The organism is uncultured Litoreibacter sp., assembly GCF_947487515.1.
Classification (GTDB): domain Bacteria; phylum Pseudomonadota; class Alphaproteobacteria; order Rhodobacterales; family Rhodobacteraceae; genus Litoreibacter.
In genome coordinates, this window is the sequence record NZ_CANKWO010000001.1 from 1,021,998 (window position 1) to 1,077,349 (window position 55,352).

61 protein-coding genes (2 of these 61 cut by a window edge) are annotated in these 55,352 nt (G+C 56.7%); 27 read left to right on the forward strand and 34 right to left on the reverse strand.

Going from position 1 to position 55,352, the window contains the following annotated elements; genetic code table 11:
• The 4 genes from Q0746_RS05035 to Q0746_RS05050 form a co-directional block, all read right to left on the reverse strand.
• Positions 1-406 carry the beginning of an extensin family protein gene (locus Q0746_RS05035; protein ID WP_298257811.1) on the reverse strand. The gene continues 434 nt to the left of window position 1, outside the view, so only the first 406 of its 840 coding nucleotides appear in the window; it begins with the start codon at positions 404-406; its stop codon lies beyond the left edge, outside the window.
• Positions 403-1,317, reverse strand: coding sequence for a prephenate/arogenate dehydrogenase family protein (locus Q0746_RS05040; RefSeq protein ID WP_298257812.1), 915 nt, complete (start codon positions 1,315-1,317; stop codon positions 403-405). The genes Q0746_RS05035 and Q0746_RS05040 overlap by 4 nt, the downstream gene beginning before the upstream one ends.
• Complete coding sequence (hisC, locus tag Q0746_RS05045) at positions 1,318-2,388, reverse strand: histidinol-phosphate transaminase (protein WP_298257813.1); 1,071 nt, start codon at positions 2,386-2,388, stop codon at positions 1,318-1,320.
• 62 nt (positions 2,389-2,450) lie between these two features.
• The gene (locus tag Q0746_RS05050) at positions 2,451-4,628 is read right to left on the reverse strand and encodes a primosomal protein N' (protein WP_298257814.1); all 2,178 of its coding nucleotides are present in this window, start codon (positions 4,626-4,628) and stop codon (positions 2,451-2,453) included.
• 88 nt (positions 4,629-4,716) lie between these two features.
• On the opposite strand from Q0746_RS05050, the gene fsa reads away from it, so the two are divergent.
• On the forward strand, positions 4,717-5,370 hold the full coding sequence (gene fsa / locus Q0746_RS05055) for a fructose-6-phosphate aldolase (RefSeq protein ID WP_298257816.1): 654 nt from the start codon (positions 4,717-4,719) through the stop codon (positions 5,368-5,370).
• 102 nt (positions 5,371-5,472) lie between these two features.
• Here the strand turns inward: fsa and Q0746_RS05060 are convergent, their stop codons facing one another.
• Together Q0746_RS05060 and Q0746_RS05065 are read right to left on the reverse strand one after the other, a co-directional pair.
• Positions 5,473-5,628 (reverse strand): hypothetical protein, encoded by a 156-nt coding sequence (locus Q0746_RS05060; protein WP_298257817.1) that lies wholly within the window; start codon positions 5,626-5,628, stop codon positions 5,473-5,475.
• On the reverse strand, positions 5,628-6,737 hold the full coding sequence (locus Q0746_RS05065; protein ID WP_298257819.1) for a porin: 1,110 nt from the start codon (positions 6,735-6,737) through the stop codon (positions 5,628-5,630). Before Q0746_RS05065 ends, Q0746_RS05060 begins: the two co-directional genes overlap by 1 nt.
• Positions 6,738-7,330: 593 nt before the next feature.
• On the opposite strand from Q0746_RS05065, the gene Q0746_RS05070 reads away from it, so the two are divergent.
• The gene (locus tag Q0746_RS05070; protein WP_298257821.1) at positions 7,331-8,278 is read left to right on the forward strand and encodes a DMT family transporter; all 948 of its coding nucleotides are present in this window, start codon (positions 7,331-7,333) and stop codon (positions 8,276-8,278) included.
• A gap of 57 nt (positions 8,279-8,335) precedes the next feature.
• On the opposite strand, the gene Q0746_RS05075 is transcribed toward Q0746_RS05070, so the two are convergent.
• A complete protein-coding gene (locus tag Q0746_RS05075; protein WP_298257823.1) occupies positions 8,336-10,216 on the reverse strand; it encodes a PhoX family phosphatase in 1,881 nt (626 codons plus the stop codon).
• A gap of 186 nt (positions 10,217-10,402) precedes the next feature.
• On the opposite strand from Q0746_RS05075, the gene Q0746_RS05080 reads away from it, so the two are divergent.
• From Q0746_RS05080 to Q0746_RS05095, 4 genes are all read left to right on the forward strand, one after another.
• Entirely contained in the window at positions 10,403-11,104 is a 702-nt protein-coding gene (locus tag Q0746_RS05080; RefSeq protein WP_298257825.1) for a DUF484 family protein, read from the forward strand.
• Positions 11,104-12,033, forward strand: a complete 930-nt coding sequence (locus Q0746_RS05085) for a tyrosine recombinase XerC (protein ID WP_298257827.1) — start codon at positions 11,104-11,106, stop codon at positions 12,031-12,033. The genes Q0746_RS05080 and Q0746_RS05085 overlap by 1 nt, the downstream gene beginning before the upstream one ends.
• Positions 12,034-12,144: 111 nt before the next feature.
• Positions 12,145-12,732 carry a cytochrome P460 family protein gene (locus Q0746_RS05090; protein ID WP_298257829.1) on the forward strand — a complete coding sequence of 196 codons (588 nt, stop codon included), beginning with the start codon at positions 12,145-12,147 and terminating at the stop codon, positions 12,730-12,732.
• A gap of 115 nt (positions 12,733-12,847) precedes the next feature.
• The gene (locus Q0746_RS05095) at positions 12,848-13,543 is read left to right on the forward strand and encodes a CDP-alcohol phosphatidyltransferase family protein (protein ID WP_298257831.1); all 696 of its coding nucleotides are present in this window, start codon (positions 12,848-12,850) and stop codon (positions 13,541-13,543) included.
• Here Q0746_RS05095 and Q0746_RS05100 read toward each other — a convergent pair.
• The 3 genes from Q0746_RS05100 to Q0746_RS05110 form a co-directional block, all read right to left on the reverse strand.
• Positions 13,540-14,004 carry a methylated-DNA--[protein]-cysteine S-methyltransferase gene (locus Q0746_RS05100; RefSeq protein WP_298257833.1) on the reverse strand — a complete coding sequence of 155 codons (465 nt, stop codon included), beginning with the start codon at positions 14,002-14,004 and terminating at the stop codon, positions 13,540-13,542. The two genes, Q0746_RS05095 and Q0746_RS05100, sit on opposite strands and share 4 nt — an antisense overlap.
• A 3-nt stretch (positions 14,005-14,007) precedes the next feature.
• The gene (gene ileS / locus Q0746_RS05105) at positions 14,008-16,986 is read right to left on the reverse strand and encodes an isoleucine--tRNA ligase (protein ID WP_298257835.1); all 2,979 of its coding nucleotides are present in this window, start codon (positions 16,984-16,986) and stop codon (positions 14,008-14,010) included.
• A gap of 154 nt (positions 16,987-17,140) precedes the next feature.
• Positions 17,141-17,599 (reverse strand): Rrf2 family transcriptional regulator, encoded by a 459-nt coding sequence (locus Q0746_RS05110; protein ID WP_298257837.1) that lies wholly within the window; start codon positions 17,597-17,599, stop codon positions 17,141-17,143.
• A gap of 81 nt (positions 17,600-17,680) precedes the next feature.
• Here Q0746_RS05110 and Q0746_RS05115 point away from each other — a divergent pair, with 81 nt between their 5' ends.
• Genes Q0746_RS05115 through Q0746_RS05125 form a run of 3 tightly spaced genes read left to right on the forward strand, consistent with a single transcriptional unit; the run spans position 17,681 to position 19,496 of the window.
• Positions 17,681-17,854 carry a hypothetical protein gene (locus tag Q0746_RS05115; RefSeq protein ID WP_298257839.1) on the forward strand — a complete coding sequence of 58 codons (174 nt, stop codon included), beginning with the start codon at positions 17,681-17,683 and terminating at the stop codon, positions 17,852-17,854.
• Entirely contained in the window at positions 17,851-18,261 is a 411-nt protein-coding gene (locus tag Q0746_RS05120) for a group III truncated hemoglobin (RefSeq protein ID WP_298257841.1), read from the forward strand. The genes Q0746_RS05115 and Q0746_RS05120 overlap by 4 nt, the downstream gene beginning before the upstream one ends.
• Before the next feature lie 53 nt (positions 18,262-18,314).
• Entirely contained in the window at positions 18,315-19,496 is a 1,182-nt protein-coding gene (locus Q0746_RS05125) for an NAD(P)/FAD-dependent oxidoreductase (protein ID WP_298257843.1), read from the forward strand.
• Here the strand turns inward: Q0746_RS05125 and Q0746_RS05130 are convergent.
• Both Q0746_RS05130 and Q0746_RS05135 read right to left on the reverse strand, forming a co-directional pair.
• Complete coding sequence (locus Q0746_RS05130; RefSeq protein WP_298257845.1) at positions 19,493-20,476, reverse strand: TIGR01620 family protein; 984 nt, start codon at positions 20,474-20,476, stop codon at positions 19,493-19,495. The genes Q0746_RS05125 and Q0746_RS05130 overlap by 4 nt on opposite strands.
• The gene (locus Q0746_RS05135; protein WP_298257847.1) at positions 20,473-21,876 is read right to left on the reverse strand and encodes a YcjX family protein; all 1,404 of its coding nucleotides are present in this window, start codon (positions 21,874-21,876) and stop codon (positions 20,473-20,475) included. Before Q0746_RS05135 ends, Q0746_RS05130 begins: the two co-directional genes overlap by 4 nt.
• A 94-nt stretch (positions 21,877-21,970) precedes the next feature.
• Between Q0746_RS05135 and truA the strand changes: the two genes are divergently transcribed.
• Positions 21,971-22,771 carry a tRNA pseudouridine(38-40) synthase TruA gene (gene truA, locus Q0746_RS05140; protein ID WP_298257849.1) on the forward strand — a complete coding sequence of 267 codons (801 nt, stop codon included), beginning with the start codon at positions 21,971-21,973 and terminating at the stop codon, positions 22,769-22,771.
• Positions 22,772-22,783: 12 nt separating this feature from the next.
• Here the strand turns inward: truA and Q0746_RS05145 are convergent, their stop codons facing one another.
• The 3 genes from Q0746_RS05145 to Q0746_RS05155 all read right to left on the reverse strand — a co-directional run bounded on the left by Q0746_RS05145 (position 22,784) and on the right by Q0746_RS05155 (position 25,456).
• On the reverse strand, positions 22,784-23,464 hold the full coding sequence (locus tag Q0746_RS05145; protein ID WP_298257851.1) for a hypothetical protein: 681 nt from the start codon (positions 23,462-23,464) through the stop codon (positions 22,784-22,786).
• 307 nt (positions 23,465-23,771) lie between these two features.
• Complete coding sequence (locus tag Q0746_RS05150; protein ID WP_298257853.1) at positions 23,772-24,533, reverse strand: ABC transporter permease; 762 nt, start codon at positions 24,531-24,533, stop codon at positions 23,772-23,774.
• On the reverse strand, positions 24,530-25,456 hold the full coding sequence (locus Q0746_RS05155) for an ABC transporter ATP-binding protein (RefSeq protein WP_298257855.1): 927 nt from the start codon (positions 25,454-25,456) through the stop codon (positions 24,530-24,532). The genes Q0746_RS05150 and Q0746_RS05155 overlap by 4 nt, the downstream gene beginning before the upstream one ends.
• 246 nt (positions 25,457-25,702) lie before the next feature.
• On the opposite strand from Q0746_RS05155, the gene Q0746_RS05160 reads away from it, so the two are divergent.
• A complete protein-coding gene (locus Q0746_RS05160; protein ID WP_298257857.1) occupies positions 25,703-26,041 on the forward strand; it encodes a hypothetical protein in 339 nt (112 codons plus the stop codon).
• On the opposite strand, the gene rpe is transcribed toward Q0746_RS05160, so the two are convergent.
• Positions 26,038-26,715 carry a ribulose-phosphate 3-epimerase gene (gene rpe, locus Q0746_RS05165; RefSeq protein WP_298257859.1) on the reverse strand — a complete coding sequence of 226 codons (678 nt, stop codon included), beginning with the start codon at positions 26,713-26,715 and terminating at the stop codon, positions 26,038-26,040. The genes Q0746_RS05160 and rpe overlap by 4 nt on opposite strands.
• Positions 26,716-26,871: 156 nt before the next feature.
• Between rpe and deoC the strand changes: the two genes are divergently transcribed.
• The gene (gene deoC, locus Q0746_RS05170; protein ID WP_298258069.1) at positions 26,872-27,834 is read left to right on the forward strand and encodes a deoxyribose-phosphate aldolase; all 963 of its coding nucleotides are present in this window, start codon (positions 26,872-26,874) and stop codon (positions 27,832-27,834) included.
• 4 nt (positions 27,835-27,838) lie between these two features.
• Positions 27,839-30,139 (forward strand): aldehyde dehydrogenase family protein, encoded by a 2,301-nt coding sequence (locus Q0746_RS05175; protein ID WP_298257861.1) that lies wholly within the window; start codon positions 27,839-27,841, stop codon positions 30,137-30,139.
• 60 nt (positions 30,140-30,199) lie between these two features.
• On the opposite strand, the gene Q0746_RS05180 is transcribed toward Q0746_RS05175, so the two are convergent.
• The 11 genes from Q0746_RS05180 to Q0746_RS05230 all read right to left on the reverse strand — a co-directional run bounded on the left by Q0746_RS05180 (position 30,200) and on the right by Q0746_RS05230 (position 41,479).
• On the reverse strand, positions 30,200-30,880 hold the full coding sequence (locus Q0746_RS05180; protein WP_298257863.1) for an MIP family channel protein: 681 nt from the start codon (positions 30,878-30,880) through the stop codon (positions 30,200-30,202).
• Between the two features lie 107 nt (positions 30,881-30,987).
• Entirely contained in the window at positions 30,988-31,641 is a 654-nt protein-coding gene (locus Q0746_RS05185) for a DUF1523 family protein (protein WP_298258071.1), read from the reverse strand.
• A gap of 15 nt (positions 31,642-31,656) precedes the next feature.
• Positions 31,657-31,926, reverse strand: a complete 270-nt coding sequence (locus Q0746_RS05190; protein ID WP_363322735.1) for a hypothetical protein — start codon at positions 31,924-31,926, stop codon at positions 31,657-31,659.
• Positions 31,923-33,281: a DUF6638 family protein gene (locus Q0746_RS05195; protein ID WP_298257865.1), complete on the reverse strand. Its 1,359-nt coding sequence runs from the start codon at positions 33,279-33,281 to the stop codon at positions 31,923-31,925. The genes Q0746_RS05190 and Q0746_RS05195 overlap by 4 nt, the downstream gene beginning before the upstream one ends.
• A 3-nt stretch (positions 33,282-33,284) precedes the next feature.
• On the reverse strand, positions 33,285-33,596 hold the full coding sequence (locus Q0746_RS05200) for a hypothetical protein (protein WP_298257867.1): 312 nt from the start codon (positions 33,594-33,596) through the stop codon (positions 33,285-33,287).
• 16 nt (positions 33,597-33,612) lie between these two features.
• A complete protein-coding gene (locus tag Q0746_RS05205) occupies positions 33,613-35,544 on the reverse strand; it encodes an ATP-binding protein (RefSeq protein ID WP_298257869.1) in 1,932 nt (643 codons plus the stop codon).
• Between the two features lie 37 nt (positions 35,545-35,581).
• Complete coding sequence (locus Q0746_RS05210; protein WP_298257871.1) at positions 35,582-36,715, reverse strand: hypothetical protein; 1,134 nt, start codon at positions 36,713-36,715, stop codon at positions 35,582-35,584.
• A complete protein-coding gene (locus tag Q0746_RS05215) occupies positions 36,705-36,980 on the reverse strand; it encodes a hypothetical protein (protein WP_298257873.1) in 276 nt (91 codons plus the stop codon). Before Q0746_RS05215 ends, Q0746_RS05210 begins: the two co-directional genes overlap by 11 nt.
• Before the next feature lie 198 nt (positions 36,981-37,178).
• A complete protein-coding gene (locus Q0746_RS05220; RefSeq protein WP_298257875.1) occupies positions 37,179-38,255 on the reverse strand; it encodes a hypothetical protein in 1,077 nt (358 codons plus the stop codon).
• A 155-nt stretch (positions 38,256-38,410) separates the two neighbouring features.
• Positions 38,411-40,612, reverse strand: coding sequence for an esterase-like activity of phytase family protein (locus Q0746_RS05225; RefSeq protein ID WP_298257877.1), 2,202 nt, complete (start codon positions 40,610-40,612; stop codon positions 38,411-38,413).
• Positions 40,613-40,681: 69 nt separating this feature from the next.
• Positions 40,682-41,479 carry an alpha/beta hydrolase gene (locus tag Q0746_RS05230; protein WP_298257879.1) on the reverse strand — a complete coding sequence of 266 codons (798 nt, stop codon included), beginning with the start codon at positions 41,477-41,479 and terminating at the stop codon, positions 40,682-40,684.
• A 59-nt stretch (positions 41,480-41,538) separates the two neighbouring features.
• Here Q0746_RS05230 and Q0746_RS05235 point away from each other — a divergent pair, with 59 nt between their 5' ends.
• Both Q0746_RS05235 and Q0746_RS05240 read left to right on the forward strand, forming a co-directional pair.
• Positions 41,539-42,075 carry an RNA polymerase sigma factor gene (locus tag Q0746_RS05235; RefSeq protein WP_298258075.1) on the forward strand — a complete coding sequence of 179 codons (537 nt, stop codon included), beginning with the start codon at positions 41,539-41,541 and terminating at the stop codon, positions 42,073-42,075.
• Positions 42,076-44,142 carry a VWA domain-containing protein gene (locus tag Q0746_RS05240; RefSeq protein WP_298257881.1) on the forward strand — a complete coding sequence of 689 codons (2,067 nt, stop codon included), beginning with the start codon at positions 42,076-42,078 and terminating at the stop codon, positions 44,140-44,142.
• A 70-nt stretch (positions 44,143-44,212) separates the two neighbouring features.
• Here Q0746_RS05240 and Q0746_RS05245 read toward each other — a convergent pair whose 3' ends face one another.
• From Q0746_RS05245 to Q0746_RS05265, 5 genes are all read right to left on the reverse strand, one after another.
• Positions 44,213-44,767, reverse strand: coding sequence for a F0F1 ATP synthase subunit B (locus tag Q0746_RS05245; RefSeq protein ID WP_298257883.1), 555 nt, complete (start codon positions 44,765-44,767; stop codon positions 44,213-44,215).
• Positions 44,768-44,770: 3 nt separating this feature from the next.
• Positions 44,771-45,301: a F0F1 ATP synthase subunit B' gene (locus tag Q0746_RS05250; RefSeq protein ID WP_298257885.1), complete on the reverse strand. Its 531-nt coding sequence runs from the start codon at positions 45,299-45,301 to the stop codon at positions 44,771-44,773.
• A 92-nt stretch (positions 45,302-45,393) separates the two neighbouring features.
• Positions 45,394-45,630: a F0F1 ATP synthase subunit C gene (locus Q0746_RS05255; RefSeq protein WP_073142444.1), complete on the reverse strand. Its 237-nt coding sequence runs from the start codon at positions 45,628-45,630 to the stop codon at positions 45,394-45,396.
• 46 nt (positions 45,631-45,676) lie between these two features.
• The gene (locus Q0746_RS05260) at positions 45,677-46,435 is read right to left on the reverse strand and encodes a F0F1 ATP synthase subunit A (protein WP_298257891.1); all 759 of its coding nucleotides are present in this window, start codon (positions 46,433-46,435) and stop codon (positions 45,677-45,679) included.
• A 4-nt stretch (positions 46,436-46,439) separates the two neighbouring features.
• A complete protein-coding gene (locus Q0746_RS05265; RefSeq protein ID WP_298257893.1) occupies positions 46,440-46,766 on the reverse strand; it encodes an AtpZ/AtpI family protein in 327 nt (108 codons plus the stop codon).
• Positions 46,767-46,985: 219 nt separating this feature from the next.
• Between Q0746_RS05265 and Q0746_RS05270 the strand changes: the two genes are divergently transcribed.
• Positions 46,986-47,309 carry a metalloregulator ArsR/SmtB family transcription factor gene (locus Q0746_RS05270; protein WP_298257895.1) on the forward strand — a complete coding sequence of 108 codons (324 nt, stop codon included), beginning with the start codon at positions 46,986-46,988 and terminating at the stop codon, positions 47,307-47,309.
• A gap of 4 nt (positions 47,310-47,313) precedes the next feature.
• On the opposite strand, the gene Q0746_RS05275 is transcribed toward Q0746_RS05270, so the two are convergent.
• Entirely contained in the window at positions 47,314-48,189 is an 876-nt protein-coding gene (locus tag Q0746_RS05275) for a DMT family transporter (protein ID WP_298257898.1), read from the reverse strand.
• Between the two features lie 28 nt (positions 48,190-48,217).
• A complete protein-coding gene (locus Q0746_RS05280; RefSeq protein WP_363322736.1) occupies positions 48,218-49,105 on the reverse strand; it encodes a LysR family transcriptional regulator in 888 nt (295 codons plus the stop codon).
• A 120-nt stretch (positions 49,106-49,225) separates the two neighbouring features.
• On the opposite strand from Q0746_RS05280, the gene Q0746_RS05285 reads away from it, so the two are divergent.
• The 11 genes from Q0746_RS05285 to rimM form a co-directional block, all read left to right on the forward strand.
• Positions 49,226-49,798, forward strand: coding sequence for an NAD(P)H-dependent oxidoreductase (locus Q0746_RS05285; RefSeq protein ID WP_298257900.1), 573 nt, complete (start codon positions 49,226-49,228; stop codon positions 49,796-49,798).
• 40 nt (positions 49,799-49,838) lie between these two features.
• Positions 49,839-50,312, forward strand: a complete 474-nt coding sequence (locus Q0746_RS05290) for a hypothetical protein (RefSeq protein WP_298257902.1) — start codon at positions 49,839-49,841, stop codon at positions 50,310-50,312.
• Positions 50,291-50,770 (forward strand): hypothetical protein, encoded by a 480-nt coding sequence (locus Q0746_RS05295; protein WP_298257904.1) that lies wholly within the window; start codon positions 50,291-50,293, stop codon positions 50,768-50,770. The genes Q0746_RS05290 and Q0746_RS05295 overlap by 22 nt, the downstream gene beginning before the upstream one ends.
• A gap of 198 nt (positions 50,771-50,968) precedes the next feature.
• Positions 50,969-52,474 (forward strand): signal recognition particle protein, encoded by a 1,506-nt coding sequence (ffh, locus tag Q0746_RS05300; protein WP_298257906.1) that lies wholly within the window; start codon positions 50,969-50,971, stop codon positions 52,472-52,474.
• Entirely contained in the window at positions 52,471-52,983 is a 513-nt protein-coding gene (locus Q0746_RS05305; RefSeq protein ID WP_298257908.1) for a GNAT family N-acetyltransferase, read from the forward strand. Before ffh ends, Q0746_RS05305 begins: the two co-directional genes overlap by 4 nt.
• Entirely contained in the window at positions 52,983-53,276 is a 294-nt protein-coding gene (locus Q0746_RS05310; protein ID WP_298257910.1) for a chorismate mutase, read from the forward strand. Before Q0746_RS05305 ends, Q0746_RS05310 begins: the two co-directional genes overlap by 1 nt.
• Positions 53,277-53,321: 45 nt before the next feature.
• Positions 53,322-53,735, forward strand: a complete 414-nt coding sequence (rpsP, locus tag Q0746_RS05315) for a 30S ribosomal protein S16 (protein ID WP_298257912.1) — start codon at positions 53,322-53,324, stop codon at positions 53,733-53,735.
• Between the two features lie 8 nt (positions 53,736-53,743).
• Entirely contained in the window at positions 53,744-54,373 is a 630-nt protein-coding gene (gene bluB, locus Q0746_RS05320; protein WP_298257914.1) for a 5,6-dimethylbenzimidazole synthase, read from the forward strand.
• Positions 54,370-54,792 (forward strand): EVE domain-containing protein, encoded by a 423-nt coding sequence (locus tag Q0746_RS05325; RefSeq protein ID WP_298257916.1) that lies wholly within the window; start codon positions 54,370-54,372, stop codon positions 54,790-54,792. The genes bluB and Q0746_RS05325 overlap by 4 nt, the downstream gene beginning before the upstream one ends.
• Complete coding sequence (locus tag Q0746_RS05330) at positions 54,789-54,935, forward strand: hypothetical protein (RefSeq protein WP_298257918.1); 147 nt, start codon at positions 54,789-54,791, stop codon at positions 54,933-54,935. Before Q0746_RS05325 ends, Q0746_RS05330 begins: the two co-directional genes overlap by 4 nt.
• Positions 54,932-55,352, forward strand: partial view of a ribosome maturation factor RimM gene (rimM, locus tag Q0746_RS05335; RefSeq protein WP_298257920.1) — the 5' portion only. Its footprint extends 86 nt past the window's final position; the window shows 421 of its 507 coding nt (coding positions 1-421); the start codon lies at positions 54,932-54,934; its stop codon lies beyond the right edge, outside the window. The genes Q0746_RS05330 and rimM overlap by 4 nt, the downstream gene beginning before the upstream one ends.

Sequence of the window (55,352 nt, forward strand, 5' to 3'; positions counted from 1 at the left end):
CCCCATTGTCCAAGCCGCACCCTTTGATCTTGGCCGGAATTCGGCTGATCTTTTCGCCGCGAATACTAGGGTCACCGCAGACGGACCCTTTCAGGCTTTTGGATACTTTCTTGGAGGGTTTCGCCGCAGGTCGCGATTTTGGCTTCTTCTTGAAGGCGTTTTTCAGCTGCGTTCCAAAGGTATTCGGGCGCACCGCATCTTGGCGTTCTGCCACCACTGTTTCCCCTCGCGCAAACGGGCGCAAGGAGCGGCGCGGTGCCAACGCAGACGCTGAAACTTCGACGATCACCGCCCGTTCTGGTGCGGGTGTTGCTGCCCCCTGACGGGGCAAGGGGCGCAGCGAGGTCGCAGTATTGGCCTGCGCCACCCCCGTCAGCAATACACTGGCCAACAACAGCCACTTCATTTCGCGTTACGCCCAAAGTTCGGTGCGTCGGTATCTTGACCCGCCTCAATAATGCCGCGTCGGATCGCACGGGTGCGGGTGAAGTAATCGTGCAAATGTTCTCCGTCGCCGGTGCGAATGGCCCGTTGCAGGGCAAACAGCTCTTCGGTGAACCGGCCAAGAATTTCCAAGGTTGCATCCTTATTCGACAAAAACACATCGCGCCACATTGTCGGGTCGGACGCCGCAATCCGCGTGAAGTCGCGAAAACCGGCAGCCGAATATTTGACCACTTCACTGTCAGTTACCCGCCCCAGATCATCAGCCACCCCAACCATCGTGTAGGCGATCAGATGCGGCGTATGAGAGGTAACGGCCAGAACCAAATCATGATGCGCAGGGTCCATCTCGTCCACGTTGGACCCCATCTGCTCCCAAAGTGTCTTGTAGCGGCTCAATACATCCGCGTCCGTGCCTTCAAGCGGGGTGAGCAAACACCAGCGGTTGTCAAACAGCTCTGCAAATCCAGAGGTTGGGCCAGACTGCTCGGTGCCCGCCAACGGGTGTGCGGGGATGAAGTCCACACCTTCGGGAAGATGCGGGGCGACCGCATCAATCACCGCGCCTTTGGTGGACCCAACGTCAGACACCAAGGCGCCGTGCTTCAATCCCGGCGCGATTTCGGCGGCGACAGCCCCCATGGCACCAACCGGCACGCAAAGAATTACCAGATCAGCATCTTTCACCGCCTCAACGGCGCTAGAAGCGATGCGGTCACACAAGCCAATGTCACGCGCCACCTTGCGGGTCTCGGCCGAGCGCGCATAGCCCACGACTTCCCCCGCCAGATCGGCTCGTTTCATCGCATGAAACAGGGAGCCGGCAATCAGCCCAAGGCCAATTACAGCCACACGATCATAGAGTTGGGCCATTTACAGCGCCTCCTTGATGGCCGCGACAACCTGCTTGCAGGCCTCTTCGGTCCCGACGGTAATTCGAATGCAGTCCGGCAGATTATACCCAGCCACCAAGCGCACAATCAGCCCCTTGGTTTTCAAATGCGCATCTATCGCTTCGGCCTGCGCCTGATCGTCAAATCGGGCCAAGATGAAATTCGCCTCTGACGGGTCAACTTTGACGCCAATGGCGTGCAGCTGCGCCGTCATCCAGTCGCGCATTCTGACGTTTTCCGCACGGCACCAATCCAGATAACCGGTGTCCCGCATGGCCATTTCCGCCGCCTTCAAGGCAGGGACGCTTAGATTGAACGGGCCGCGCACACGGTTCAATGTGTCAATGATCTCCTTGGGGCCGTAGCCGTAGCCAATCCGCAGCCCACCCAGCCCATAGGCTTTGGAGAAGGTGCGGGTCATGAAGACGTTGTCGCGCGCATCTATCACCGCCTGACCTGCGTCAAACCCTTCAACGAACTCTGCGTAGGCCCCGTCCAACACCAACAAGCACCCTTCGGGCAACCCGTCGGCCAAACGGGCGACTTCGGTTTCGTCAATCATTGTTCCGGTTGGGTTGTTGGGGTTTGCAACAAACACCAGTTTTGTACGCTCCGTCACTGCCGCAAGCAGTTTGTCGACATCCGTCCGGCGCTCCGTTTCGGGGGCCGCTACGGGGGAAGCCCCTGCGGCCAACGCAGAAATCCGGTACATGGAAAACCCGTGTTCGGTATGAAGCACCTCGTCCCCCGGCCCTGCGTAGGCGTAGCACAAAAAGGAGATAATTTCGTCAGAGCCAACCCCGCATGTGATGCGCTCGGGGTCCAAACCTTGCACATCGCCAATGGCGTGGCGTAGCGCGCTGTGATCGGTAGAAGGATACAAATGCAATTCGCCCGCAGCTTGCCGAAACGCATCCAAAGCCCGTTTGGACGGCCCATGTGGGTTTTCATTGGAAGAGAGTTTGATGACCTCCGAGACGCCCTCGATTTTCGAGGCTCCCGACTGGTAAAGATTGATATCCATGATACCTGGTTGTGGCGTCATCGTCATGTCAGTTGTCCCCAAAGTTCTGCTCGTTTTAACCAGCCAGATCGGGGTTGGAAAGGTCGGCTTTAAAAGAAGCTTTGCGGATCGATATCAACCTGCAAGCGCAAATCCCCCCTGAGACGGATTGGTCTGATCCATTCCGCGATGGCCCGTTGCAGCGGAGCGCCTTTCGGGGCTTTCACCAACAGGCGCACACGGTGGCGCCCACGGATACGCGCAATCGGGGCCGGAGCAGGCCCGTACACTTGTGCCCCGACCTGCTTGAGCGCCCTGTCATTGCGAGCCAACGTGTTGCCCAGATCGAAAACCGGTGCCGCTTCAGGACCGGACAGGATCACGCCGGCCATTCGCCCGTAGGGGGGCATACCTGCTTGCTCTCGCTCTGCGGCCTCGGCCCGCCAGAAGGCCTCCTCATCCCCGTTCAGGATCGAGGTGATCACCGGATGCTCGGGCTGAAACGTTTGCAGCAATGCCGTGCCCCGCTTGGTTGACCGCCCTGCCCTGCCTGCAACCTGACGCATCAGCTGAAAGGTCTTTTCCGCGGCGCGAAGGTCCGACCCCTGCAGCCCCAAATCCGCGTCAATCACGCCGACCAAGGTCAGTTGCGGAAAATTATGCCCCTTGGCAACCAATTGGGTCCCGATGATGATATCCGCCCCGCCCTGAGCAATTGCCTCAATATGCGCCTTCAGCTCCCGAGACGTCCCATAAAGATCGGAGGAGAGAACGACCACACGGGCGTCGGGAAACAACTCGGCCAATTCCTCGCCCATGCGCTCCACTCCTGGGCCGATGGGGGCCAAACGGTCTTCGGCCTTGCAAGAAGGGCAGGCTGTGGGCATGGGTTCGGTTTCGCCGCATTGGTGGCACATCAAACGTTTGAGAAACCGGTGCTCCACCATCCGCGCGTCGCAATCCTTGCACACGATCTGATGCCCGCAAGCCCGACATAGCGTCGTTGGCGCGTAGCCACGACGGTTGAGGAAGACCAACGATTGTTCGCCTTTTTCGATCCGTTTCGCGATTTCGCGCTGCAAGGTCGGTGACACCCAGCGTGCGCTTGGCAAATCTTCACGGCGCATATCAATGGCGCGCATCTCGGGGAGGACCGCATCCCCAAAGCGCGACGTCAGCTCAACCCGCGAATACTTCCCCGCCTCGGCATTGGCCCAAGTTTCCAGCGACGGCGTGGCCGAGGCCAGAACCACCTGCGCCCCACAAAGTGAGGCCCGCAAAACGGTCATGTCACGGGCGTTATACAGTACGCCCTCTTCTTGTTTGTACGAATTGTCGTGCTCTTCATCGACCACGATCAGCCCCAAATCACGGTAAGGCAGGAACAACGCAGACCGTGCCCCGACCACCAGCTCCGCACCGCCATCTGCAACCATCCGCCAAACGCGACGGCGTTCCGTCATGGTCACCCCCGAATGCCACTCGGCGGGGCGTGCGCCGAAACGTTCTTCTACTCGGGTAAGGAATTCTGAGGTTAAAGCGATCTCCGGCAACAGCACCAAAGCCTGCCGCCCACGGCGCAAACAGGCTGCAACGGCCTCAAGATACACTTCCGTTTTGCCTGATCCGGTCACGCCTTTTAGCAATGTTGTCGAATAGCCGACGCGGTCCAGCGCGGCGACGGCTGAGGCCTGATCCTCTGTTAGCTCTTTTCCTGGTCTTGATGGGTCCAACGCGGCAAAGGGCAAATCTCGCGGGCTGTCCTCTTCGCGCACGGCCCCAAGTGTGGCCAAGCCTTTGACGACCGATGTGCCAACACCTGCTTGCTCAGCCAGTTCCTTCAAGGTGAATGACAGCCCGCCGAATTCTTCGAGCACCGCCAGCACTTTTTCGCGCGCGGGGGTCATGCGGTCGACCTCGCCAGTTCCCATGCGGAAGATTTTGCGCATGGCCGGCGGATCACCCAACCCCGGCGACCGCGTCGCCAAACGCACCATCGCAGTGAGAGGCGTCAGCGTATAAGCCCCCGCCCGTGTCAGGAAATCACGCATCTCTTCGCGCATCGGCGGCACATCCAGCACCCGAATAACTGAACGTGTTTTTGAGTAGTCGTAATCGCCTTTTCCTGCGCCCCATATGACGCCCAGCACCTTGCGCGGCCCCAGCGGCACTTCGACAAATGCCCCCAAATGGCAACCACCTTCTGGGGCTTTATAGTCCAGCATGCGGTCCAATGGCTGGGTGGTGACAACCCCCACCAAATCGCCTTCATGGAAAAACCCGCTCACGACTGCCCTTTCACCGTTTGCCCTCACCTACGCAATTGAGGTAAAGCCACACTTAACCAGCCCCAACGCCCACCGAAAGGCATAGCCCATGAAATTCTTCGTAGACACCGCAGAAATTGACGACATCAAGGACCTGAACGCCTTGGGTATCGTGGACGGGGTAACGACCAACCCGTCGCTGATTGCAAAATCCGGCCGTGACATTCTGGAAGTGACCAAAGAGATTTGCTCAATTGTTGATGGGCCTGTGTCCGCTGAAGTCGTCGCCCTGAACGCCGACGACATGATCGCGGAAGGCCGCAAACTGGCAAAAATCGCAGACAACATCGCCGTGAAAGTGCCTTTGACATGGGACGGGTTGAAAGCCTGTAACGTGCTGACCAACGAAGGCCATATGGTCAATGTGACGCTTTGCTTCTCGGCCAACCAAGCGCTGCTGGCGGCCAAAGTGGGCGCGACGTTCATTTCTCCGTTCATCGGCCGTTTGGATGACTTGAACCTAGACGGCATGGAGCTGATCGCGGACATTCGCAATATGTACGACAACTACGGCTTCGAGACGCAGATCCTCGCGGCCTCCATCCGGTCGGCCAACCACATGTCCGATTGCGCGGCCATCGGTGCAGATGTGGCGACCGCGCCACCTGCGGTTATCAAGAAGATGGCCGATCACGTTTTGACCGACAAAGGCCTTGATGGCTTTATGAAAGACGTCGCCAAAGCCAACATCAAGATCGTCTAAGCCCTTTGGCCTGAACGCACCAAATGCCCCAACCCAGAGGAAATGAAAAAAACTCTGGGTTGGGGTCTGCAAAGCCTCTCGAGGGATAAGCTTTACAATTTCTTAGAACTTGCGGGAAAACTCCCCGCTCGCACCGGACAACAGCCCACGACCTTCGGGGATGTCATCAATTGCGCGCAAAGCCTCGCGGTCAAGACCGCTGGAGCCTGAGCAGGCCGACACGGCCAACAGCAAAGCAACTGCAAACACCGCTCGCATTAGAACTTCAACCGTGCACCGGCGAGAACTGCCGTGACATCTTGGAACTGCGATCCCGGGCGATCCAGCTCGTAATTGCGCACGCCAAGGTAAAGATCGGTTCCGATTGCGTCGATATGTTGAACGGCGGCAATCCCGTAGCTTGTGGCCTCGTCGCCAACGGCAGCCACATCATCGCTGACCGAGTAGTCGATGGAGAATGCCGTCGCCCCTAGGTTTGAGATTGCAGTCGTTTGATACCCGACTTTGACATAGCCGAACTTGGTGTCCCGCAGGTCCGTCGCCAGTTCGCGATCCCGCGAACCGCCCGCCAGCGTCAGGCTCAGGCCAGTGTCTTGGTGCAGCAATGACACCGAGCCGTTGACCGTTTCGTCGTCTGCGGCATCAACCGAGTAAGCCAAGGCCGCGCCAACTTTGAACGCACCCAAAGTGCTGTTGTAGCGGGCAGCCACATCGTAGATCCCGTCAGACCCAACAGAGCCGGACAAAGTCACACCGCCAAAGGAGGGCGCGTCATACCGCACACGGTCCTGACGGCTCAGCCCGTCCAGATTGGTCACAACACTGCCGACACTGACCGTCGTCAAGGCATTGGCGCTGTCGCGGAACAAAATGCCGCCTGCGAAGTCTGCAACACCGGAATATGCAACGATGGATGTGCCGGACAGATCAACCTCTGACGTAGAATTCGACGCGGTATCGCCTTGGCCGACGGTCAACCGCCCGAATTTGTCGTTCTCGAAGAACAGCTCCAGCTTTCTCTCGGACAAGAACGAAGACCCGCCGCCGGTGTTCTGTGTGATCTGGTTTACACTCGCTGTGGAATTGCTTTCGGCTTGGATTTCGATGTTTACCCCAGCCGTCCAACCATCGCCAAAGTCACCTTCGCCGGTAAAGCGAAAGCGCGTGGAGGAGTTGTCGTTATCAACAAAGAACGTCTCGCTGCTGACGCCATCATCTGCAAACAAGACGCCGCGGTTTACCTGCCCCGAGAAGCTCAGGCGGATGCCGGTATTGGCGCTGCCGACAGTTTTCCCGCTTTCTTCAGCGAAACTGGGTAGGCTGCTCACGGCCAAAGCACTGGCCGTCACTAATAGTAATGATCTCATATCGTCCTCGATTTTCAAGTTGTCCGTGACTGGAACGAGGAGAATTTAGACCGCCAGCAATCGCCTTGGATGTAGCGGCAAGGCAACCACACAAACGTATAGGTCAAGCAATTGAAAAATATAAAGAACACAAAGGAATTAGATGTAAGTTTCTTGCCAAATGAACTCACATCTCGGAGGCTCGATCAGTCGTGAATCCTAGCCCAAAACATGTGAACTTTTCGGGTCCATTCGGGGCCCCAAATTTCGCCTGTTTTTCGTCAGGTCTTTCCTTGTATGACGCAAAATTTTGGCGGGCAGCTTCACAAGCATTTACGAACACGTCAGTGAAGCGTGATTTCAATCACAGAAACCCAGATGCAAGCGAATTTTCTGCGCTATAGCGCACCGATTAATCAGCTACAACGCACAGAAACTATTAGAATCAACTTCGATATACCAATCAAGGAACGCTTCTTGTCTCTGAAAGGCGTCGGTTAAAACTCGGGCGCCAATCGGGGGCCAATCGGGGACCAATAGGGATTGCGGGTCCCTCCGCTACGTCAAAACAATTGCCTATGGACCGCGCCGCACCCCTCCCCTAGCGTTCCCAAATGAGACTTTCCTCCACCACGCTTGGCCCGCTTTTCGCCTCCATCGCCGTCACGCTTTTTGCGTTGAACGACGTGACGATGAAATTTTTGTCGGGCGGCTATGCGTTGCACGAATTGGTTCTGATCCGCTCCGTCGTTGGCCTGGCGGTGGTGTTGCTTTTCATGGCCCCCTTTGAAGGAGGTTTGCCCGCATTGAAAACCAAGCGGCTGGGGGCACAAATGTTGCGGGCTGGCTTAGTGTTTTTCGCCAATATGACCTTTTTCCTTGGGCTCTCGGTGTTGCCCTTGGCAGATGCCGTGGCTTTGTTCTTCGTGTCGCCCTTTTTGATCACCATTTTTTCGGTGCTTTTCTTGGGAGAAACGGTCGGGCCACGTCGCTGGGCTGCCGTAGGGGTAGGGTTGATGGGTGTCTTGATTATTTTGCGACCGGGGGCGGCCAGCTTCCAGTTGGCGTCGCTCCTACCCGTTTTCGCGGCATTCGGATATGCGGGGCTTCACATCATGACACGGTATCTACGCGACACCGAGACCACGGTGTCTATGGTGTTCTACATTCAACTGACCTTCATCCTCGCCAGCCTTGCCTTCGGGCTTGTCCTCGGGGACGGGAAGTTTTACGCGAGCAGTCCAGCCTCACTAGAATTTCTCATGCGTCCTTGGGTTTGGCCCAGCGCGCCTGACCTCCCCTATATTTTGACGCTTGGGCTATTTGCAGCGGTCGGGGGCTACTTCATTTCATTGGCGTATCGCACCGGAGAGGCCGCGCTGGTCGCCCCCTTTGAGTATCTGGCTTTGCCCTTATCGATCGTGTTGGGAATTCTCATGTTCGATGAATGGCCCGATGTCGTGGCATGGATCGGCATCGCCTTGATCCTTGGCTCCGGCCTGTACACCGTTTGGCGCGAACACCAATTGGCCAAGCGGCAACGCCCGAAACGCGAAAGCTAACATAAAATGGGGCCGCCCCGAGAAGGAGCGGCCCACTGTTTGGTCATTGGAAATTTCTTAGCCGATCACTGCGTTGTCGTCGCGTTTGACCGCAATAACCGTAGAGCGCGCCAGCTTCCCTTCCCCATCTGGGAAAGGCGCAGAGGGGTGTTGGATGCCCACGAACATTGTGCGTTTGTCGGCAGACCATGTCAGTCCCGTCACTTCGGACCCGTTTGGCCCTGTCAGGAACCGCTCAATCTGGCCAGTAACCGGATCGCCCGCTAGCATCTGGTTGTTGCCCATGCCCTCAAACGCGCCCTCGTTGTCGTCATCCCCATCCGTCTGGATCCACAAGATACCGGTGCTGTCGAACTGCATCCCATCTGGCGAGTTGAACAAGTTGCCCTCATTGACGTTTTCAGAGCCCTTGTTCAGCCCTTCGCCAACCTTCGGGTTGCCCGCCATGACATAAAGATCCCAAGTGAAGCCGTCGCTCGCGTGGTTCTCATCTTCGGGGTACCAACGCACGATCTGGCCGTATTTGTTGGCTTCGCGCGGGTTCGGGCCACCGACCGGCGTGTCATCCCCACCGGCGTTGGTCTTCAAGCCGCGGTTTTTGTTGTTGGTCAGGGCGCAATAGGCTTCGACCGAAACAGGGTTCACTGCGACCCATTCAGGACGGTCCATCGTGGTCGCCCCTACTTTCGACGCAGCAACGCGAGTCATAATGCTGATCTCGGGTTTTCCCATGCCGGTGGTTTCAGGGGTCAAAGCAATCCACTGGCCTTTGCCGTCTTCGTTGAACTTGGCCACATAGAGCTGGCCTTCAACAAGCAAGTCTGAAGTGTCGCCGCCCGGAGTGTACACGCCATCAGAGACATATTTGTACAAGAACTCCCCGCGCTCATCATCCCCAAGATACACGACAACGCGACCGTCGGGGGCCAATACACAGGCTGCGTTCTCATGCTTGAAACGGCCCAACGCAGTGTGCTTGATCGGGGTCGATGTCGGGTCGGCAGGGTCAATTTCAACGATATAGCCAAACCGGTACGGCTCGTTTGGAGTCTTCGCCAAATCGTAGCGCGCATCGAACTTTTCGTAGGCGTAGCGGCTTTCGGTTTTAATGCCATAGCGGCCGAAGTCTTCAGGCAATGTCACGTCTTGGTCCGTGGACCCGAAGTAGCCGTTAAAGTTCTCTTCGCAGGTCAGATAAGTGCCCCAAGGCGTCTTGCCGCCGCCACAGTTGTTCATGGTGCCCAGAACTTCAATGCCTGCGGGGTCCGCGTCCGTTTTCAACAAATCATGCCCTGCCGCTGGGCCGGAAATCTTCATCGGAGTGTTCTGGTGAATACGGCGGGTGAACGGGCTGTCTTTGACGATGTCCCATCCGTTGTCCCCTTCTGACACTTCCATGACGGTCACGCCTTGCAGATTTTGCAACTTGCGCACGTCTTGTGCTGACGTCGGCACGCCGCCCTCATTGTTAGGCAGGTTGATCTTCGGGTTCACATACTCATGGTTCACCGCAATCAGCTGGTGGCCACCAACAAAGAAGGCCTCCATGCCATCGGTGTTCTCGCCAAAGACTTTGTCGGATGTCTCAAACGAGCCCCCCGTGGCGTGATCCAGATCATCCAGACCAGAGAACAACGGCTGTCCCCATTTGGCCACTGGCTTCCAGCTATACCCCTCTGGCACATGCACTGTGAAATCTGTCTGGATTGGGAGCGGTTTAAACGCGATCCGCGACGTGGCGGCTTCGGCGGTGCTGCCCAGCAAGGAGGCGGTCCCCATGACGGCCGCCCCAGACCCAAAGGCCAATGCGCCAGACAGAAACCCGCGACGTGAAAGTGCGCCTTCCACAACCGCGTCGAAGCCAGTTTCTTCGGCGGTTGGGCGTTGCAGTTCGTCCCATTCGTCCCAAGACAGTTCGGATGTATCAATATCGTTCATGGCGGCTTCCCTCTAGGTGGCTCAGATTGTTTCCGAGGGGGACCATAGGCGCGGCGATTATCGGCTTTGTGACAGGGGTGATTCAGATTTGTGACACAGACAATTGCAGGTAATCAGAGCGTGGAAAAAGCAGAACACATGGGTTATAGTCATTCAAAACAAAGCCCAAAACATAAGGCATTGAGCATGATTGAGCAGGTCGAAGTGCTGGACGCGCTGCGCAACAAAATTCTATCAGATCCAGAAGTTATTCTGGAAGATCAAGACCTTATGCGGGCGCTGATCGACGCAAACGAACGCACCCTCGGGGGCAATATCGTTGATCTTCGTGGAATCGCGATGGAACGGTTGGAAAGCCGTCTCGACCGGCTGGAGGACACCCATCGCTCCGTCATCGCAGCGGCCTATGAAAACTTGGCGGGTACGAACCTTATCCAAAACGCTATTTTGAAGGTGCTGGAGCCGACCGACTTCCCCGCCTTCCTAACCACCCTGTCGGGTGACCTTCTGGAATCACTGCGCGTGTCACGTCTGCGGCTGATCTTGGAATCCAAAGAACACCAAAGCCCGTCAATCGGGTTTGAAGATGTCTTGTCAATTGTCGAGCCGGGCGTCGTCGATCACTACATCACGGCTGGGCGCGACATTCACGTCCGCCCTGTAAGCCTGCGGCAGGTGTCGCCCGCATCCGAAGACGTCTATGGCGACAATGCCGCCTACATCAAATCCGAAGCTTTGCTGCGACTGGATTTGGGCGAAGGACGCCTTCCCGGATTGCTGGTCATGGGGTCCGAAGATCCACATCAGTTCCGCCCCAACCAAGGCACCGATCTGCTGACCTTCTTTGGTGCCGCGTTTGAGCGGGCGATCAAACGCTGGCTGGCATAATGCTTATTTCTCCAGCCTGCCGCGATGCGTTGGAAGGCTGGCTGACCCATCGCAGGGCGCTTGATGGCGTGGCCGAAAACACCATCGAGGCCTATCGCAGCGATGTATTGGGCTACCTCAATTTCATCACCGCCCATTTCGGAGATAGCACAGGTCTGAAACCGCTGGCGAAGGTCAAACCCACCGACATGCGCGCGTGGATGGCCCACGAACGCAAGCGTGGGGTTGCCGCAAGATCGTTGGCCCGCGAGCTATCCTCGGTCAAAAGCTTCTATCGCTGGCTGGCCGAACGCGAAGGCTTCGAGCCCACCGCCGTTCTTGCGACCCGATCCCCAAAATTTCAAAAGAAGCTCCCGCGCCCCTTGGCCATTGATGCAGCCCGCGCCATGATTGACACTGTCGAGACGCAAGCCAGCAAGGATTGGGTCGCCAGCCGAGACGCCGCAGTTCTGACCTTGCTTTATGGTTGCGGGTTGCGGATTTCGGAGGCCCTTGGCCTAACCTTCAAGGACGCCCCCCTGCCAGATGTCATCCGCATTGTCGGCAAAGGCGGCAAGGAACGCGTCGTGCCAGTGATCGACCCCGCACGCAGGGCCGTGGATCGCTACTTGGGCATGCAGCCCTTTCCCATGCAGCCTGATGATCCGCTGTTTCGTGGCGTGCGTGGCGGGGCTCTTAGCCCTCGGTTGATCGCCAAGGCCATGGAAACTGCGCGCATGCAGCTGGGTCTTCCTGCAACTGCCACGCCGCATGCTATGCGCCATTCTTTCGCGACCCATTTGCTGGAGGCCGGCGGTGATCTGCGATCGATCCAAGAATTGCTAGGTCACGCCTCCCTTGCTACCACCCAAGCCTATACCGCCGTCGACACCGCGCGACTGATGGAAGTCTATGACAACGCCCACCCCAAAGGGCGTAAACACGGGTAATTGAACCAATACCTCACGCCTTTGTGTCCAATCGTTTGGAAACTTTTATTGGCAAACACCCCCTACTCCTGCGACAAACTGTCAACGCTAGTATCTCGGGAGAAAGACCACATGACCATTCGCACCTTCATCGCCGCGGCGACCACTGCAACGGCCCTCATGGCCACCGCCGCAAGTGCAGCCGATTGCGCCATCGACGTAGAAGACGCGTTTGACCTTGAAGCGGCACAGATTGACGAAATCTATGCCTGCCTGAATGACGCGATGGTCGAAGGCTACGCCAAGGAAGGCGATGAGATCGGTTCAAACTTCCGCTCTTGGACCGCAACAGCGACCCGCCCTGCCGTCGCAGGCCCACACGGCAACCGTCTGCTCAACACATTCGCCAATGATATCGCCGCAGAGCAATATCTGAAGTTCGAAGAAGAAGGCGTGAAAATGCCGGTCGGCTCGATCTTGGCAAAAGAATCAATCAGCCTTTCCATCAAGAAGAAGAAGGCCCGCGTAGGTCCTTTGTTCCTCATGACAAAAATGGAAGAAGGCTCGATCCCAGAAACAGCTGACTGGCTGTATGCCGGCATTCAGCCGAACGGCAAGGTTATGAAGGTAAAGCAAAGCTTCTGCCATGATTGTCACTCCAGCTATTCGGATCAGGACATGCTGGGGTACCCGCTCGAGGAAGTGCGCGTCAGCAACTAAATCGATCCTATCAGTCTACACCAAAAGGCGCGTCCACATGGGCGCGCCTTTCTGCTGTGCGGGACTTCCTGCTCAAAGACTTTACAAGATGCGTCATTTTGGGCCATGAGGGGCCATGACACCTCAAATCAAAGCCCTCTCTGTCCACCTTCTAACTGCAACCGGCGCCGTTTTTGCGATGCTGGCAATGTTGGCAGCCGTGGACGAGAAATGGTCGCTTATGTTCTTATGGCTGGTCGTGGCCTTCGGCGTGGATGGCATTGATGGGCCTTTGGCGCGGAAATATAATGTAAAACAACACGCCCCACAGTTTGACGGCGTTTTGCTGGACATGATTATCGACTACCTGACCTATGTCTTTATTCCCGCCTTTGCCTTGTTCAAGTCGGGGATATTCGAGGGCTGGACCGGATGGTTCGTGATCATCGTCATCACCTTTGCCTCTGCGATGTATTTTGCTGATACACGCATGAAAACAAAAGACTATTCCTTCTCTGGATTTCCGGGGTGCTGGAACATGGTGGCCATCGTTGTGTTCGCCCTGCAGCCAAACTTTTGGATTATTCTGGCGCTGGTCACTGTGTTGGCCGTTGCGATGTTCATCCCGTTCAAATTCGTCCATCCCGTGCGCACCCAGCGCTGGCGGACCGTTACCTTGCCGATGGCCTTGGCGTGGACATTCTTTGCCGGTTGGGCTGCATGGGTAAACTTCGACTCTCAAAGCTGGGCGCACTGGGGGTTGATCGTTACCTCTGTCTACTTGCTGTTTGCGGGCGTGGCTCAACAAGCGCTGTACGGAAAAGACGGCTAGATCAGCAGTGAGGCCGCGCCCTCAAGCTTTAGCAACTCAACCTTTGCATCCACCCCGCCTGCGCCTGAAAACCCGCCCAATCCATTCGCCCCCAAAACGCGGTGACATGGAATAAGAATAGCGATCGGATTTGCCCCACAGGCCTGCCCGATGGCTTGCGCAGACACCGCAAGCTCGCCTGCCAAATCGCCGTAGGTGCGTGTCTCGCCGTAGGGAATGGCGCACAGGGCTCGGTAAAACCTTTGCTGAAACTCGGAGCCGCGCGGGCTCAACGGCAGATCAAACGCCTGCAGGTCACCGGCGAAATAGGCCTTCATCTGGGAAACGGCCTCCCCCAAGACACCGTCACGTATGATCTGGCCGGAGTCGTTCCACTCCAGCTCGATGATTGCGCCGTCCCGCTCTATCAAAGTCAGCGGTCCGACGGGGCTATCAAGCCGTGCTTTCGCCCCGTCGCTCATTGTTTACTCCAACGCCGTGTCGCAGCGCTGGCAAACACCATCGTGGCTGTGCTTGCCAACATCTGGCAAAATTTTCCAGCAACGTTGGCATTTGTCGCCTTCTGCTTTGCCAAACACAACGCCCACGTCCGCGGTGTCTTCCAGCGTGAACGCATCTGCCGGAGGTGTGTCGGTGGACACCGTGATGACAGAGGTGATGCACATGTCATCAAATGCGATGGTGTCCAGAACCTTTGCCACCTCGGCCGTCACAAAGACCGTAGGCCCTGCTTCTAGAGAAGACCCGATGACTTTCGCAGTCCGCTCTACCTCCAAAGCCCCAGTCACCACGCGTCGCACTTTGCGCACGGTGGCCCATTTGGCCGCCAGTTCCGCGTCCCGCCAGTCGCTTGGAGTCTCGGGGATATCGGTCAGGTGAATGGAAGAATCCTCGCCTGAGAAGCGCTCAAGCCAGATTTCTTCACAAGTGAACACCAAGATCGGTGCCAGCCACGTGGTCAGGCGGTGGAACAAGATGTCCAGAACCGTACGCGCTGCGCGGCGGCGTTCTGTGTCGCCGTCACAATACAAGGCGTCCTTGCGGATATCGAAGTAGAACGCCGACAAATCGACCGTCGCGAAGGTAAAGATCGCTTGGAATACGCCTTGGAAGTCGAATTTCGCGTAGCCGTCACGCACCACCTCGTCCAGCTCCGACAGGCGGTGCAAAATCCAGCGTTCCAGTTCCGGCATGTCTGCAGGATCCATGCGGTCGGCTTCGGTGAAGTCGTTCAGAGAGCCAAGCATGAAACGCATCGTGTTGCGCAGACGACGGTAGCTATCGGCCACACCTTTGAGGATTTCGTCCCCGATGCGCTGATCCTGCGTGAAGTCAGTTTGTGCAACCCAAAGGCGCAAAATGTCGGCGCCATATTGCTGCACGATCTTCTCTGGCACGATGGTGTTGCCGATGGACTTGGACATCTTCATGCCCTTCTCATCCAACGTAAACCCATGGGTCACAACATTGCGGTACGGCGCGCGCCCAGTGGTTCCGACCGATTGCAACAGCGACGAGTGGAACCAGCCACGGTGCTGGTCGGTGCCTTCCATGTAGACATCTGCGATGCCGTCCTCGGAGCCGTCTTCGCGGTCGCGCAGGGTAAAGGCATGGGTACAGCCGGAATCGAACCATACGTCCAGAATGTCCATGACTTGAACGTAATCATCTGGGTTAACGATGCCGCTCAAGAAGCGCTCTTTCGCACCATCTTTGTACCAAGCATCCGCGCCCTCGACCTCAAATGCCTCTAGGACACGAGCGTTCACCTCTTCGTTGCGCAGCAAGAAGTCATCCGCGTCAGGCAAAGCCCCTACTTTGGTGAAACATGTCAGCGGCACGCCCCATGCCCGTTGGCGTGACAACACCCAGTCCGGGCGCGCCTCCATCATCGAGTGCAAACGGTTGCGGCCGGACTGCGGCGTCCATTTCACGTTGTCGATCTCGGTCAACGCGCGTTCCCGAATGGTCTTGCCAAACTGATCTTGCTTATCGCCGACTTCGCGGTCAATCGCGGCAAACCATTGCGGCGTGTTGCGGTAGATGACAGGTGCCTTGGAGCGCCACGAATGCGGGTAGCTATGCGTCAAACGCCCGCGCGCCATCAGAAGATTACCCGAGGCCAGCACCTCGATCACGGCCTTATTCGCATCACCCTCTTTGCCATTGGGTTTGAGAATGCGCTTGCCGCCAAACAGCGGCAGGTCAGCGCGGTAAGACCCGTCTTCCATGATGTTGTAAGTCATAGGCAGGCCAAATTTTACGCCAATTTGGTAATCGTCGTCACCGTGGCTTGGAGCCGTGTGCACAAAGCCGGTACCCGCGTCTTCAGTGACGTGATCGCCTGGAAGAAGGGGGACGTCATAGTCCCATTCACCTGCCCCATTCGGCACGCCGCGCAGCGGATGCTTCAGGGTCAAGGCTTCCAAAACGGCCGGTGATGCGTCGCGCATGCGCTCAAATCCGTCTACGCGCGCTTGGCCAAAGATGGCCTCTGCCAAGGTATCTGCCACGAGGTATTTTTCGCCGACCTTCGCCCAGTTGTCTTCGGCAGCTTCCGTCACCTTATACAAGCCGTAGCTGATCTTTGGCCCGAAACACACCGCGCGGTTTTGCGGGATGGTCCAAGGTGTCGTGGTCCAGATCACAACATTGGTGTTGGCAAACTCGGCGCCAATTTCTTGTGCGGCTGCGGATGTTTTGCTGTCGTCCCCGCCGGTGATCTCGGTCACCAAAGCCTCTGTCCCCGCGAGGCCCACAACAGGGAATTTCACCCAAATCATATCGGACTTGTGATCGTGGTATTCGACCTCAGCCTCAGCCAATGCGGTTTTCTCAACAGGTGACCACATCACCGGCTTTGAGCCTTGATATAATGTGCCGTTCATCAAGAACTTTTGGAACTCTTCCGCAATCACGCGCTCGGCGTGGAAATTCATCGTCAGATATGGGTCATCCCAGTTGCCCGTGATGCCAAGCCGCTTGAATTCATCGCGCTGGATATCCACCCAGCCCGCAGCAAACTCGCGACATTCTTGGCGAAACTCGACCACGTCAATGGCGTCTTTGTCTTTGCCCTTGTTGCGGTATTTCTCTTCGATCTTCCATTCGATCGGCAGGCCGTGACAGTCCCAACCCGGAATATAACGTGCGTCAAAACCCATCATTTGATGCGACCGCACGATCATGTCTTTGATCGTCTTGTTCAACGCGTGGCCGATATGCAGGTGGCCATTGGCATAGGGCGGGCCGTCGTGCAGGGTAAACGGCTTACGGGTTTCGGTTTTCGCCTTCTCGCGCAATTGGTCATAGACGCCAATCTTCGCCCAACGCTCCAGCCAACCGGGCTCCCGCTTGGGCAGGCCCGCACGCATTGGGAAATCGGTTTTTGGCAGGTTCAACGTGTCTTTGTAGGAAATGGTCTCAGGGGTATCGGCGCACATGTGAGGCGTCCTTTGTCGTCGGAATTGCAATTCGGAGTGGGGTCGGTGCGAGAAACTCAAACACCTTTGCCCGGCGTCTCATTTTGATCAGAGCGCCGGGGATATAATTCGAATAATGACGATGCTTTGTGTCATGAGGCGCTTATAACCTTGGCTACACCGGTTCGTCCAGTGCGCTTGCGTCGCTTAGTCCAAGCAACTGCGCAAGGGCACCGCTTTCCTGACTGACCTGCGCAAGGCTATAGCTATCCAGCACTTTGAAGAAGGCTTCTTGCGCTTCGATCAGTGGTCCGCGCAACCCGCACGCAGGGGTAATAACGCATGCCCCGTTTCCTGCGAAGCACTCCACAACAGACAAGTTACGCGTAAGGCTTCGCACCACGGACCCAATAAGAATTTCTTCCGCTGGCTTTGCCAAACTCAAACCACCGGCCCGCCCGCGTGTGGAAACCACGAACCCCTCGCCCGCCAAGGCTGTCGCGACTTTGGACAGATGGTGCTCTGATAGCGAAAACTTCGACGCTATTTCGGCAACCGAGGCCTTCGGATCATCATTGACGCGAAGGTACATCAGTATTCGGAGGCCGTAGTCTGTGAACTTGTCCAACTGCATCGCAAATATTTAGCATTTACAATGCGCAATTAAAAGCGCTAGATAATACGCATCTAAAATACCCATTAAAGGGGACATGCGATGGCGACGCCCACCACCTCCGAAAAACTTGCTGACGTCCTTTTGTGGCCTGGCACCAAGATTTGCCAATTCTTCGGGATACAACCCACAGATGACGCGGGCCTGATCCGCTCTATGTTCAACATGCTGGTGTATCTTTGCGTTTTGCTCCCGATCCTTTGGATCCTCCTATGAGAGCCCAGCCTCCTCGGTTCCCGATCACCGCCGCCCAAATTGAGAGCGTGGTCACGAAGTTCTATGCGCAAGTACGATCCGATACCATTTTGGGGCCGGTGTTTGCGGCTCATATCCCCAAAGACGGTTGGCCCGCACATGAAGCCAAGATCGCGAGTTTCTGGCGGAACGCCATTCTGTCAGAGCGCAGCTATGACGGAAACCCGATGCAAAAGCACATGAATGCGCGCGATGTGCACGCGGAACATTTTCCGCTTTGGCTGGCCTTGTTTGACAAAGTTCTGGCGGATGAACTCCCGCAGGACACTGCCTCCGCCTTTTCCAATTTGGCCCATCGCATTGCGCGCGGATTGCGCATGGGGGTTGAGGATTTACGCGCCCCTCTCGACGCCCCGCCAATTTTATAGCCACATCCATTTTGCCCATGACGTCAGCGACTTAACTGCCTATGTTGCACCTCATGACATATAACATCGCAATCGCGGGCGCCGGCATTGGCGGCCTGACCGCCGCTGCCCTTTTGGCCAAACAAGGGCACCGCATCACTGTGTTCGACCAGTTCGACAAGCCACGTCCCGTCGGATCAGGCCTTGTCATTCAGCCAGTGGGGCAAGCTGTCTTGGACGAAATTGGGGCAGGAAATGCTGCCCGCGCCAAGGGCAACGCGGTGTTGCGAATGCTGGGACATGATGCAAGCAACGGGCGGCGCGTGTTGGACGTCACCTATGATCATGACCCTGAGGGCACGAACTACGGCCTCGCCATTCATCGCGCGGCTCTTTTCGATGTAATCATGAAGGCCGCCGTTACCGCTGGCGCTGAAATTCAGCCATCCCACACTGTGACGGCCTATGAGAACGGGGTACTCACCTTCGAAAACTGCGCGCCCCGTGGCCCGTTTGATTTGGTCATAGACAGCTCCGGAGTGTCTTCCCCCTTGTCTCCCATTACCGCCAGCCCGCTGCCCTACGGCGCGATTTGGGGCACGGTTCCGTGGAAGGAATGTGGCTTGCCACGCAATCAACTTACCCAAGTCTACCGGCGCGCAGATCGAATGATCGGCATCATGCCCTCCGGCAGCTTACCTGGGTCGGACGAACAACAAGCCGCCGTTTTTTGGTCCATGCCCCGCGACGGATATGACGCGTGGCGCGCGGCGCCCCTGACGGATTGGCTTGCAGAGGTCGCGTCGCTCTGGCCGCAAGCCGCCCCGATATTCGAGCAGATCACCAGCCACGATCAAATGACTATGGCCCGCTATTCACACGGCACTTTGCGCAAACCTTACGGCGACCGGCTGGCCATTATCGGGGATGCTGCGCACAAGGCCTCTCCGCAGCTGGGGCAAGGAGCGAATATGGCGATGCTGGATGCTTCGGCCTTGGCCAAAGCGATTGCGCAGCACCCGCTACAACAGGCCTTGCCCGCCTACGCAATGGCGCGTCGGTGGCATGTGCGCATCTACCAAGCGATGTCGCGGAGCTTTACGCCACAGTATCAGTCCGACAGTCGCATTCTACCAGTGCTGCGCGATCGTATTCTGTTTCCGGTCAGCCAGCTTCCACCGATCCCACGCCTTCTGACGCGCTTGGTTCGGGGGGATATGATTCCGCCGATGGCGTCGCTGACGTCGCGTGGCTAACCGGTTGGGAACAACCCCGTCAAAGCGCGGCGCAGCAATCCTGTAACGGTGGGACTTTTCTGCGCGCTGTAGGGCAGCGGGCGGCACACATCCATCGCCGCAACCCCTACGCGCGCCGTCAACGCCCCGTTGATAACCCCCTCGCCGAACCGTCGAGATACCTTCGACAGCACACCGCCACCGGCAATGGAGCCGATCAAATCGTCACCCACAGCGACCGCTCCGGTGGCCACCAAATGTGTCAGCACGGCCTTGGTCAAACGCCAGCTGCCCAGCGTCCCAGAACGCCCGCCATATATCTGAGCAATCCGCCGGATCATCCGCAGGTTCGAGGTCAGCGCGGTGACCAAATCCGCCAAGGCAAGCGGCACAATCGCGGTAACTGTTGCCACTTGCCGCGCGGCGGCCTCCACCTCAGCGCGCGCCATGGCGTCCAATGGCGCAAGCAAATGTGTTTCCGCCGCCCCCAGTATGCCGTCTGCATCAAAGCCGTCGGCTTCACGGGCCTTCAGCGCAACGCGCCCTGCCTCTAGCTCGGGGCGGTTGGCATAAAGCGCCATCAGCTGACCTGTTGTCCTGCGCGCAGCCTTCAAATCACCCGTGGCCAAGGCCCCATCAGCGTCCTTTCGAAGCCCGTCGATTTTCCTCAAACGTCCAATCGCCAACCATTCCTTGCCCGCAATCAGCAACAGAACAAATACAAACAGCCCCGTCAGCCCCACCGCGACAGCCCCCAAAATCGGGCTACGCAGGAGCAAAGCAGTGACGAAATCCCAAGTGGCAACGCTGATGACAAAGCCGACAAGGGCCAGCAAGGCTCCCCAGAAAAGTCGCGCCAATCTTGACGGTTTGCGCGCAGCGAATGCCGCCGCCGCCCGCATGGCATGGCCTTGTGGCACATCGTCGGCAATTGCGGGAGCCGTTGCAGGGGTCAGCTCCGCCGCCTCGTCTAACTCGATCAATACGGGGCGTTTGGTCATCTCAAGCGGTCTCCGATCAGGAACTCAGCCGCGCGGTCCAGCCGAATATGAGGCGGCCCCTCATTTGGGGCTAAGTTCAGTTTGGCAGGGGCGAAATTCATCACAGAGTACTCCGCGTCCAGCCAAGTATCAGCACCGTTTCGCGCCGCCCCAATGATCTTAGCCGGATCAGTCGGTAAATCACCCGGGTAAAATGCGGCTTGCTTGCCAGTGTCTTGCAAACGCCCGCGCACCACATCCAGCCCTTGCAAGTGATCCTCTGTTGTCGCGCGCAATGCGGCAATTGACATGGCTTGAGTTTGGGCTCCGGCGAAATCCGCGCGGTCGCGGGCCTCCCGTAGCAATGCCTCCATGATCGACGTCAGCTGCGGATGCTGAGAATGGTGCAAATGGTCGGCTTTGGTCGCGGCGAACAGGATTTTCTCGACCCGCTTGCCAAACAACATTTTCGACAACCACGCATTCGCCCCCGGACGAAACGCGCCCAAGATGTCGGCCATTGCCGTGCGTAGGTCGTCCACAGCCTGCGGGCCAGAATGAATTGCACCCAATGCATCGACCAGCACAACCTGACGGTCAATGCGCGAAAAATGGTCGCGAAAAAACGGCTTCACCACTTTGGATTTATACGCCTCAAATCGCCGCTCGAACTCGCGGTAAAGCGAGCCGCGTCGCGCCTTCTGCGCCAAAGGCAATGGTGCAAAGGTCAAAACAGGAGAGCCCGCCAAATCTCCGGGCAACAAGAACCGTCCCGGCGTATAATCAGAGAACCCTGCGTCACGGATCGCCTGCAAATAGGCGGTATAGGCCTCGGCAAAGCGCTTTGCTTGTGGTTCATCCAGCTTTGCACTGGCGTCGGTGGATTTCGCCAAAGATACGAAAGCCGCCCCCACATCGCGGGTATCCGCACGGCGCAAGGCCTCTTGCGACCACTCGGCAAAGGATTTGTCCATTAGCCCCAGGTCCAACAGCCATTCCCCTGGGTAGTCCACAATATCCAAATGCACTGTGCGCGGTCCGGACATCATGCCGATCAACCCCGTAGGTTGCACACGCATCGACAGGCGCAGCTCGGAAATTGAGCGCGTTGACGTGGGCCAATGCGGCTCGGAACCGGTGAGTGCTGCCAGATGCGCCTCAAAATCAAACCGCGGAACTGTGTCATCCGGTTGGGGATGCAAATATGCAGTTTGGATACCGCCATCCGCCGCCGCCCGAAGCTGCCCCATACGAGCGCGATCCATCAGATTGGCAATCAGCGAGGTGATGAAGACGGTCTTGCCCGCACGACTTAACCCCGTCACCCCAAGCCGGATCGACGGCTCAAATACGCCCGACACAGATTGTGTGGCACCTTCAACCGTGCGGCCAATGCCGTCGACAATATCGTATAGTATCAAATCCGCCCCTCAGGTTGTTGCACAATACATAGGGGGTCTGTGCTTCCGTGTGTAGGGCCTTGGCATCCCTTCCCCGCCACGCTACCTGTCGGGCATGCCAAGATATGCGCTCAAAATCGAATACAACGGTCAGCCCTTCAATGGCTGGCAACGTCAAGACGGCCAACCTACGGTGCAAGGGACCATTGAGGACGCCTTGCGCAAGCTGCAGCCCGATTTCGAAAAAATTGCAGCCGCAGGGCGGACGGATACCGGCGTGCATGGACTGGCCCAAGTGGCGCATGCGGATATGACCCGCAACTGGGAGGTGTTTCGCCTGAACGAGGCGTTGAACTACCACCTGAAGCCGCACCCGATATCCATTCTCGAAGTCGCCAAGGTTCATGACGACTGGCACGCCCGCTTTGATGCAAAAGAGCGGCGCTACTGGTTTCGACTATTGCATCGGCGCGCGCCCGCAACTCACGAGAAGGGGTTGGTGTGGCAGGTGAATTACCCACTGGATGCTGAATTAATGCGGGAAGCCGCACAATATCTGATCGGGAAGCATGACTTCACGACCTTTCGGTCCTCGACCTGTCAGGCACTGTCACCGGTGAAAACGCTAGACGCCTTGGAGATCGAGCAAATCAATGTGCCTTATGGCACGGAATACCGCTTTTCCATTCGCGCGCGCAGCTTTCTGCACAATCAAGTGCGCAGCTTTGTCGGGTCATTAGAAAGAGTTGGCTGCGGCTCTTGGGAGCCCATCCAGATGAAGCACGCCCTAGAAGCCTGCGACCGTGCTGCCTGTGGTCCGGTGTGCCCTGCCAGCGGCTTGTATCTTGCGGGTGTCGGGTATGAAAACGATCCCTTCACGGGGCTTGCACAAATGGGCACAGCTGCGACAGCCTAACCCCTTGAGCCATCAACTACGACTGGTGCCCATCACGTATTTTTCTTCGTCGTCCTTCTTACGCGCCCCTTCTGCGGCATCCTCTTTGCATCCAGATACATAGCGTTTCAACAGGCCGGTGTAGAATTCAATTTCCTCTTGCTGCTCGGTCAAACGGTTTAACCGCGCCTGCAAGGAGCGACTGTGCTGATGCACTATCTTGTCCGAACTCCCCGCCGCAAAAGAAAGCATATCGAAGATCGGCGACACGATGTCTTGCAAAACCTCAACCGCGATCCGCTCTCGTACGGTCGCAGAAGGCACCTCGACAGATCGTTCGTAATCAAGCACGCGCGTAACATCACCAACGATACGGCGAAATTGCAATCGAAGCGCCCCGTCCGGCAAATCTTCGGGTCGAAAATCAATGCGCAGCCCGCTTATGCCGATGCCCGGCAAAGAGAACGAGAAATCAGGTTTCTCAAAAATCTGCTGTTCCGCGTCCTCCGCCGCCAGCAAAGCCAACACGCTTCGCCCAAACTCTGGCACAAAGGCGCTTTGGATCGATCGCCCAGAGGTGAAGCAATGACTGTTGCGCATGTCCCCTGACACCATCTGCACCGAACGCACAAGAAAGCGGCTTGATGCCTCACGAGACAAAATTAAAATGAGGCTATCGTTAGATACTGGGCCAAGGGAAAGTGCCGTGGACATTGAGTTCCTCGATTGAAAAGAAAGAGTAAACACACGCAAATGGAGTAGGTATCAATCCATCAATATCTAGATATTGCGTCAAATTGATTAACAAAACCTTTACGACACACCATTGACGACCTTCCATCTACCACGAAAACAAGCGCTTTCAAACGGCTTCACTTTCAAACACCAAGAACGGCAACTTTTGGCCAGAAGATACGGCATCCAATCTCCCGTTCGACCGTTCCAAAGTCTTGAGCGCCCGTCCAAAAGACCAACAGCACCCCAGTCAGACGCCCCCTGTCCAACGCCCCCGCCCATGAAGTTAGCTTTTCAGCCGATATCCAGTTTTGAAAATCCAACCGATGATCGCGATGCAAACACCTGTAAACAGCGCGATGGCAAACAGGCTTAGCCCGATGGACACCTCGGCGCTGTCGAAAAAGGCCCAACGGAACCCAGATATCAGATAGACGACCGGATTGAACATCGTGATGGACTGCCAAATCGGTGGCAACATAGACACCGAGTAAAACGAACCGCCAAGGAACACGAGCGGGGTGATCACCAGCAGCGGGATCAATTGCAGTTGTTCAAAACTTCTGGCCCATATTCCTATGATGAACCCCAGCAAGGAAAAGCTGAAACATGTCATCACCAAGAAGGCCATCATCGCAATTGGATGCGCGATTTGCAGATCTACAAACAGAAAGGCGGTTCCCAGAATGATCAACCCGACCAGCAACGCTTTGGTTGCGGCGGCCCCCACGTATCCGATCAAGATCTCAACATAGGACACAGGCGCCGAGAGAAGTTCATAAACTGTGCCGATAAATTTGGGGAAATATATCCCGAAACTTGCATTGGCAGTGCTTTGGGTCATCACCGACAACATAATCAAACCCGGAACGATGAAGGCCCCATAACTGATGCCCTCCACGGTTTCGATGCGAGACCCGATCGCCCCTCCGAAAACAACGAAATACAAGGAGGTAGAGATCACCGGAGAGATAAAGCTTTGCAAAAGAGTGCGGAAAAAACGTGTCATTTCATACACGTAGATTGCCTTGATCGCGATCAGGTTCATGCCGCGCCCTCCACCAGTCCAACGAATATATCTTCCAAGGACGACTGCGACGTCGACACATCTTTCAGCATCAACCCCTGCGCAGCCAAATCACTTAACAACGATGTAATCCCCGTTCTATCGCCGCGCGTGTCATAGGAATACTCCAGACAATAGCCGTCATTCCCGATGGAAAGATTGTACCCCGAAAGCGCTTCGGGCATCTGTGTGACGGGCTGGTGCAGCTCAATGGTCAACTGTTTTTGACCCATTTGGGACATCAGTTCAGCCTTATCCTTCACCAACAGGATTTCCCCGCCATTTATAACGCCCACCCGATCCGCAATGGCTTCGGCTTCCTCAATGTAGTGCGTTGTCAAAATGATCGTCACCCCGTCTTCACGCAGGCCACGAACGATCTCCCACATGTCTTTGCGCAGCTCGACATCCACACCGGCCGAGGGCTCGTCCAAAAACAACACGCGCGGCTCGTGGCTCAGTGCTTTCGCAATCAACACCCGCCGCTTCATGCCCCCAGACAATTCCTTCACGCGCGCATCCTTTTTGTCCCACAAGGACAATTGGCGCAGCGTGCGTTCAATGTAATCGTCGTCGCGCGGCTTCCCGAATAACCCGCGCGAAAATTTCACTGAGTTCAGGACCGTCTCGAATGGCTCCAAGGACAGCTCCTGCGGCACTAGGCCAATCAAGCTGCGCGCGCCCCGAAACTTCTCCACGATGTCGTAGCCGCCAACTTCGACTGTTCCAGATGTGGCATTCACCATCCCACAAATCACTGAAATCAGAGTGGTTTTTCCGGCGCCATTCGGCCCAAGCAAGGCCAGTATCTCACCTTGTTCAATATCGAGAGAGACGCCCTTTAAAGCCGTAAATCCCCCATCATAGGTTTTCGTAACGTCTTTCACAGATACAATCGCAGACATACGTTCCCCAGACATAAATTTATAGAAACCTTTTAGGCATCTCCGGCACTAAGGAAAACCCAGTTTTCTGTGCATGAGACGAAGGTCATTGTGCAATTTCGCCAATCACATTGATTTTCATAAATTTTTGAATAAGTTAACGGCATTCGCCTCGGGGAGGGGCAAGGAAATCATAACACATTGCTGCCAAATGTTTATTCCGCGGAAATATGTTATGTGCTTCTTAACAATTGGGACGAGTAGCGAGTGAGCCTGCAACAAATCGATACCATGATCGACTTCGTGATCGCGCGTATTTCCGACACGCCGAACGGGTACCGCGCGGTGGTCAGAGATATGGCCACCCAATGGCCGGATGTCACGGGGGCGCAAATCGTTTTTGTCCTCGTCAGCGCTGCCCACGCCTTTGAACGGGTCTTCGAAGTCCCGAGCGAGCCGCGAACCGAAGTTCAGCAAACCTTCCGCATCGCCGCCCTTTTAGCCAGTGATCTTTTTGCCCTTCAGCAACGCAGCAACTTTGCGCCAACAGGTCGGGATTTGCTGTCCTATTGGCAGGAAAGCGATCCGTATTTTTTGACCCTCTAGGCGTAAGACGCCCGAATTGCGCGGATGTTGTCGCCATAAGGTTCAGGCGTGCTGACCGATCCCCCCTTAAAGACCGCGGACCCTGCCACCAGCACATCGGCACCGGCCTTCACCAACCCTGGCGCAGTGGCAGGGGTGACGCCACCGTCAATCTCAAGATGGATCGGACGATCACCAATCATCGCACGCAGCTCGGCCACTTTACTCTCCAGCGGGATAAAGCTTTGACCGCCAAACCCAGGGTTCACCGTCATAACGCAAACCAAATCAACCACATCAAGCAAATGTGCTACCGCAGAGGCAGGTGTCCCGGGGTTCAAGGCAACCCCCGCTTTCGCACCTGCGCCGCGGATCGCCTGCATGGTGCGATGGCAATGTGGCCCCGCCTCGACATGTGCGGTGATAAAATCGGCCCCTGCCTTGGCGAACTCCTCAATGTAGAGATCAACGGGCGCGATCATCAAATGCACATCCATCACCGTTTTGATATGCGGGCGGATCGCAGCACAGGTGGTTGGGCCAAAGCTAATGTTCGGGACAAAATGCCCATCCATCACATCGACGTGGATCCAGTCAGCGCCCTGCGCCTCCACCGCGTCGATCTCGGCACCAAAGTTGGCGAAATCGGCAGCCAGAATAGACGGTGCAATCTTTACGGAACGGTCGATGGTCATGGCAGAATCCCCTGATACGTTTTCTGCCCCCTCCCTAACCCGCAGGTTCTTGCAAGGGAAGGCATGCGATGCCTTGCAACGCTGGCGCGCTCGTGTCAGGTTCCTCGCTTCTCTACCCGAAGGACGCGTGACGTGAGCACCTTAACACAGACCAATATGCAGCTGCCGCAAGTGCATTTACCCAGAAACCCCGGCATGGCGCTAGACCTTGACTGGGTTGCGCGGGTGCAGGCGAACACCTCTGCGATCGAACGTCGCGCTGCGACCCTTTCTGGGCGCCGAAGCGTGAAGAAGGACTACCAAGCTGCATGGCTGGTGAAGGCCGTGACTTGCATCGACCTGACAACATTATCCGGCGATGACACCAAAGGCCGCGTGCAGCGGTTGTGCGCCAAAGCCCGCCAACCTATTCGCGCTGACCTTCAAGACGCGCTTGGGCTGAGCGGTATCCAAACTGGCGCGATCTGTGTCTACCATGACATGATCGAAACTGCGGTCAGCGCGTTGGAAGGATCGGGCATTCCTGTGGCCGCCGTCTCCACAGGCTTTCCCGCGGGCTTGTCGCCGTTTCACCTGCGGGTGGCCGAAATCGAGGAAAGCGTCAAAGCAGGTGCGCGCGAGATCGACATCGTCATTTCACGTCGCCATGTGCTGACCCAAAACTGGCAGGCCCTCTATGACGAGATGAAAGCCTTCCGCGCGGCTTGCGGGGATGCCCATGTGAAGGCGATTCTGGCGACTGGAGAATTGGGGTCCTTGCGCAATGTCGCGCGGGCCTCGCTGATTTGCATGATGGCCGGCGCGGATTTCATCAAGACCTCCACCGGCAAAGAAAGCGTCAATGCAACCCTGCCCGTGAGCCTTGTGATGATCCGAGCCATTCGCGACTACTTTGATGCCACGGGCTACCATGTGGGCTACAAACCCGCAGGCGGGATCTCCAAAGCCAAGGACGCGATCACCTATCTGGCGTTGATGAAGGACGAGTTGGGCCACCGTTGGCTACAACCTGATCTGTTTCGCTTTGGAGCCTCGTCACTTTTGAACGACATCGAACGCCAGCTCGAGCATCACATCACCGGCGCCTACTCCGCCTCTTACAGACATCCAATGGGCTAATCACATGACCGTAAAAGACATTCTAGAGACCATGGACTATGGCCCCGCCCCCGAAAGCGCCAACGACGCGCAAGCTTGGCTGGACGCCAAGAACCGCCAGTTCGGGCATTTCATTGGCGGGGAATTCACCACGCCTACACAGGATTTCACCTCAAAGAACCCCGCTACCGGCGAGGTACTGGCAGGTTTGTCGCAAGCGCGCCAAAGCGATGTGGATGCAGCTGTTGAGGCCGCAAGAAAGGCCCAAAAGGCATGGGCCAAGTCCGGCCACACCCGTGCAAAATACCTCTATGCCTTAGCGCGTGCGCTGCAAAAACACGCACGTTTGTTTGCGGTGCTGGAAACCCTCGACAACGGAAAACCCATCCGCGAAAGCCGCGACATCGACATCCCTTTGGCACAGCGCCATTTCTACCACCACGCGGGCTTTGCCCAACTGATGGAAAGCGAGCTGCCCGACCGCAAGGCTTTGGGCGTCTGTGGGCAAATCATCCCGTGGAATTTCCCGTTGTTGATGTTGGCATGGAAAATCGCCCCTGCCTTGGCCATGGGCAACACGGTGGTGTTGAAACCTGCGGAATACACCTCCCTGACCGCCTTGCTGTTTGCCGAGATATGCACCCAGATCGGCTTGCCGAAGGGGGTCGTCAACATCGTGACCGGCGATGGGGCGGTTGGTGAAATGATCACCGCCGCGGATGTCGACAAACTGGCGTTCACCGGCTCCACCGACGTAGGGCGCATCATCCGCAAGAAAACGGCGGGTTCGGGAAAAGCGCTGAGCCTCGAGTTGGGAGGAAAGTCCCCCTACATCGTCTTTGATGACGCGGACATCGACAGCGCCGTTGAAGGATTGGTTGACGCCATCTGGTTCAATCAAGGACAGGTGTGTTGCGCAGGATCGCGGTTGTTGGTGCAAGAGGGTATCGCGGATACATTTTACCGCAAGCTCAAGTCGCGCATGGGCGGGCTGCGTATTGGCGACCCGCTGGATAAATGCATCGACGTGGGGGCCATCGTGGACCCCGTTCAACGCGCGACAATCGCGGAAATGGTTGCCGCGAATACAGAAGGTGACACCTATCAGACCACCGCTCCAGAGGGCTGCTTCTACCCCCCGACCCTGATCACAGGGCTCACGACATCCTCTAGGCTGATGCAGGAAGAGATTTTCGGGCCTGTGTTGGTCTCTACCACATTCCGCACCCCAGCCGAGGTCGTGGCCATGGCCAATGACACTCGCTACGGGCTCGCCGCGACAGTTTGGACCGAGAACGTCAATCTGGCACTTGAGATCGCGCCGAAACTGGTTGCGGGCATCGTTTGGGTGAACGCCACCAACCTGATGGACGCTGCCGCGGGCTTTGGTGGTGTGCGCGAAAGCGGGCATGGCCGCGAAGGGGGCTGGGAAGGCCTGTCGAGCTACACCAAAGCCAAAGACGCGCCGAAACCCGCTAAACCCGTCACCGCCTTCACCGGCAAGGGCGGATTGTCAGACCCCATTGACCGGACCGCGAAGCTCTACATCGGTGGTAAGCAAACCCGCCCAGATGGCGGGTATTCGCGGGGTGTCTACGGGCCGAAAGGCGATGCATTGGGCGAAGTCTCATTGGCCAACCGCAAAGACCTACGCAACGCGGTCGAGGCGGCGCATAAGGCCAAAGGATGGGGCTCCACCACCGGACACCTGCGCGCGCAAATCTTGTATTACCTTGCTGAGAACCTCTCTGCGCGGGCTGGCGAATTTGCAGACCGTATCAAGGCGATGACAGGAAAGCAGGGCAAAGACGAGGTAGAAGCCGCGATAGAGACGCTGTTTACCTACGCAGCTTGGGCCGACAAATTCGATGGCCAAGTCCACGGCGTGCCGATCAGAGGTGTCGCCTTGGCAATGAAGGAACCTGTCGGCGTAATTGCCGCCCTGTGCGACCCGCGCCCCTTGGCTGGTTTAATCGAAGTCGTGGCGCCCGCCATCGCAATGGGCAACCGCGTGATCGCTGCGGCCTCCGAGCCGTTCCCCTTGGCAGCAACTGATTTTATTCAGGTGATGGAAACCTCTGATCTGCCCGCCGGCGTGATCAACCTGCTGACCGGAGACCACAGCGCGTTGGCGTCCCATATGGGCGCGCATATGGATGTGGATGCCGTCTGGAGTTTCGCCGACGCAAGCCATGCAACGGCCATTGAAACCGGTGCAGCCCTCAACATCAAACGCACGTTGATCGCCCCTGCACCATTGGCGCCCAAAGCCATGCTAGAGGCCGCCACAGAGGTGAAAAACATCTGGGTCCCTTACGGCGAATAACCACAAAAAACGCCCCGACACTTTCATGTCGGGGCGCAAAAGCTTTCTACGGCACTAAACTTATGGCGAGGTTATGCGCGCTTTGTGAAGGAAACCGCCCAATGCGCCACCCAGAAGCGGTGCGACGATGAACAGCCAAAGTTGAGACAATGCGGTAGGGCCCGCGAACAATGCAGGTCCGATAGACCGAGCAGGGTTAACGGACGTCCCTGTGACAGGAATGCCGATCAGGTGGATCATCACCAATGTCAGACCAATCACAAGACCTGCCATCGCCGAGTTTCCGGTCTCTGCCGTGACACCGAGGATCACGACCAAGAAGACAGCTGTTGCAATCACCTCAAATACGAAGGCCGCGGTCATGCCAAAGCCACCAATGTAGTCTGGGCCCCAGCCATTTTGACCTAGGCCGTTTGCGGCAACATCGTAGCCTGCGGTTTTCCCTGTTGCGATCACATAAATCGCACCGGCCGCAATGATCGCCCCAATGGTTTGGGACACACAATAGCCGATGAAGTCCTTCATATCGATGCGCCCGGCAACCAATGCCCCCATCGAAACCGCAGGGTTAAGATGCGCACCGGAAATCTGACCAATCGAATAGGCCATTGCGATAACCGAAATACCAAAGGCGAAACTGATACCGGTGAAGCCGATGTCGCCCCCCGCCAGTACCGCGGCCCCTACCCCGAAGAAGACAAGGACAAACGTCCCAAATGCTTCTGCTACATATTTATTCATGGATAACTCCCCTATTCAATTGCGCAAGCTCCGCCGCGCTCTGTCCTAGGGGTACGACCTAAAGGGCCTTTTCCAAAGTGGGAGAAATCAGCCTAGGTTCCCCGCGCCTATTTGCGCGGTTTACCTTTCCACGTATCCAGCCACGCCCGAAATCCGCTGCGTCGCTCTTCGGTGTAGTCATCGACGGCATCCCACGTTTCGCCGACGCTTTCGGTTATCGGGTCAATCTTGGATCTTTTGAACCATTGCGTCATTCGGAACAACCCAAGGCAAAGCCCTGCAAGGATGACCAAGATGATGATGTTCAGCCATGGGATCAGGCGGGCGTCCGGATCATCCGTGGCCTTGATCCCCACTGCGTTGGGGAAGATGCTGTAGAACTCGTTGCGCCAGCCATAATGGGTCAGGATCACCCACTGCGGGTTTTCCTTGGTGGAAATCTGGTCAGCAGCTTCGGTTTGCAGGTTCTTGGTGTCGAACTTGAAATAGGGCGGCCAGCCCCAGCCGGTGTCCTCATTGCGGTACACCATTGGTTTGCCATTTTTCTGGATCGTTTGCACAAACAGAACATCGCGGTTGGTCTCGGTGGTGTCGCTGCCGGAATCGCCCGACGCCCAGAACCAAGCATTTTCACCGTAGTCAATGCGCTGCTCGAAAGTGCCGACCACCCGAACAACATCCCGCTGCGGCAGGGTGTAGTGGAAGACGGCGATAACCAACAACCAAAAGAGAATGACAACGGCGTATTTGACCCAACGCAACATAGCAAAGGTTCCTTATTGAAAGTTAACCACGTAGACCAGAACACCGATCACGAGATAAGGCACCACGAAGACACCAAGAATGAGTTTGCGGCGCAAAGATCCATCATATTCCGCCAACCCTTGTTCGATAAAGGCATCGCGGTCGCCACTGCGCCCTTCTTCGTCCCATTCGGCACCCAGCTTGCTGCGGCGCACCGAACGTGACCACGCAGATAAGACAAAATAGACGACCAGCATTACGATGAATGCGATCACTGACAGGCGTAAAACTGCAAATATCATCGTTGTCTCCTTACTGCGCCCCAAGGCCCTACTTTCGCAACGACAGTGCGAGGTTCGGGCGCAGGCGCCTCTTCCATAGGCGCGTCACCGCTGCCAAACAAGGCCTCGCGCGCACCTGCCTTATCGACCTGATACTCCCGAGACAGGAAATCAGCTACGAAGGCCTTTTTCTGATCGGGCCACGTCTTGTAGCGCGAGTAGAACAATTCCTTGTGGCAGATGAACAACTGACGCACGTCCAGCATTGAAAGCTCGGACAGCAGCATGTTCACGAGATCACGGTCCGCATGGGGTTTGGCCCGCAAAGTATAGAAATAAGCCGGATCATTGGATGAAATCCGAGGCCACGCCCCGCCCCCTTCGGCCCAGCGCAGCAGTTTCGCAAGCGTATGAAACTCTGGTGGCAAAATTTCTACATAGCGTCGCGCCAATCCCCGAAGATCCTGACGGCGAAAATCGCTTAGATCTGCGTCCATAGTCGCGGCCACATCCACGATGATAAAATCCATTTTCTGACGCAAGATCGCGACCGCATCCACTCCACGCGCCTTGACAATGGGTTCCACCAGATCGTTGTCTTCAAGGAATTTTGCAATCTTAGTGCGGTCCGACAGCTTTATCGGCGCACGTCCTTTGCCGATGGGCAGATTGCCCAAATCGTCATCCAAGGACGTTATCACCGCAGGTTTTTCAACATCGCGGAAGGCATAGAGCCCGCCGAAATGCGCCGTCCAGAAGTTCCCTTGCTCATAGTCGGTGTGGCCCAACTTGATGGGCAATCGTGTCACATCGCCGGTTTTATGCGCCAGCGTGATCATGTCGGCGATCAGAACATCATCCCACCATGCGTCATCGCGGGTGCGAAACTCGGTGATCATTTCGTCCAGTTTGCTGGCGTCCGAGACGATACCCGACGTTGTATCCGCCTCGATCCGAATTTTGCGAATGTCGAACAAATGTGAAGGCTCGGTGACGCTATAGACCGAATTGACCAGCTCCCCCGCCACAGCATCCCGCGCGGTCAGGGCAAAAAGCTGTGCCTCATTGCCTTCAATGAACTGGCGCAGAATGCCGCGCGCCGTAGAGAATTTTGCCTCGAGCAATGGGGCGGTTTTCTGCTCCGTCGACAGCAAAATAAACTGCCGGTTACACCCTTGCGGGTTCAAGTAAAGATGGTCACCCAACTCATCGCCCACCTCTGGCGCATAGCCAGAAATATCGACGTGAAAATCCGTCAGGCTGGTCTCCTTGCCGGTCAAATGCTTCAACGCACGGTTGTAGCGGTCCGCCATGGATTGCCCGCTCACATGGAACAGGTTGCCATACATCAGGCCTTTTTCAATCAATCGCATCATGGCTTAGCTCTCCTCGCCTCGCTTGGACCGCAAAATGTAGCAAACCACCATAAACGGCAGCCAAATCACCGCCGTCAGAGCCGTCCAATACATCGACCAATACCCTAACCCCTGAACGCCGCCTTCAGCCACCATAACGGCCCTTAGCCAAATGATGTGAAATATGAAAACAACCGGAGAGACCATCATAAGCATATAGCCCACATCCGTCGCGAATTCACGCAAGGTCTGCGCGGGACGACGGCCATGCCAATATCCCGCCGCCCCCGCAAGCAACACCGGAAGCCCCCAAGTCGCGACCGCAAGCCAGATCATGCAGATACCATGCCAATCACCCGCGCAGCTCCAGATACCGCTTCTTCGCTTCCTCATTTAGCCCAAACTCACGGACCATGTTGGCGATGGCCACCTCGTCAGATTTATCGGCATAGCGGAATTCGGAATCTGCGTAGCGGTTGATCTCTTGGATCACCATCTCGGTGGTGATCGGCTGACGAAGCTCTTCGATCATGCCCTTCTTTTCATCGTACGATTTGAACAAGAACAAATCGGGTTCTTCCATCCATTCGTCCGGCAGCTCAAAGTCCATCGCTCGCACCTTCACCGCGTCGGTAATGTTCTTGATCGCACGTCCCGTAAAGCGGTGGTCAGCCTCTTGGATTGCCTTCAGGTAGGTGCCCATCTTCGCAATCGTATCCAAGTCGCCCACATCCTTGGACACCTTTTCATAGACGCGCAGCAGGCCTTCTTCATGCGGCTTCGCGTGACCGTCAAAGGAGGCAGCCACGGCCTTTTTGATTTCTTGCGCCGCGAAGGGTTCAAAATCGCCCAAAGGAATGTCGTGGTTCTTCCCCATCAGCAAATTGAGGATATCCACATAGTCGTCGCGCGTTTGCGGCCCATCCACAAGGAAGCGCGCACCAGCCCGTTGGCGCAACGCGTCATCCACGTTTTCAGGGTAGTTCGAGAACATCCCGAAGGTGCAATTGCCCCGCACCACGGTATTCGCCCCTGCGAAACTCTCCATCAAAACGGCTGTGATCTCCAGCTGACCCGCGCTCGATTGGCGATCCCCGCGTTTACCAGCGAGTTGGTCGATATCGTCAATGGTGCCAAAGCCGATCACATTGGGGTCGATCACATTGTTGATGAAGGCCTTGGCGTTTTGGCCTGACTTGCCCTGATAGCTGTCGATGTTGTCGGTGCTGAGGTTCTGATAGCGGAACGGATAGCCTGCTGTCTCGCAATAGCCCGACATCAAGCCCGCCATCATCTGGATCAAGGTGGTTTTACCCGTGCCCGGTGCGCCATCCCCCATGAAGGTAAAGATAAAGCCCCCCAGTTCCGCAAACGGGTTCAACTTGCGCTCAAAGTCGTAGGCCATCACCATCTTGGCCAATTTCATCGATTGGTATTTGGCGATGTGGTTCCCGACGACCTCATTCGGTTTTTTGAAGCTCATCGTCAGCTTGCTGCCCTTGGCCGCGGAGGCTGGCGTGAAGCCGTTAATCGTCAGATCGTCCGCCTCCACGCGGTAGGAGGTCGTGTTGAACGCCTCCAAACGCGGGGTGTTTTGGGCGCGCAGGCTGGATTTCTCCATCAACTGTTCTGCATAGGCCAGAACCGTGGCGACCAGCTTTGCGTCGTCATCCGCAAACACAGTCAGGTCTTGGTCCAACTCCCAAAGTGCGCCGTGCAAGGCCAGTTGCGCGTTGTCGGTCAGGACTTCCTCAACCGCGCCGATCTCGACGGTGGCTTCGGTTGCGTGGGACGCCAATAGGTAGGACGTCGCATTGGCGAAGGTGAACAATGTCGCCAAAGCTTCGGCAGCCAGCAATTCGCCGAACTCGGCGCGGCGGGCCTCGGCCACGCGGCCAGCAAGATTGTCCTTTTTCAACTCGGCCAATCCAGTGGCTTCCGAGAACGCCTCGCCCGCGGCCAAACCGATGGCGATGGCGCGGCGAATGCCGTGCAGCACGCTGGCCTGCACAGCTGAGGGCAGTGCGTCATCGCCGACGCCCTCGACCCTCTCAATCAGGCGCACGCCTTCGGGACGCGCCGTAGAGCGGGTCACCAATCCCGGTGTGGTGGAGCGGAACCGGCGACGCGTGCCCAGACCGGCGGATTTTTCGGCCTTTGGGGCCTCCTTCGCGGTTGCGATGCGCGGCGTATGGTCCACGCCTTCCAACATCGCCACGGCTGCGTCGTAATGCTTGCGGATGTCGTCTTCGGACATCTCCATAAAATCGGCTGATTGGCTCACGTCAAACCCTCATCTTTGTCTTTAATATATTCGGTATTTATCGGTAACTCACCACGCGACCAGCAGGGCTGACCACAAATTTGCGCACGTCCTTGAAACCCGCAGGGTTCTTTTCTGCCAGAACCTGAAAGGGGCGTTGAGGCAAAATGACCGCGCGTTCAATACTTGTCGTGCCGGTTTCAGCGCCCCGCCCTGCGAATGGGTCGAGCTTGAAAATCTCGCGTTCCACCGAGCCAAACCAGCCCTTTTTCTCCAGCTCTGTGCGCTCGGAGTGCAGGTCCTCAACAGTCCACGCCAAAGTCCAATCGTCACCGACGGCGCCTTGCGCTTCTTCCAACACCTCACGGATCGGACCTGATTGCTGCGTGAAGGCCGAGGAATACATCGGCCCCACATGAATGCGGCGCAACCGCTTGGGGTGTAGGTCGTCAAAGTCGCGGTCAAACCCTTGGGCAATGGTCAGCAGCTTCAACCCAGCCGAGCCTTGCGCCGTCAGATGCGCCTGTGCCTCGGGCCAACGCCGCGCGTCTTTTGGCAGCGCCACATCGCCTGTGTCCTCGACATCCATCAGGTAGATCGTCGGCACGTTTTGCTGGCTATCATAGACCGCCCAATGCAGCATATAGGTCCGGCGGTCCTTTTTGTTGCCGGTCCATAGCGCTTGCGGATCATTGGTCGCCCAGAACAATTCGCTGGTTTGTAGCTGTTGGTAATACAGCCGTTGGGTCATGGCGTATTGCAGCTTGGTCGGCACGGTCAAATCACCCACGATCTGGCGCACCATCTCGTCTTTCAACTCGTCAACCGAGCGCATGCCCGCCAGATGCTTGTCCGCCTGTTGCGCGTCATTGGCCATTTTCATCAGCTCGGCAAACACCGGAAAACCGCTTTCAAGGCGATCAATCGACAGCGATCCAAAGAACACGCCCGTGTCGCGCCCCGTCAGCAAATACTTATGGCTCAACGCACGGAAGGTGCGCGCGATGCGGGTCACATACTCGGATATGATCCCGACATCGGTTTTGGAGAACGTCCGCTCCACCTCCATCTCGGCGGCCACACGGGCCAGATGGCCGGTGATCCGCTCGAACTTGGCAAAGTAGCGCCGCGCCGCGAGGTCGTCCGTCAGACCGGAGTGGTCTTGGGTGAGGTTTAGGTCTTCAGTCGTCACCACGTTTTTCCCATCGTTTACGCATTGCACAAGCTCCTGCTGTGAAGCCTACAAATATCATCACCGGCAACAGATCTGCCTTCTCTCCGACCAGTAGGCCTTGCCAATGCCAAAACCCTAATACCAGTGCACTGACTATCGCCCAAGCCCACCACTTTCTGGCCTGCCCAAAACTAAGAACAATCAAGATTTCAATGACCATCCAAAACGGTTTGACCAAGTGGAGCAGGAAGCGTTTCACTTCGACCCCAGAAACCGCCGCCATGCGGCCTTACCAAAGTCGACGAAAATACTTCCAAACTCAAAAAGGACAACAAAAAGCACTGCCAAAGAGGCCAAAACTTCGGCTCGGTAAACCAAAAAGGACAAGACATCCCAGTCATTGCGCCATGCCATGTTAGTGAGCGCAGTCCCAACAAACGCTGCCCCTAAGAGAAACAAAGCGAGCTTATTACTCAAGCCCTTAAGCCCCGTACAGGTTCTTATCGTGCTTCTCGACGATCTTCTCGAAGCGACGGGCGAAGCGCTCATCGGCTTTCGCTTTTTGCTCCAGCACCTTGCGGGCGAAGACCATTTGATCCTCATGGGCTTCCATCATCTCGGTCATGCGGGCGTTCGTCGCCGCACCGATACCGGCCATGGCGGATTGCGCCTCTTGGTCGGTTTTCACGCCGATTTCGTTGATCTTATGGGCCACGTCTTGCTGTTGCGCGGTCTTCAAGGATTTGGTCAGCGCATCATACAGGACCACGCGCTGCTTGGTGTCGGTTTCCAGCTTGTTGATCAGCACCATTTGCGTCGCCGCTTGGTTCTGCAAGCTGTCGATCCAAGTTTTGCCCTGCTCGATGTAGCGCTCCAAGGTTTGGGACTTGGCAAGCTTCACTTGCTCGGCCTGCACCTTTTCGTTGTACTCGGAGTTCAGGCCAGCCAGCTCGGTCTCCAGCTTGGTGCGTGCGGCGGCGTCTTGTTCAACCGAGATTTTGTTCTCCAGCTCGATGATTTTCGGGTCCATCGCCACGATCTCGGCACGTAGGGTTTCCAGTTCACCCACAGTAAATTCGCGGTCGTCCAGCGTGACGGTCAGGTTGCCTTCAACCTTTTCCTTTTGCTCATTCAGCATAGTCAGCTGACCTTGCAACAAGGCAACGATGGTGTCGGACTTGCCGATCAGGTCCTGCAACTTGTCGTCAATCGACGCGGTGCGCATACGCTCTTGGCGCAGGCTTTCCGATTTGCCTTTGGAGAACATTCCGACGAAGCTTTCCCAGCCGGTTTTCTCGCGCATCGCAGAGAAGTCTTCCGAAAAACCAGACGTCACATCGTCCAAGCCCATGATGAGTTCCGCGATATTCGCGTCCATCGCAGCTGTATGCGCGTGGACGTCTTCAAGAGAGGCGTTTTCGATGTCCAAATCCAACGCAGTGTCCGAATTGAGTTTGGCGCGCGCGCTTTCAATCTTGCTCGTCATTTCTGCAATTTTCGATTGTGCTTCTGCCACTTGGCTTTGGCTTTCGCGAACCTGCGCATCAAAATCGGCCATCGGTAATCCCTCTTCGTCTCTTAAATGTTATTATCTTTTACATAGGTGCCCCCGCGGGCGTTTTAAAGAGTTTGCCATGTGCAAACCCCGCCTGCCACAAAAAAAGGACGGCCCTTGCATTCAAGAGCCGCCCGATTGTTAAAACCACGCGAGGTTCACTCGGCGGCGCTAGTCTCCACCTGCCCGAAACTGAAGAACATCGTCTCACCGGAGTGGTCATCAACACCGTCATTGTCAGTGCTGACCCAAGCCGTGCCGTCCTTCAATATGGCCAGCCCTTCGACCTTATCGAGAACATATCCACCGGTAGAGGTCAGATCAGGTATCAGATCGCGAACCTCTTCTTTTATCACCACCGGCAGTTCGTGACCCAAAGGGGCCGGAACCATCTCTGAAAGGGCTACGCTGTAGATTTTCTTGGTCACCGCCTCTGCGCCGATCTGATTGTCACGCTCGATAATGTAGACGTAATCGCCATGAGCGGTGATTTCTGACAGGCCAACCCAGCCCTTCGCTGGCTCGGTCTTGGGGTAGTGAACCGCCCCCCATTCCTTGGTTTCAAGGTTGTAGGATACCAGCTTGGTGAGGTTCTTGGGATCGTCTTTCCATTCCCGCTGAACGGCCATCCATAGGGTGTCGCCAACCTTAGTCACGCCCTCGAACCCGAAGCGTTTTTCAACCGAGGCCAGTTCAGGGGGCAAGCCGATTTCACCTTTGCGGTCCTTGATCACGCCCTTGGCGTTCACATGGTAGATCGCATGCGGGATCACACGGTCAGTGCGCCCTTCAGATGCCAGATAGAACCCGCCTTTCCCGTCCAATGTGATCCCTTCAAGGTCAAGTTTTTGGGCGACCTCTCCGTTCTGGCGCGTAACGCGGATTACATCGACGATTTTGGCAGGGCTTTGGCTGGGATCAATCTTGAAAATCGAGGGCTGGAACCCGTAAAAGCTGTCATTGACCGCATAGATCATGCCGTCCTCATCAGCCACCATGCCCGAAATCGCACCCCAACCGGTCACCTCGCTCATGCCGTCCGACGTCAACTGCGGATAGGCTGGCGCCTGATCTTCGAATTGGTAGATCATCACATGGGACCGCGCGCCTTTATCTTCAACCAGGTCTTTTTCATTGGCCGAAATCAACAAACCACGCTCAGGAATGGTAACAAAGCCCTCTGGCCCAACACCTGAGGGCAGCAATTGCGTCAACTCGGGCGCGGCAGGATTGGTCACATCATACACACCAACGACCGAGGCACGTTCCGCCCCGACGAATACCATCGGAGTGCCCTCATAGGTGCCGAAGGTCACGCTTTCGGGCTCCACACCCTTGCTGTCGGAGCGCTTGTCGGGGTAGTGGCCGATTTGAACGACCGCGTGCTCAAAGCTGGCACCACTGTCGTAAACCACATCCCCAGATTTGGTGAAGATGCTCCAACCGCGTGACCCTCCGTCCATGTCGCCTTCATTGGCGATGGCAAATCTGTCATCATCAATCCAAGTTACTGCATCCGGCTCGCGGACACGGTCAAGTTGGGTTTCGTTGAAAATCAGCGCGCCCCGCTCGTCGGTTGCATCAATGCCAGTCAAATCGACCGATCCCGCCGAGAAGTGATTGATGACCTCCCCCTGACGTGACACGACGACAAGGTGGTTGTTTTCTTGTAAAGTTACGACGGTTTCGCCCAAGGCGTTGATGGATACAAATTCCGGCTCCGGATCTTCCGGCGACACCTCTGCCAGCCCCGTCAACTGCACGGCCTTCAACGTGTCGCAGCGCAACCCGCCATCCTCGGACAAGTCAAGCATCGCAAGAAAACCCGCAGGGAGTTGTCCCGTCCGCCCGTCGCCAGCATCTTCGTCGCGCTCGTTTTCAATTGCGATAGAGACAAAACTACCGTCTTTTGCCACTGCCACGCTGTCAGGCTGCCCGCCCAAGTCACACCGCGCAACTTCGGATCCATCCTTGAGGTCAATCGCCGCAAGGTAGCCCGAAGGAGCGACATAGCTCTGCGACGTGTTAACCCCCACAATCGCCAAGTTGCCTATGATCGCAACCGAGGTTGGCTCCCCCTGCAAGGCAATGTTGCCCAGCGGTTTTGGCTGCGCTGGATCGGTGATGTCAATCCGGCCCAAAACGCCCAATGGGCTGTCGGTATAGACCAGCGTCATGCCATCGGCCGTCGCCGCAATGATCTCCGCGCTGGTGTCACGAGAACGGTCTTCGCCCTGCGCCATGTTTTGCGCCACAGGAAAAGAGGCAATGCGGTTGAAGTTCTTCTCAGCCAGCGCCGGTGCGGCGCAGGCCACTGCAAAGGCAAGTCCAGAACCAAAGGTTTTCGATAGATAGGTCATAGCGTCTCTCAGTTACAAAATCCCAAAGGTTTTCACCGAGGCCAGTCACGCCTATGTGACGGTTTCATTTCAGTTATATGACAACACGCGTTTCACAAGTGGGTCTTGGGGGCTTTTCAGGCCCTCAATCACGTCAAAGTGGTGCCGTCCTGGCAAGATAACTTGCGGCGCGTCCCAAGCTTTTGCCAACCACCTCGCCTGATCCAAAAACACGGGGCGTTCTTGCGATCCGACCACAACTGTCACCGGCACATCGAGCGGCTTGCCCAAGGCAGGGCTTTCGGTGATCGCCTCGGCCTCATCCAGTCGCAAGCTATCGTTCATTGACAGGCTGAGCAGTGGGCGCAAGTCTGACACCGGTGAGATCGGGACAACATGCGAAACCCGTTTGGCAACCTGCGAGGGTAGTACAGAGGCCATCGCCATGCGCGCCACAAGATGCCCGCCCGCTGAATGCCCAACCAATACAATTGGCCCCTCAACCCGCTCCGCCAAATCCGTGATCGCTTGGGCAATATGAGAGGTGATCTCGCTGATCCGCACCTCGGGAGCCAGTGGATAGCCGATATGCCCGATGGCCCAGCCTAACCGGTAAGCCCCCAGCCCGAAACAGGTCCAATCGTCCTTATGGCGTTGCACCCAGTACCCTCCATGCACAAAGACATACAGGCCCTTGATCAAGCCTTCCGGTCTGATCAGGTCATATTTGGCCCTTGGATTAACTCCGTAGCCTACGTCATATTCGCCGTCATGCGTTGCCCGAAACTTGGCAGACGCAGCTTCCCACCCATCTGCATATGCCTGTGCATTCGGGATAAAGCTGCCATTTTCATATTCCAAATCAAGCTCTTGCTGGGTTTTCGACATTTTTCTCAACTTTTTTCCAAGGATTGACGCCGCCCGTGCGTCCTACCATCACTATGCGTATGAAAACCAGCGACGAGGCCTTGGCGCAAGCCGCCAGTGACGGGGACAGTGAGGCATTCAGCCTTTTGGTCCGGCGGCACTATGACCGTTTGTTCCGCCTCTCTTGGCGGTTAACGGGGCATAGGGCCGATGCCGAAGACCTGACCCACGATATATTGGCCGCCTTGCCTGCCAAGCTGCGGGCCTTCCGCGCGGATGCCAAGTTTACCACATGGCTGTACCGTGTGACCCTCAATGCCGCGACGGATCGCGCCCGCAAAGCCCAACGCCGCAGCCGCGCGCGTGAAGGTTGGGGGCAAGACTACACCCGCCGCGCCGCAGAAGCCGCAGAAGCGGCGGAGGCGCAAGACTGGCTCACCAACGCGATGCGTGCCTTGGCGCCCGAATTGCGCGAGACTGTGGCCCTGACTTTGGGCGAGGACCTGACCCAAGCCCAAACCGCCGAAGTCATGGGGCTATCAGAAGGCACAATCGCGTGGCGCATGTCCGAGGTGAAACGCCACCTGCGCGAGATGGCCGAAAAGGAGGCCAAGTAGATGCCCGAATTTGACGACGACCTAGACAAACTGCGCGCCGCCTTGCGCGAGACGCCCGCGCCTGATGAGACCTCCAAGGAGGCCGCGTTGCGTGTGGCTGAAGAAAATTTCAAAAACCTCCAAGGATCGGCCAATGCCGTGCGTCCTACAGATATTAGCCCGCAGCAAGTGGGCCTTCTGAAAGGACTTGGACAGATGTTTTCGAGAGTGAAATTGAAACCATTAATGATGGCAACCACGTCAATCGTGGTTGTTGGTGTGGGCGTTGTGTTGACGACACCACTTATGAACCCCGCAACAACCGTGAAAACCGAAACCACCGCAAATCCGGTTACGCGCGCTAAACCTGCGCCCAAAGGCATTGAGGTACCCGAACCGGAGTCCGCTGCAAACTTGGTCGATGACTTCTCCACAGACGACCCTGCCGATCAGCCCACCCTGAACTACAACATTGAGGAAGCCGCTGAACTTGAACAGAGCTTTGGGCAACAGGTCGATGATACTCAGCTAGAAATCCCTGCTGCTGCGGCAACAACAGGCCAAAGGGCCGTTTCTGAACCAGCTCAGAAACGTCGCACTCCCAACGTCAACGGATCAGCTGGGAACACTTTCCGTGGTGGCTCACCACACCCATCCTCGCAATTTCGCGACCAGCTTCCGCAACCTCAAGTGGCAAAATCGCACGACCAATTCCCAGACGCGTCGCCGAACCCCTTGAAGGTCACAACCGAAGACCCTGTCTCGACCTTCTCGATTGACGTGGACACCGCCAGCTACTCTTGGGTGCGTTCCAGCCTCACGCGCGGGCGGATGCCTGATCCGAAATCCGTTCGGGTTGAGGAGATGGTGAATTACTTCCCCTACGCCTACGCGCCCCCAGATGGCGACGCGCCGTTCCAACAGGCCGTGACCGTCAGCGAGACCCCGTGGAACCCCGACACGCAATTGATGCATATCGCCATCCAAGGGGCGCAGGTGGTGGAGCGCCCGCCCTTGAACCTTGTGTTCTTGCTGGACACCTCCGGCTCCATGCAAGACGCCAACAAGTTGCCGCTGCTGGTGCAAAGCTTCCGCCTGATGTTGGGCCAATTGCGCCCAGAGGATGAAGTGGCGATCGTGACCTATGCAGGCTCCGCTGGGACAGTGTTAGAACCCACCAAAGCGTCGGAGCGCGACAAGATCGAGGACGCCTTACGCCGCTTGTCGGCCGGTGGCTCCACCGCAGGGGGCGAAGGGCTGCGCGCGGCCTATGCCTTGGCGGATCAGATGTCGCGCGACGGCGAGGTGTCGCGCGTTTTGCTTGCTACAGATGGCGACTTCAACGTCGGCATGCAATCCAACGGCGCGTTGAAAAGCTTTGTGGAAGAGAAGCGCAAAACCGGCACCTATCTGTCGGTCTTTGGCTTCGGGCGTGGCAATGTAAACGACGCGTTAATGCAAACCCTTGCGCAGAACGGCAACGGCCAAGCCGCCTATATCGACACATTGGCCGAGGCACAGAAAATGCTGGTGGACCAACTGTCAGGCGCGATGTTCACCATCGCCCAAGACGTCAAAATTCAGGTGGAGTTCAACCCCGCCACCGTCGCTGAGTACCGCCTTATCGGCTATGAGACCCGCGCGTTGAAACGCGAAGACTTCAACAACGATAAGGTCGATGCGGGCGAGATCGGCGCAGGCCACACAGTGACAGCGCTATATGAGGTCACGCCGGTTGGCTCTGAAGCGGTGCTGACCGATCCTCTTCGCTTTGGGGCGTCTGTGGAGGGTGGAAACACCTCTGACCTCGCCTTCCTGCGGTTGCGCTACAAGGAGCCCGGTGCCGATGACAGCAAGCTGCTGGAAGAAGTCGTGCCAGTGAGCACAACCGAGGCAAGCCAAGAGGCAGCCTTCGGGGCGGCCATCGCGGGTTTCGGGCAATTGCTGCGTGGCAACACCGCCTTGGGCGATTGGGGGTATGATGAAGCCATCGCGCTAGCCAATGCCAACAAGGGCAGCGACGAATTCGGTCACCGTGCCGAGGCCGTGCAATTGATGCGCCTCGCGCAAAGCTTGTCGCGCAACTAAGCCCATGAAATGCAAAAAGCCCCGAGGCCTATCCGGCGTCGGGGCTTTTCTAAATCTATCAGACCTCTGCTTAGTGCAGCTTGTCTTTCACTTGCGCAATCGCGTCGTCGATCAGGCTGTTTTGATCAGCGGCGGTTGTTTTCGCAGCAACCACTTCAGCAGCCGCAGCAATCGCCACGGAAACAGCACGGTCACGGACTTCACGAACAGCAGCAGCTTCGGCACTTGCGATCTGGTCTTCGGCGGATTGCAGACGACGGGCAATGGAAACCTTAAGGTCTTCCTTCGCCTGAACTGCAGCCGCTTCGGCTTCGCGCTTGGCTTCCGCTACGATGCGGTCCGCTTGCTCTGCCACTTCCTTTTGCTTGCGCTCGTAAGAGGCCAACAGTGTTTGGGCTTCTTCGCGCAGGGCCTTAGCTTCATCCAGCTCGGATTGAATCCCCTCAGCGCGTTTGTCGAGCAACCCGCCCAACATACCCGGAACCTTGAAGTAGAACAGAACCGCGATGAACAAGATGAATGCAAGCAGCACAACGAAATTGGTGTTGTGTAGCGAGAAGAACGGGCCACCAGCGGCAAGCGCAGGTGTTGGCAACAAAGCCGTAAGAGCGAGGAGCTTCTTCATCTCTTATCCCTTCATCTTTGCAGTAACAGCAGCAGTGATCGACTTGGCGTCAATTTTGCTAGGTGCCACGGCGGACACGATGTCTTTTGCAATGTCTTTTGCAACGGTGCCGGCGCTTTCATTGGCGCTTTCACGGATCGCTGCGATTGCTTTTTCGCCTTCAGCCGCGCGTGCCGCAATCTCTGCGTCCGCCTTGGCGATGGCCTTGTCCAAATCCGCCTGAATGGAAGCTTTGGTCTCGCCAACGATCCGGCCTGCTTCGGCGCGGGCGTCAACAAGCGCCTTTTCATAGGCGGCTTCCGCGTCGATGGCCTGTTGTTTCAGGTCTTCGGCGGCAGAAATGTCATTGGTGATGGTCCCAGCGCGTTCTGCCAGAACCGATCCGATGCGCGGCAGCGCGATGCGCGACAGCACGAAATAAATTACCACTAGTGTGATCAGCAACCAGACGATCTGGTTGTCAAAGGTCGAGAAGTCCAGCTGCGGCATGCCGCCAGCGCTTTCCGTCTCTGCCCCGTGGGTGTCAGTTGCCATGATGGCCCCCAGATGTGTCTGAATGTTAAGGTCTTACACCGGACGAGGCAGCGATTGCCCCGTCCGGCCGTAAGGATGGTATAGCTTAGTTCTTAAACAGCGAACATCAGCAGAAGTGCTACGAGGAACGAGAAGATCCCCAAAGCTTCCGCGAATGCGATGCCGATGAACAGTGTTGCAGTCTGCGAAGCAGCTGCGGATGGGTTGCGCAATGCGCCGGACAGGTAGCTGCCAGCAACGTTGCCCACACCGACGGCCGCGCCGCCCATGCCAACTGATGCCAAGCCTGCGCCGATGAATTGGCCCATTTGTGCGATATCGCCTTCCATGTCTTTTCTCCTTACGATGGAATTGAGGTGATTAGTCTTCGTAACCTTAGTGCGAAGGATGCAGCGCATCTTTCAGATACACACAGGTCAGAATTGCGAACACGTAAGCTTGGATGCCGCTTACGAGGATTTCGAGGCCGTACATTGCTGTAATGGCGACGATTGAAAGAGGTGAGATGGCCGCGATGGCTGCGAAGCCCGCGAACACTTTGATAACTGCGTGACCCGCCATCATGTTGCCCGCCAAACGAATGGAGTGGCTAACAGGGCGCACGAAGTAGCTGATAACTTCGATCAAGGCCAAGATCGGGCGCAGCGCCAATGGCGCGGATGATACCCAGAACAGACCCAAGAAGCCGAAGCCGTTGATCACAAATCCAAGGATTGTCACCGCAAGGAACACGAACATCGCCAGCACGCCTGTGACGGCGATATGCGACGTTGTGGTGAACGCGCCTGGGATCAGGCCCAAGAAGTTGGAGACCAGAATGAACATGAACAGCGTCATGATGTATGGGAAGTATTTCACACCGTCTTTGCCGGTGACGTCTTCAACCATCTTGTAAACAAAGCCGTAGATCATTTCGGCGATCGACTGGCTGCGCGTTGGCACGATTGCGCGACGCGATGTGCCGAAAACCAAAAGTGCGATGATCGCAACCACGGTCAGCGCCATCCAAAGCGTTACATTGGTGATTGTGAAAGCACCAACATCGCCTTGACCGAACAATGGCTTAACGATGAACTGGTCCATCGGATGAAAAACCAGACCGCCTTCTTCTGCGCCGTGAGCTTCTGTCGCCATCGTTTCAGTCCTTCTCGCTGGCCGCTTTGGCCTCGTGTTCGTTTTGGACCTCTTTGGCGGTGCGAAGCATAACGTTCACTCCAGCCGCGAAGCCCAGTAATGTGAAAAGCACCAGAAAAATCGGCAATGTGCCGAACAGCCAATCTAGGCCGTATCCGATGCTAAAGCCGATCCCAAGACCGGCGACAAGCTCTGTCACCATCCGCCAGCCCTGCTGGGCCCCTGAATAGTGCTCGTCCCCCCTTGGCTTTTCAGCCAGAGCAGTTTTCTTGAGCCCTTCGATCCGCTCACTCAGCGCTTCTAGCTGGGCTTTGTCCGGTTCATTGGTCATCAAAATTACCCCTCGGGAGGTTTGCAGGAGGAATAGGTTGCACTGGGCTTAGAGTCAATCACTCGAAAACACCTCACCCTCCCCTCTCAACATGCTGATAAATAACACATTATCTAACGCCCAATTAAAGAGAGACATCACGCCGCAGGTCCAGCCACGTGAAAACGACATTCAACCATTTGGTTGACGATTGAGCCGTCCCACGCCATGACACTGACCATGAGCACTGCCTTGGACACCACTTTCGCGGCCTTAGCCGACAGCACACGACGCGCAATCCTGACGATGTTGTTGGAAGACGACATGGCCGTCACAGATGTGGCCGAGCCCTTCGATATGTCCTTGGCCGCCATTTCCAAGCATCTGACCATCCTGACCCGTGCAGGGTTGATCACTCAAGAGAAACGCGGTCGGGTCAAGTGGTGCAAGTTGGAACCCGACGCCATGCGCGAAGGCATTGTCTGGATCGAAAGTTTTGGCCAGTTAGAGGCGTTGAACTTCGACGCATTCGAGCAGTTCCTCGGCAAGGAGTTGGAAGAATAGCCCGCTACTCTTTCAACAGCAACGCCAAGCCCGACACCGTCAACAGCACACCTATGGCTATCATCGCTGGCGGGGCGGGCTGCCCAAGGCTCAGCTCCCACACCAGAACCCAGCTTGGAACAAGATAGGTATAGGCCATCACTTTAGACGATGGCAGACGCAGGGTCGCATATTGCAACAACACAAAGGTCACCGAGGACGCCGCGATAGCCACATACAGGATGGTCAGCCACACGAACGCAGGAAGTGCGGCCCACTCCGTGCTCCATAGGTCCGCCCCCGCCCATGCCGTCAACACTCCTAGGCTTCCCAGCAACGTGAAGAAGGTAAAGACGACGGGGGGCTCGCCTCTGTTCAACACCCTGACCAAGGGGGTGTATATCGCGTGGGCGGCACATCCTATAAAGAAGATCGCCTCTCCGCGTCCAATCTCAAACGCAAGCAACGCGGAAACATCCGCTCGGAAAATCACCCATAGCGCCCCTGCCGTCCCCATGCCCAAAGCGATAGCCATCCGAAACGTCAAAACTTGGCGCATCATCAGATAACCGGCCCCTGCCGCAAGCAACGGGGTCAATGTGAACACCGCGGCCGTGCTGACCGGCGGGGCGGTCTTCAACCCCTCAAACATCATCACAAAGTAAGTCGCAAGAAAGCCACCCAGCACCACATATCGCCACGGGGCTTGAAGCGCTTGTGCGCGCAGGCCGGTCGTCACCACCGCTGTGGCCCCCACCACTACTGCTGCGATGGCAAAGCGCACAGCATTCAGTACTGCAGGTGCTATTTCATTCGCCACCAACGACCCAAGCGAGAACGACCCCGCAACCAGCACAGAAAACAAAAGCATCGCCAAATGGCCACGTAGGGCGGGCGTCATGAAGTCACCTGCCCCATTCGGCGCGTCTTCAGAGTTGATCCCACGTTTTGGATTCTTCCTTCAAGAACGTCACAAAGGAATGCACCTTGGCGGTTCTGTGCAAATCAACATGGGTCACGCACCAAAAGGTGTTGTACCAACTCGGGTCTGGCTCCATGACCTCTTTCATATCCGGATGTTCGTGGCCAATGTAGCCTGGCAAGAAACCGATACCCGCGCCCGCGATCACCGCGTCCTCAACCGTGTTGGTGTCGGAACATTTGTAAACCACATTTTCATCAGGAACATGTTCCCCGATCCAGCGCATAAAGCCCGCACGCGGATTAATCGTCGAAATCCGGCAAAACCGGTGGTTGGGGATGTCTTCAATGCCGTTCAATGGGCCATGGCGAAAGATGTAGTCCTTATGAGCGAAAAGCCCCATCCGCAGTTTAGCCAGCTCCTGAACAATATTGTCCAAATCATCGCCGGGAGCCCCAGCACGAAGGGCCACATGGGCTTCACCGTACTCCAAACGCAACGGGCGTGTGTCAACAATCAGTTCGGCGCGGATTTCGGGATGGGCGATTTGGTATTTGGTAAGGGTGCGCGCCATCAAGGGGGACATTTGGGGAAGGCATGTCACGATCAGCTCCCCTGTTACAGAGGCCCCGCGCCCGTGAATTCTTCCAGCCAGTTGGGTCAGCTGATCCTCGGTGGCGGCGGCAACGGTCAGTAAATCCTCGCCTGCCTCGGTCGGTGTGTAGCCTCGTGCGTGGCGCTGAAACAGCTTGGCTCCAAGTTTGCCTTCAAGGCTATCGATGTGTCGAATGACGGTGGCGTGATGAACTCCCAGCACCTCTGCTGCGGCACTGACTGTGCGAAGGCGTGCAACCTGATAGGCAGTTCGATATTCATCCCAATTGTCGATATCCATATTTCAAGCCCCTGTATGTGTGCGCATGCGCGCAGCAATTACCACATAATCCGCGTTGCGTTCAAAACTACAAGGATCAATTTTCAACACACTGCAACACAACCCTTAAGGACAGGTAATATGACAATACTTCACATTGATAGTTCAGCACGTCATGACGACTCTATAAGTCGCGCCGTGTCAGCGCGCGTTGTCGCTAAAATCGGCGGTGACGTGATCCGCCGCGACGTTGCCAAAGGCGAACCCGTACTTACCGAAAGCTGGGTGAACGCCAATTTTACGCCCGCAGATGACCGCACCGATGCGCAACGCGAAGTCCTAGGGGCGTCCGATGTGCTGGTTAACGAGTTGATGTCAGCAGACACAATTGTCATCGGCGCCCCAATCTATAACTTCGGCCTACCCGCTACGTTGAAGCTTTGGATCGACCTCATTGCCCGTGCAAATCTGACCTTTCGCTATACGTCAAATGGCCCCGAAGGGCTGCTCAAGGGTAAGCGCGCGATCTTGGTCCTTGCCTCTGGCGGCGTACCTATCGGGTCCGAACTCGATTTTGCGACACCTCTTCTGGTGCAAGTCATGAACTTCATTGGCATCACGGAGGTCACCACGATCGCCGCGACCGGCAGAGGCGATGATGAAGAGGCGGCCCGCGCGGAAATTGATGCACAGATTGAAGCCCTTTTGAGCTAAGTCTCGACTTACGATTTGGGGCGTGGTTAATCTGCGCCTCATGAAGATTACACGTAACCTCCCCGAGCAACTTATCGTTGAAAACCGCCCTTGGATCCTTTCGATCGCTTTGGTGGCCGGTGGCCTCATATTCTTCGGTATTGGCCTGTCGGTTTTTCTGGGTGGCGAAACCTTCGGGCTGCTGTTCATGGCCGCGAGTGTAATCCCCTTTGGATTGCTCTTCGCCTTTGCCCGAAGAGTGCAAGTTCTGTTCCTTAAAGAACAAGGCACTTTGACGTTCCGGCGACGCACGCTCATGGGGGCCTCTGAAGTGCAACATGACTTGGCCTCGATCAGTGAGGCAATTGTGCAAACCAGTCACGGCAGCGACGGCGCCCCAACCCACCGCGTGGCTTTGATCATTCCCGAAGGCGAAAGCGCCGGCACCCATCCGATCACCTTGGCCTATGACAACTTTAGCGACCATCACGGCATGGCCAACACGATCAACACTTGGCTGGCGCAAGCGCGATGATGACGGCTCGCAAGTCAGACAGCGCATTTGTGCTAGATGTTAAACCGGTCGGCGTGGCGGTGTTTCTAGCTGGGTTCATCTTCGTCTGGTGCTACATTGGCATTCAGATCCTGAAAGACGGCGACAATGCGGGGTGGGTTTTCCTGTGCGGACTGATCATACCAATGTTCATCCTAACCATGGTAGAGCGCACAACCCTTGTCCTAGACCGCCGCGACAGCAGCCTTCGCCTGACCAGACGCACCATCTACAAAAAGCGCGTTATCGTTGAGGAATTGGAAGCTGTCTCAAAGGCCAAAACCCAATGGAGCGGCCGCGGCACCGACCGCATGGGGCGCCTGACCTTATTGCTTGAAAGCGGGCCCTTGGTCTTTGGGGTGCGGCAACGTCCGAAACGCGCGCAAAGCTTGACGCGCGCCGTCAATGACTGGCTTGACTCTAAACCGCCTAAGGCGTAAATCGCGAGCAACATCCGGAAGCACAAGACTTCCGGTCCCTGCCGTGTGTAGGGATCGCCCCCCATCAGCGCGTCGCGCCCATGGGGGCCAAACTGTTTGTTTGGACTTCATTCGCGTCGAATGAGAGGGGGCAATTGCCGATGAGCCGGCCCATACTTAAGTAAGGGTCACATGTGAGAATGAAGGAGCCGAGTGCTTATGTTTGAGAATCTGTCCGAACGCCTCTCAGGCGTCTTTGATAAGCTCACAAAGCAAGGCGCGCTGTCCGAGGACGACGTAAAAACTGCGCTTCGCGAAGTGCGCGTGGCGTTGCTGGAGGCCGATGTCTCCCTGTCCGTCGCCCGTGATTTCGTCAAAGCGGTTTCCGAAAAGGCAACTGGCCAGAATGTCACCAAGTCGGTCACACCAGGCCAGCAAGTTGTCAAAATCGTCCACGACGAGCTGCAACATGTTTTGGCGGGCGACAACGAAGAGCCGGGTGAGCTAAAGATCGACAGCCCCCCCGCCCCGATCCTGATGGTCGGTTTGCAGGGCTCCGGTAAGACCACCACCACCGGTAAGCTAGCCAAGCGCCTGAGCGAGAAGAACAACAAGAAGGTCTTGATGGCCTCGCTTGACGTCAACCGCCCCGCCGCGATGGAGCAGCTGGCGATCCTCGGCAAACAGATCGGCGTGGACACGCTGCCGATTGTCAAAGGCGAAACACCTGTTCAAATCGCCAAACGCGCCAAGCAGCAGGCGACATTGGGCGGCTATGACGTCTTTATGCTCGACACCGCTGGTCGTTTGCAGATCGACCAAGTGCTAATGCAGGAAGTCGAAGACGTCCGCGACATCGTGAAGCCACGCGAAACACTGCTGGTTGTGGATGGTCTCACCGGTCAGGTTGCGGTGGATGTTGCAGAAGAATTCGACGGCAAGATCGGCATCTCCGGCGTGGTCCTGACCCGTATGGACGGCGACGGTCGCGGTGGTGCGGCCCTGTCCATGCGTGCTGTCACCGGCAAACCGATCAAATTCGTAGGCCTCGGCGAAAAGATGGACGCCCTCGAGACCTTCGAGCCAGAGCGCATTGCAGGTCGCATCCTTGGCATGGGCGACATCGTCGCGCTGGTCGAGAAAGCACAAGAAACCATCGAGGCCGAACAAGCCGAGCGCATGATGAAGCGCTTCCAAAAGGGTCAGTTCAACATGAACGACCTGAAAAGCCAGCTTGAGCAGATGATCAAGATGGGCGGCATGGACGGGCTTATGGGCATGATGCCCGGCATGAAGAAAATGGCAAACCAAGCCAAAGAAGCGGGCATGGACGACAAGGTCCTCAAGCAGCAAATCGCGCTGATCCAGTCGATGACCAAACGCGAACGCGCCAACCCGCAGCTTTTGCAGGCCTCCCGCAAAAAACGGATTGCCAAGGGTGCGGGCATGGAAGTGTCCGACCTGAACAAGCTTCTCAAGATGCAACGCCAGATGGGCGACGTCATGAAGAAGATGGGCAAAATGGGTAAGGGCGGCATGCTCAAGCAAGCCATGAAGGGCATGATGGGCAAAGGCGGCGGCATGCCAGACATGAACGACCCAGCAGCCATGGAAGCCGCAGCCAAACAGTTGGGCGCGAAGATGCCCGGCGGCTTGGCAGGCATGCCTGGTTTGGGCGGCGGCGCTTTGCCACCTGGCCTGTCGGGGTTCGGTAAGAAAAAATGATCGCCCCCACCCTTCATACGGAACGCCTGACGCTGCGCCCCTTGGCGTTGAGCGACTTTGAGCCGTTGGCTGCGTTCTATGAAAGCGACCGTTCGAAGTATGTTGGCGGGCCAAAACGTCCCGACGAGACATGGCGCGCATTGGCGTGCGAAATTGGCCATTGGACCCTGCGCGGGTACGGCCGCTTTGGCGTGGATGAAACCGCTACTGGCAAATTTGTCGGCATGGTTGGCCCTTGGTTTCCAGATGCATGGCCCGAACCAGAATTGGGTTGGGACCTGATGAACGGCTTTGAGGGGCGCGGATTTGCAACTGAGGCTGGATTGGCGACACGCGATTTCGTTTACAAAACCTTGGGATGGAAAACTGCCATTAGCCTTGTCGCTGATGGGAACCTGGGCTCTGCTAAAGTCGCGGAACGCATGGGTGCGACTTGGGAAAGTAAACTCGACCATCCGATGTTTGGCATGGTCAACATCTACCGCCACGCCAAACCGGAGGCCGTGTAATGTCTGACGCCGTGACCAAAGCCGCCGAAGTGCTGAAAGAGCACCGCGCCAGCATCGACCGGTTGGACGCGATCCTTGTCTACACTTTGGGCGAGCGCTTCAAGCACACTCAAGCTGTCGGCAAGCTAAAAGCAGAACACGACCTGCCGCCATCCGACCCCGACCGCGAGGAAAAACAAATCACCCGTCTGGAAGACTTGGCACAACGCGCCGATCTGGACCCCGAATTCGCCAAATCCTTCCTGAATTTCATCATTCGGGAAGTCATCCAAAACCACAAAAAGTTTCAATAATTTCGGGCACCTACCCGATACGACCCCTTTAAGGAGAACTAAACAATGTCTATGAAAATCCGTCTGGCCCGTGGTGGCTCTAAGAAACGTCCATTTTACCGCGTTGTAGCAGCTGACAGCCGCATGCCACGTGACGGCCGTTACGTTGAAAAATTGGGCACATACAACCCATTGCTGGCAAAAGACAGCGAAGATCGTGTGAAGCTGAACATGGAACGCGTTCAGTACTGGTTGGACCAAGGCGCCCAGCCTTCTGACCGCGTTTCCCGCTTCTTGGAAGCTGCTGGTGTTCTTGAGAAGAAAGAACGTGCCAACATGAAGAAAGCCGAGCCAGGCAAGAAAGCCCAAGATCGCGCTGAAGAAAAAGCCGCTAAGGTTGCTGCCGCTGCTGAAGCTGCTGCCGCCCCAGCTGAGGCTCCTGCGGAAGAAGCACCAGCTGAAGAAGCAGCTGCAGAGTAATCTGCGCTATGCGTGAATTCGAACCGGATTTCCGGGACGAGCTATATGAGTTGATGCGGTGGCGGCGTGATGTGCGTCGCTTCCGCACCACACCTGTGGACGAGGCACTGCTTATGCGGTGCCTCGACGCATTTTCGCATGCCCCTTCTGTGGGCCTGTCGGAACCTTGGCGCATTGTGCGTGTCGAGAGCAAAGCCGCCCGCGCCGCAGCCCGCACGAACTTTGAGACCGCCAACGCCGAAGCCCTTGCCCGCTATGACGGCGACAAGGCTGACAACTACGCCAAGCTGAAACTGGCCGGCATGGACCGCGCCCCTGTTCAGCTGGCAATCTTCTGCGATGAAAGCACCAATAAGGGCCACGGGCTCGGCGCAGGATCCATGCCGGAGATGCGCCGCTACTCCGTCGTCGCGGCGATTACCCTGCTGTGGCTCACGGCCCGCGTCGAAGGTTTAGGATTGGGGTGGGTGTCGGTACTGGACCCAGAGCAACTGCGCCGCGATTTAGAGGCGCCAAAGGACTGGGCGTTGATCGGCTACTTCTGCATCGGCTACCCAGAGAAAGACCATGACACACCTGAATTGTTGCGCGAAGGCTGGGAAGACCGCGCCACCGCACTGGATATTCGAACGGTATGAGCCCCCGATACATCATAGGTGTCGTGCATGCTCAGCATGTAGCGGCAGGCAAGCGCCAAAGCTTCGTCGCCTTCAGCCACGGCAAGGAATCCGCCGTGCGCAACTTGGATGTGGGCGACAAGGTGATCTTCTACGCTCCGAAAACCGAGTTCGACGGCGCCCCTGTCCAAGCATTTGTCGGACATGCCACCATCACTGGCGCGGCCCCTCGGCAGGCTGATTACATGACGGGCATGCCTGCGTGGGTGCGAGATGCGCAATTTGATGATGTGACCGAGGTGCCTGTGCGCCCGCTGCTCGAAGAGCTATCGTTCATCACCCGCCCCAGCCACTGGGGCATGTCATTTCGCCAAGGGAAATTCGCGATATCCGAAGTGGACTATCGCCTCATCGCCAAAGCCATGGGGGTGACGATATGATCCGCCGATTGTTCTCACTGGTGCTTATGGGGCTGGCCTTTTATGGCGGTATCAAGGTAGAGCGCGGGTTAACGGAGGGCCGTTGCACGAATGCAGGCGGCACCATGATCGACGCGGTTTGCATTGGAGCACAACCAAAATGAGTAAAGACAAGATTGTTGTAGGCGCGATTGCCGGTTCCTTCGGTGTTAAGGGAGAGGTGCGGCTGAAAAGTTTCTGCGCCAACCCCGAGGACATCGCCCTTTACTCCCCGTTGTTGGGCGACAATGGCGTTGAATACACCGTGAAGATCACCCGTTCAGTCAAGAACGGTTTTGCCGCGCGACTGTCGGGCATTCGTTTCAAGGACGAAGCGGACGCCCTGCGCGGGGTGAAACTCTCGGCCGACCGAGACCTGCTGCCCTCTTTACCCGATGATGAGTACTATCATGCCGATCTGATGGGGCTTGAGGTTTTAGACACAGGCGGTGAAGTGTTGGGCAAGGTCGCAGCCGTGTTGAACCATGGCGCGGGTGACATTCTGGAGCTGCGCGGGCCGACGTTGAAAGGCTCTGTCTTGC

What these genes read in the sequence shown, in the direction of transcription:
- Q0746_RS05040 (WP_298257812.1), bottom strand. Translation starts at nt 1,317, where the DNA reads ATGGCCCAACTCTATGATCGTGTGGCTGTAATTGGCCTTGGGCTGATT.
- hisC (WP_298257813.1), bottom strand. Translation starts at nt 2,388, where the DNA reads ATGACGATGACGCCACAACCAGGTATCATGGATATCAATCTTTACCAG.
- fsa (WP_298257816.1), top strand. Translation starts at nt 4,717, where the DNA reads ATGAAATTCTTCGTAGACACCGCAGAAATTGACGACATCAAGGACCTG.
- Q0746_RS05060 (WP_298257817.1), bottom strand. Translation starts at nt 5,628, where the DNA reads ATGCGAGCGGTGTTTGCAGTTGCTTTGCTGTTGGCCGTGTCGGCCTGC.
- Q0746_RS05065 (WP_298257819.1), bottom strand. Translation starts at nt 6,737, where the DNA reads ATGAGATCATTACTATTAGTGACGGCCAGTGCTTTGGCCGTGAGCAGC.
- Q0746_RS05070 (WP_298257821.1), top strand. Translation starts at nt 7,331, where the DNA reads ATGAGACTTTCCTCCACCACGCTTGGCCCGCTTTTCGCCTCCATCGCC.
- Q0746_RS05075 (WP_298257823.1), bottom strand. Translation starts at nt 10,216, where the DNA reads ATGAACGATATTGATACATCCGAACTGTCTTGGGACGAATGGGACGAA.
- Q0746_RS05080 (WP_298257825.1), top strand. Translation starts at nt 10,403, where the DNA reads ATGATTGAGCAGGTCGAAGTGCTGGACGCGCTGCGCAACAAAATTCTA.
- Q0746_RS05085 (WP_298257827.1), top strand. Translation starts at nt 11,104, where the DNA reads ATGCTTATTTCTCCAGCCTGCCGCGATGCGTTGGAAGGCTGGCTGACC.
- Q0746_RS05090 (WP_298257829.1), top strand. Translation starts at nt 12,145, where the DNA reads ATGACCATTCGCACCTTCATCGCCGCGGCGACCACTGCAACGGCCCTC.
- Q0746_RS05095 (WP_298257831.1), top strand. Translation starts at nt 12,848, where the DNA reads ATGACACCTCAAATCAAAGCCCTCTCTGTCCACCTTCTAACTGCAACC.
- Q0746_RS05100 (WP_298257833.1), bottom strand. Translation starts at nt 14,004, where the DNA reads ATGAGCGACGGGGCGAAAGCACGGCTTGATAGCCCCGTCGGACCGCTG.
- ileS (WP_298257835.1), bottom strand. Translation starts at nt 16,986, where the DNA reads ATGTGCGCCGATACCCCTGAGACCATTTCCTACAAAGACACGTTGAAC.
- Q0746_RS05110 (WP_298257837.1), bottom strand. Translation starts at nt 17,599, where the DNA reads ATGCAGTTGGACAAGTTCACAGACTACGGCCTCCGAATACTGATGTAC.
- Q0746_RS05115 (WP_298257839.1), top strand. Translation starts at nt 17,681, where the DNA reads ATGGCGACGCCCACCACCTCCGAAAAACTTGCTGACGTCCTTTTGTGG.
- Q0746_RS05120 (WP_298257841.1), top strand. Translation starts at nt 17,851, where the DNA reads ATGAGAGCCCAGCCTCCTCGGTTCCCGATCACCGCCGCCCAAATTGAG.
- Q0746_RS05125 (WP_298257843.1), top strand. Translation starts at nt 18,315, where the DNA reads ATGACATATAACATCGCAATCGCGGGCGCCGGCATTGGCGGCCTGACC.
- Q0746_RS05130 (WP_298257845.1), bottom strand. Translation starts at nt 20,476, where the DNA reads ATGACCAAACGCCCCGTATTGATCGAGTTAGACGAGGCGGCGGAGCTG.
- truA (WP_298257849.1), top strand. Translation starts at nt 21,971, where the DNA reads ATGCCAAGATATGCGCTCAAAATCGAATACAACGGTCAGCCCTTCAAT.
- Q0746_RS05145 (WP_298257851.1), bottom strand. Translation starts at nt 23,464, where the DNA reads ATGTCCACGGCACTTTCCCTTGGCCCAGTATCTAACGATAGCCTCATT.
- Q0746_RS05150 (WP_298257853.1), bottom strand. Translation starts at nt 24,533, where the DNA reads ATGAACCTGATCGCGATCAAGGCAATCTACGTGTATGAAATGACACGT.
- Q0746_RS05155 (WP_298257855.1), bottom strand. Translation starts at nt 25,456, where the DNA reads ATGTCTGCGATTGTATCTGTGAAAGACGTTACGAAAACCTATGATGGG.
- rpe (WP_298257859.1), bottom strand. Translation starts at nt 26,715, where the DNA reads ATGACCATCGACCGTTCCGTAAAGATTGCACCGTCTATTCTGGCTGCC.
- deoC (WP_298258069.1), top strand. Translation starts at nt 26,872, where the DNA reads ATGCAGCTGCCGCAAGTGCATTTACCCAGAAACCCCGGCATGGCGCTA.
- Q0746_RS05175 (WP_298257861.1), top strand. Translation starts at nt 27,839, where the DNA reads ATGACCGTAAAAGACATTCTAGAGACCATGGACTATGGCCCCGCCCCC.
- Q0746_RS05180 (WP_298257863.1), bottom strand. Translation starts at nt 30,880, where the DNA reads ATGAATAAATATGTAGCAGAAGCATTTGGGACGTTTGTCCTTGTCTTC.
- Q0746_RS05190 (WP_363322735.1), bottom strand. Translation starts at nt 31,926, where the DNA reads ATGATATTTGCAGTTTTACGCCTGTCAGTGATCGCATTCATCGTAATG.
- Q0746_RS05195 (WP_298257865.1), bottom strand. Translation starts at nt 33,281, where the DNA reads ATGATGCGATTGATTGAAAAAGGCCTGATGTATGGCAACCTGTTCCAT.
- Q0746_RS05200 (WP_298257867.1), bottom strand. Translation starts at nt 33,596, where the DNA reads ATGATCTGGCTTGCGGTCGCGACTTGGGGGCTTCCGGTGTTGCTTGCG.
- Q0746_RS05215 (WP_298257873.1), bottom strand. Translation starts at nt 36,980, where the DNA reads ATGGCGGCGGTTTCTGGGGTCGAAGTGAAACGCTTCCTGCTCCACTTG.
- Q0746_RS05220 (WP_298257875.1), bottom strand. Translation starts at nt 38,255, where the DNA reads ATGGCCGATTTTGATGCGCAGGTTCGCGAAAGCCAAAGCCAAGTGGCA.
- Q0746_RS05225 (WP_298257877.1), bottom strand. Translation starts at nt 40,612, where the DNA reads ATGACCTATCTATCGAAAACCTTTGGTTCTGGACTTGCCTTTGCAGTG.
- Q0746_RS05230 (WP_298257879.1), bottom strand. Translation starts at nt 41,479, where the DNA reads ATGTCGAAAACCCAGCAAGAGCTTGATTTGGAATATGAAAATGGCAGC.
- Q0746_RS05235 (WP_298258075.1), top strand. Translation starts at nt 41,539, where the DNA reads ATGAAAACCAGCGACGAGGCCTTGGCGCAAGCCGCCAGTGACGGGGAC.
- Q0746_RS05240 (WP_298257881.1), top strand. Translation starts at nt 42,076, where the DNA reads ATGCCCGAATTTGACGACGACCTAGACAAACTGCGCGCCGCCTTGCGC.
- Q0746_RS05245 (WP_298257883.1), bottom strand. Translation starts at nt 44,767, where the DNA reads ATGAAGAAGCTCCTCGCTCTTACGGCTTTGTTGCCAACACCTGCGCTT.
- Q0746_RS05250 (WP_298257885.1), bottom strand. Translation starts at nt 45,301, where the DNA reads ATGGCAACTGACACCCACGGGGCAGAGACGGAAAGCGCTGGCGGCATG.
- Q0746_RS05255 (WP_073142444.1), bottom strand. Translation starts at nt 45,630, where the DNA reads ATGGAAGGCGATATCGCACAAATGGGCCAATTCATCGGCGCAGGCTTG.
- Q0746_RS05260 (WP_298257891.1), bottom strand. Translation starts at nt 46,435, where the DNA reads ATGGCGACAGAAGCTCACGGCGCAGAAGAAGGCGGTCTGGTTTTTCAT.
- Q0746_RS05265 (WP_298257893.1), bottom strand. Translation starts at nt 46,766, where the DNA reads ATGACCAATGAACCGGACAAAGCCCAGCTAGAAGCGCTGAGTGAGCGG.
- Q0746_RS05270 (WP_298257895.1), top strand. Translation starts at nt 46,986, where the DNA reads ATGAGCACTGCCTTGGACACCACTTTCGCGGCCTTAGCCGACAGCACA.
- Q0746_RS05275 (WP_298257898.1), bottom strand. Translation starts at nt 48,189, where the DNA reads ATGACGCCCGCCCTACGTGGCCATTTGGCGATGCTTTTGTTTTCTGTG.
- Q0746_RS05280 (WP_363322736.1), bottom strand. Translation starts at nt 49,105, where the DNA reads ATGGATATCGACAATTGGGATGAATATCGAACTGCCTATCAGGTTGCA.
- Q0746_RS05285 (WP_298257900.1), top strand. Translation starts at nt 49,226, where the DNA reads ATGACAATACTTCACATTGATAGTTCAGCACGTCATGACGACTCTATA.
- Q0746_RS05290 (WP_298257902.1), top strand. Translation starts at nt 49,839, where the DNA reads ATGAAGATTACACGTAACCTCCCCGAGCAACTTATCGTTGAAAACCGC.
- ffh (WP_298257906.1), top strand. Translation starts at nt 50,969, where the DNA reads ATGTTTGAGAATCTGTCCGAACGCCTCTCAGGCGTCTTTGATAAGCTC.
- Q0746_RS05305 (WP_298257908.1), top strand. Translation starts at nt 52,471, where the DNA reads ATGATCGCCCCCACCCTTCATACGGAACGCCTGACGCTGCGCCCCTTG.
- Q0746_RS05310 (WP_298257910.1), top strand. Translation starts at nt 52,983, where the DNA reads ATGTCTGACGCCGTGACCAAAGCCGCCGAAGTGCTGAAAGAGCACCGC.
- rpsP (WP_298257912.1), top strand. Translation starts at nt 53,322, where the DNA reads ATGTCTATGAAAATCCGTCTGGCCCGTGGTGGCTCTAAGAAACGTCCA.
- bluB (WP_298257914.1), top strand. Translation starts at nt 53,744, where the DNA reads ATGCGTGAATTCGAACCGGATTTCCGGGACGAGCTATATGAGTTGATG.
- Q0746_RS05325 (WP_298257916.1), top strand. Translation starts at nt 54,370, where the DNA reads ATGAGCCCCCGATACATCATAGGTGTCGTGCATGCTCAGCATGTAGCG.
- Q0746_RS05330 (WP_298257918.1), top strand. Translation starts at nt 54,789, where the DNA reads ATGATCCGCCGATTGTTCTCACTGGTGCTTATGGGGCTGGCCTTTTAT.